41 protein-coding genes and 3 pseudogenes are annotated in these 50,001 nt (G+C 69.8%); 34 read left to right on the forward strand and 10 right to left on the reverse strand.

What is annotated here, in order from left to right; translation table 11 throughout:
* The 25 genes from ADL01_RS30135 to ADL01_RS30255 form a co-directional block, all read left to right on the forward strand.
* A partial coding sequence (locus ADL01_RS30135; RefSeq protein WP_267889947.1) for a DALR anticodon-binding domain-containing protein occupies positions 1-478 on the forward strand: 478 nt, incomplete at its 5' end.
* 21 nt (positions 479-499) lie between these two features.
* Positions 500-1,891: a diaminopimelate decarboxylase gene (gene lysA / locus ADL01_RS30140; RefSeq protein ID WP_053745170.1), complete on the forward strand. Its 1,392-nt coding sequence runs from the start codon at positions 500-502 to the stop codon at positions 1,889-1,891.
* 148 nt (positions 1,892-2,039) lie between these two features.
* The gene (locus tag ADL01_RS30145; protein ID WP_053745171.1) at positions 2,040-3,332 is read left to right on the forward strand and encodes a homoserine dehydrogenase; all 1,293 of its coding nucleotides are present in this window, start codon (positions 2,040-2,042) and stop codon (positions 3,330-3,332) included.
* A 6-nt stretch (positions 3,333-3,338) separates the two neighbouring features.
* Positions 3,339-4,397: a threonine synthase gene (thrC, locus tag ADL01_RS30150; protein ID WP_053745172.1), complete on the forward strand. Its 1,059-nt coding sequence runs from the start codon at positions 3,339-3,341 to the stop codon at positions 4,395-4,397.
* A 299-nt stretch (positions 4,398-4,696) separates the two neighbouring features.
* Positions 4,697-5,626 carry a homoserine kinase gene (thrB, locus tag ADL01_RS30155; RefSeq protein WP_053745173.1) on the forward strand — a complete coding sequence of 310 codons (930 nt, stop codon included), beginning with the start codon at positions 4,697-4,699 and terminating at the stop codon, positions 5,624-5,626.
* A gap of 629 nt (positions 5,627-6,255) precedes the next feature.
* Positions 6,256-8,367, forward strand: coding sequence for a transcription termination factor Rho (gene rho / locus ADL01_RS30160; protein WP_053745174.1), 2,112 nt, complete (start codon positions 6,256-6,258; stop codon positions 8,365-8,367).
* Positions 8,368-8,537: 170 nt separating this feature from the next.
* Positions 8,538-10,328, forward strand: coding sequence for a trypsin-like serine protease (locus tag ADL01_RS30165; RefSeq protein WP_053745175.1), 1,791 nt, complete (start codon positions 8,538-8,540; stop codon positions 10,326-10,328).
* A gap of 168 nt (positions 10,329-10,496) precedes the next feature.
* Complete coding sequence (locus ADL01_RS30170) at positions 10,497-11,594, forward strand: LCP family protein (RefSeq protein WP_053745176.1); 1,098 nt, start codon at positions 10,497-10,499, stop codon at positions 11,592-11,594.
* A 237-nt stretch (positions 11,595-11,831) separates the two neighbouring features.
* Positions 11,832-12,056, forward strand: coding sequence for a 50S ribosomal protein L31 (rpmE, locus tag ADL01_RS30175; RefSeq protein ID WP_006381676.1), 225 nt, complete (start codon positions 11,832-11,834; stop codon positions 12,054-12,056).
* Between the two features lie 111 nt (positions 12,057-12,167).
* Positions 12,168-13,244 carry a peptide chain release factor 1 gene (gene prfA, locus ADL01_RS30180; protein ID WP_053745177.1) on the forward strand — a complete coding sequence of 359 codons (1,077 nt, stop codon included), beginning with the start codon at positions 12,168-12,170 and terminating at the stop codon, positions 13,242-13,244.
* A gap of 97 nt (positions 13,245-13,341) precedes the next feature.
* Entirely contained in the window at positions 13,342-14,181 is an 840-nt protein-coding gene (prmC, locus tag ADL01_RS30185; protein ID WP_053745178.1) for a peptide chain release factor N(5)-glutamine methyltransferase, read from the forward strand.
* A gap of 53 nt (positions 14,182-14,234) precedes the next feature.
* A complete protein-coding gene (locus ADL01_RS30190; protein WP_053745179.1) occupies positions 14,235-14,882 on the forward strand; it encodes an L-threonylcarbamoyladenylate synthase in 648 nt (215 codons plus the stop codon).
* Complete coding sequence (locus tag ADL01_RS30195; protein WP_053745180.1) at positions 14,879-15,559, forward strand: low molecular weight phosphatase family protein; 681 nt, start codon at positions 14,879-14,881, stop codon at positions 15,557-15,559. The genes ADL01_RS30190 and ADL01_RS30195 overlap by 4 nt, the downstream gene beginning before the upstream one ends.
* Before the next feature lie 161 nt (positions 15,560-15,720).
* The gene (gene glyA, locus ADL01_RS30200; protein WP_053745181.1) at positions 15,721-16,974 is read left to right on the forward strand and encodes a serine hydroxymethyltransferase; all 1,254 of its coding nucleotides are present in this window, start codon (positions 15,721-15,723) and stop codon (positions 16,972-16,974) included.
* Positions 16,975-17,100: 126 nt separating this feature from the next.
* On the forward strand, positions 17,101-18,426 hold the full coding sequence (locus tag ADL01_RS30205; RefSeq protein ID WP_053745182.1) for an MraY family glycosyltransferase: 1,326 nt from the start codon (positions 17,101-17,103) through the stop codon (positions 18,424-18,426).
* A 311-nt stretch (positions 18,427-18,737) separates the two neighbouring features.
* Positions 18,738-19,175, forward strand: coding sequence for a hypothetical protein (locus ADL01_RS30210; RefSeq protein WP_053745183.1), 438 nt, complete (start codon positions 18,738-18,740; stop codon positions 19,173-19,175).
* A gap of 273 nt (positions 19,176-19,448) precedes the next feature.
* Complete coding sequence (gene atpB / locus ADL01_RS30215) at positions 19,449-20,219, forward strand: F0F1 ATP synthase subunit A (RefSeq protein WP_053745207.1); 771 nt, start codon at positions 19,449-19,451, stop codon at positions 20,217-20,219.
* Between the two features lie 74 nt (positions 20,220-20,293).
* Positions 20,294-20,530 carry a hypothetical protein gene (locus ADL01_RS30220; RefSeq protein ID WP_015657805.1) on the forward strand — a complete coding sequence of 79 codons (237 nt, stop codon included), beginning with the start codon at positions 20,294-20,296 and terminating at the stop codon, positions 20,528-20,530.
* A gap of 38 nt (positions 20,531-20,568) precedes the next feature.
* On the forward strand, positions 20,569-21,126 hold the full coding sequence (locus tag ADL01_RS30225) for a F0F1 ATP synthase subunit B (RefSeq protein ID WP_053745184.1): 558 nt from the start codon (positions 20,569-20,571) through the stop codon (positions 21,124-21,126).
* A 2-nt stretch (positions 21,127-21,128) separates the two neighbouring features.
* Entirely contained in the window at positions 21,129-21,944 is an 816-nt protein-coding gene (locus ADL01_RS30230; protein ID WP_053745208.1) for a F0F1 ATP synthase subunit delta, read from the forward strand.
* A 159-nt stretch (positions 21,945-22,103) separates the two neighbouring features.
* Entirely contained in the window at positions 22,104-23,696 is a 1,593-nt protein-coding gene (gene atpA, locus ADL01_RS30235) for a F0F1 ATP synthase subunit alpha (protein ID WP_053745185.1), read from the forward strand.
* Between the two features lie 20 nt (positions 23,697-23,716).
* Complete coding sequence (locus ADL01_RS30240; RefSeq protein WP_053745186.1) at positions 23,717-24,634, forward strand: F0F1 ATP synthase subunit gamma; 918 nt, start codon at positions 23,717-23,719, stop codon at positions 24,632-24,634.
* Positions 24,634-26,070, forward strand: a complete 1,437-nt coding sequence (atpD, locus tag ADL01_RS30245) for a F0F1 ATP synthase subunit beta (RefSeq protein WP_053745187.1) — start codon at positions 24,634-24,636, stop codon at positions 26,068-26,070. The genes ADL01_RS30240 and atpD overlap by 1 nt, the downstream gene beginning before the upstream one ends.
* A 129-nt stretch (positions 26,071-26,199) precedes the next feature.
* Positions 26,200-26,574, forward strand: a complete 375-nt coding sequence (locus tag ADL01_RS30250) for a F0F1 ATP synthase subunit epsilon (protein WP_053745188.1) — start codon at positions 26,200-26,202, stop codon at positions 26,572-26,574.
* A 130-nt stretch (positions 26,575-26,704) separates the two neighbouring features.
* Positions 26,705-27,151, forward strand: coding sequence for a DUF2550 domain-containing protein (locus tag ADL01_RS30255; protein ID WP_053745189.1), 447 nt, complete (start codon positions 26,705-26,707; stop codon positions 27,149-27,151).
* 80 nt (positions 27,152-27,231) lie between these two features.
* Here ADL01_RS30255 and ADL01_RS30260 read toward each other — a convergent pair whose 3' ends face one another.
* Together ADL01_RS30260 and ADL01_RS30265 are read right to left on the reverse strand one after the other, a co-directional pair.
* Positions 27,232-29,061, reverse strand: a complete 1,830-nt coding sequence (locus ADL01_RS30260; protein WP_053745190.1) for a glycoside hydrolase family 18 chitinase — start codon at positions 29,059-29,061, stop codon at positions 27,232-27,234.
* Positions 29,062-29,189: 128 nt separating this feature from the next.
* Positions 29,190-29,857 (reverse strand): annotated as a pseudogene (locus ADL01_RS30265) (response regulator).
* A 181-nt stretch (positions 29,858-30,038) separates the two neighbouring features.
* On the opposite strand from ADL01_RS30265, the pseudogene ADL01_RS30270 reads away from it, so the two are divergent.
* Positions 30,039-30,590, forward strand: a pseudogene (locus ADL01_RS30270) (hypothetical protein); the annotation flags it as partial.
* Here the strand turns inward: ADL01_RS30270 and ADL01_RS42800 are convergent.
* Positions 30,585-31,157, reverse strand: coding sequence for a cob(I)yrinic acid a,c-diamide adenosyltransferase (locus ADL01_RS42800; RefSeq protein WP_078960832.1), 573 nt, complete (start codon positions 31,155-31,157; stop codon positions 30,585-30,587). The pseudogene ADL01_RS30270 and the gene ADL01_RS42800 overlap by 6 nt on opposite strands.
* Before the next feature lie 203 nt (positions 31,158-31,360).
* Here ADL01_RS42800 and ADL01_RS30280 point away from each other — a divergent pair, with 203 nt between their 5' ends.
* The 3 genes from ADL01_RS30280 to ADL01_RS30290 all read left to right on the forward strand — a co-directional run bounded on the left by ADL01_RS30280 (position 31,361) and on the right by ADL01_RS30290 (position 35,559).
* Positions 31,361-32,209, forward strand: a complete 849-nt coding sequence (locus tag ADL01_RS30280; RefSeq protein ID WP_053745192.1) for a 3-hydroxyacyl-CoA dehydrogenase family protein — start codon at positions 31,361-31,363, stop codon at positions 32,207-32,209.
* Positions 32,210-32,383: 174 nt separating this feature from the next.
* A complete protein-coding gene (locus tag ADL01_RS30285) occupies positions 32,384-32,707 on the forward strand; it encodes an STAS domain-containing protein (RefSeq protein WP_053745193.1) in 324 nt (107 codons plus the stop codon).
* 221 nt (positions 32,708-32,928) lie between these two features.
* The gene (locus ADL01_RS30290) at positions 32,929-35,559 is read left to right on the forward strand and encodes an ATP-binding protein (RefSeq protein WP_053745194.1); all 2,631 of its coding nucleotides are present in this window, start codon (positions 32,929-32,931) and stop codon (positions 35,557-35,559) included.
* A 100-nt stretch (positions 35,560-35,659) separates the two neighbouring features.
* Here ADL01_RS30290 and nucS read toward each other — a convergent pair whose 3' ends face one another.
* The gene (gene nucS, locus ADL01_RS30295) at positions 35,660-36,331 is read right to left on the reverse strand and encodes an endonuclease NucS (protein WP_053745195.1); all 672 of its coding nucleotides are present in this window, start codon (positions 36,329-36,331) and stop codon (positions 35,660-35,662) included.
* Between the two features lie 298 nt (positions 36,332-36,629).
* On the opposite strand from nucS, the gene ADL01_RS30300 reads away from it, so the two are divergent.
* Complete coding sequence (locus ADL01_RS30300) at positions 36,630-37,022, forward strand: SCO5389 family protein (RefSeq protein WP_053745196.1); 393 nt, start codon at positions 36,630-36,632, stop codon at positions 37,020-37,022.
* A gap of 83 nt (positions 37,023-37,105) precedes the next feature.
* On the opposite strand, the gene ADL01_RS30305 is transcribed toward ADL01_RS30300, so the two are convergent.
* Complete coding sequence (locus ADL01_RS30305; RefSeq protein WP_053745197.1) at positions 37,106-38,134, reverse strand: LLM class flavin-dependent oxidoreductase; 1,029 nt, start codon at positions 38,132-38,134, stop codon at positions 37,106-37,108.
* A 311-nt stretch (positions 38,135-38,445) separates the two neighbouring features.
* On the opposite strand from ADL01_RS30305, the gene ADL01_RS30310 reads away from it, so the two are divergent.
* Entirely contained in the window at positions 38,446-38,781 is a 336-nt protein-coding gene (locus ADL01_RS30310) for a hypothetical protein (protein ID WP_053745198.1), read from the forward strand.
* A 51-nt stretch (positions 38,782-38,832) separates the two neighbouring features.
* Here the strand turns inward: ADL01_RS30310 and ADL01_RS30315 are convergent, their stop codons facing one another.
* The 5 genes from ADL01_RS30315 to mce all read right to left on the reverse strand — a co-directional run bounded on the left by ADL01_RS30315 (position 38,833) and on the right by mce (position 46,919).
* Entirely contained in the window at positions 38,833-39,696 is an 864-nt protein-coding gene (locus tag ADL01_RS30315; protein WP_053745199.1) for an ABC transporter permease, read from the reverse strand.
* Positions 39,693-40,904 carry an ABC transporter ATP-binding protein gene (locus ADL01_RS30320; RefSeq protein WP_053745200.1) on the reverse strand — a complete coding sequence of 404 codons (1,212 nt, stop codon included), beginning with the start codon at positions 40,902-40,904 and terminating at the stop codon, positions 39,693-39,695. The genes ADL01_RS30315 and ADL01_RS30320 overlap by 4 nt, the downstream gene beginning before the upstream one ends.
* 351 nt (positions 40,905-41,255) lie before the next feature.
* A complete protein-coding gene (locus tag ADL01_RS30325; protein WP_053745201.1) occupies positions 41,256-42,194 on the reverse strand; it encodes a cellulose-binding protein in 939 nt (312 codons plus the stop codon).
* 193 nt (positions 42,195-42,387) lie between these two features.
* Positions 42,388-46,236 carry a polarized growth protein Scy gene (gene scy / locus ADL01_RS30330; RefSeq protein ID WP_053745202.1) on the reverse strand — a complete coding sequence of 1,283 codons (3,849 nt, stop codon included), beginning with the start codon at positions 46,234-46,236 and terminating at the stop codon, positions 42,388-42,390.
* 242 nt (positions 46,237-46,478) lie between these two features.
* On the reverse strand, positions 46,479-46,919 hold the full coding sequence (mce, locus tag ADL01_RS30335; protein WP_053745203.1) for a methylmalonyl-CoA epimerase: 441 nt from the start codon (positions 46,917-46,919) through the stop codon (positions 46,479-46,481).
* 147 nt (positions 46,920-47,066) lie between these two features.
* Between mce and ADL01_RS30340 the strand changes: the two genes are divergently transcribed.
* The 3 genes and pseudogenes from ADL01_RS30340 to ADL01_RS30350 all read left to right on the forward strand — a co-directional run.
* Positions 47,067-48,269 carry an acetyl-CoA C-acetyltransferase gene (locus tag ADL01_RS30340; protein WP_053745204.1) on the forward strand — a complete coding sequence of 401 codons (1,203 nt, stop codon included), beginning with the start codon at positions 47,067-47,069 and terminating at the stop codon, positions 48,267-48,269.
* A 49-nt stretch (positions 48,270-48,318) separates the two neighbouring features.
* Complete coding sequence (gene meaB, locus ADL01_RS30345; RefSeq protein WP_053745205.1) at positions 48,319-49,275, forward strand: methylmalonyl Co-A mutase-associated GTPase MeaB; 957 nt, start codon at positions 48,319-48,321, stop codon at positions 49,273-49,275.
* Positions 49,276-49,423: 148 nt separating this feature from the next.
* Positions 49,424-49,723, forward strand: a pseudogene (locus ADL01_RS30350) (hypothetical protein); the annotation flags it as partial.
* Between the last annotated feature and the right edge of the window lie 278 nt (positions 49,724-50,001).

The raw sequence follows: 50,001 nt of genomic DNA on the forward strand, positions 1-50,001 counted from the left end.
CCCCCCCCCCGCCCCCCTCGGCCCCGATGCCGCCCGCTGGGCCCTGCTTCATCCCGCCCCGCACGACCGGCCCCGTATCGGCGCCGAGCATCTGGCGCAGCGGGAGAGCAACCCTCTGTTCCGGGTGCGTTACGCCTACGCCCGTACCCGGGCCCTCGGTCGCAACGCCGTCGACCTCGGCTTCACCGCGTACGCCGGTGACGTCGAGGTCGGCGTACCGGCCGCCCTTCTCGCTTCCCTCGCCGACCACCCCCGCCTTCTCCTCGGTGCCGCCACCCATCGCGCCCCGGACCGGCTCGCCCGGCATCTCGTCACCCTTGCCGATGCCACGCTCGCCTTTGTTCCCACCGTGCTGCCGCTCGGCGACGAGAAACCCTCGGCCGCCCACCGGGCCCGGCTCGCGCTCGTCGAAGCTGCCGGGACGGTGCTGGCCGGCGGCCTGTCCCTGCTCGGTATCGACGCACCCGAACACCTTTGACCACTGAGGAAGCCGCACGTCATGAGCCGTTCCGCACACCCCGCCGGGCCCCGTCACGCCGATGTACTGCCCGAGGGGCACCCCTCCGCTCCGCCCGCCGACCTCAACCACCTGGACCGGAAGGTCTGGGCGTCGACCGTCACCCGTACGCCCGACGGTGTCGTCAGTGTCGGAGGGGTCGAGGTCACCCGGCTCGCAGAGGAGTTCGGGACCCCCGCCTACCTCCTCGACGAAACCGACTTCCGCGAGCGCGCCCGTGCCTGGCGCACCGCCTTCGGGCCCGACGCCGATGTCTTCTACGCCGGCAAGGCGTTCCTGTCGCGGGCCGTTGTCCGGTGGCTGCACGACGAGGGGCTCAACCTCGATGTCTGCTCAGGCGGGGAACTCACCACCGCCCTTTCCGCCGGAATGCCCGCCGATCGCATCGCGTTCCACGGCAACAACAAGTCCGTCGACGAGATCGAGAGCGCTATTCGCGCCGGTGTCGGGCGGATCGTTCTCGACTCCTTCCAGGAGATCGTGCGCGTCGCCCACATCGCGCAGTCGCTCGGTAAGCGCCAGCGCGTGCAGATCCGCATCACCGTCGGGGTCGAGGCTCATACGCACGAGTTCATCGCGACCGCGCACGAGGACCAGAAGTTCGGTATTCCGCTTGCCGGCGGGCAGGCCGCCGAAGCCGTGCGGCGGGCGTTGCAGCTCGACGGGCTCGAGCTCATCGGAATTCACTCGCACATCGGGTCGCAGATCTTCGACATGTCGGGCTTCGAGGTCGCCGCGCATCGCGTGGTCGGCCTGCTCAAGGACATTCGTGACGAGCACGGGGTCGAGCTGCCCGAGATCGACCTCGGGGGAGGGCTCGGTATCGCCTACACCAGCACCGACGATCCCCGCGAGCCTCACGAGATCGCCAAGGCGCTCACCGAGATCGTCAGCCGTGAGTGCGAGGGCGCGAAGCTGCGCACTCCTCGTATCTCCGTCGAGCCCGGGCGCGCCATCGTCGGGCCGACCGCCTTCACCCTCTACGAGGTCGGCACGATCAAGCCCCTCGACGGGCTGCGGACGTACGTGTCTGTCGACGGGGGAATGTCCGACAACATCCGGACCGCGCTGTACGACGCCGAGTACAGCGTCGCTCTCGTCTCCCGGACCTCCGAGGCCGCGCCCATGCTGGTCCGTGTCGTCGGCAAGCACTGCGAGAGCGGGGACATCGTCGTCAAGGACGCCTTCCTGCCCGCCGACCTGGCGCCGGGTGACCTCATCGCGGTGCCGGCGACCGGTGCGTACTGCCGGTCCATGGCCAGCAACTACAACCACGCCCTGCGCCCGCCCGTCGTCGCCGTGCGCGACGGGGAGGCCCGGGTGATTGTCCGGCGAGAGACCGAGGAGGATCTTCTCCGCCTTGACGTGGGATGACGGCGGAATCCTGAAAGGCGGCGGAAGATCTCCTGTCTTCCGCCGCCCGGAAAACGAAATAAACATCTCACGATCCGGACGATGGGTAGAAACTTCAGTCCGGTGAGTGAGACTTGTCGAATCCAGACGTATGAGGAAACGAGGTCGGATGATGCGTACGCGTCCGCTGAAGGTGGCGCTGCTGGGCTGCGGGGTTGTCGGCTCAGAGGTGGCGCGCATCATGACGACGCACGCCGACGACCTCGCCGCCAGGATCGGCGCTCCCGTCGAGCTCGCCGGGGTCGCCGTGCGGCGGCCCTCCAAGGTGCGTGACGGCATCGACCCCGCCCTCGTCACCACGGACGCCACCGCCCTCGTCAAACGCGGCGACATCGACGTGGTCGTCGAGGTCATCGGCGGTATCGAGCCGGCGCGTTCCCTCATCACCGCCGCCTTCGAGCACGGGGCGTCCGTCGTCTCCGCCAACAAGGCGCTCCTCGCCCAGGACGGCGCCGCCCTGCACGCCGCCGCCGAGGAGCACGACGCGGACCTCTACTACGAGGCCGCCGTCGCCGGCGCCATCCCGCTGATCCGGCCGCTGCGCGAGTCCCTCGCCGGCGACAAGGTGAACCGCGTGCTCGGGATCGTGAACGGCACCACCAACTTCATCCTCGACAAGATGGACTCCACCGGCGCCGGGTATCAGGAGGCCCTCGACGAGGCCACCGCCCTGGGGTACGCCGAGGCCGACCCCACCGCCGACGTCGAGGCGTTCGACGCCGCCGCCAAGGCCGCCATCCTCGCCGGAATCGCCTTCCACACGCGCGTGCGTCTCGACGACGTCTACCGCGAGGGCATGACCGAGGTCACCGCCTCCGACTTCGCCTCCGCCAGGAACATGGGCTGCACCATCAAGCTGCTCGCCATCTGCGAGCGGGCCGAGGACGGGCAGTCCGTCACCGCGCGTGTGCATCCGGCCATGATTCCGCTGACGCACCCGCTCGCCTCCGTGCGCGGCGCCTACAACGCCGTGTTCGTCGAGTCCGACGCCTCCGGTCAGCTGATGTTCTACGGGCCCGGAGCGGGCGGTGCGCCGACGGCCTCCGCCGTGCTCGGTGACCTCGTCGCCGTATGCCGCAACCGGCTCAGCGGGACGACCGGTCCCGGCGAGTCCGCGTATGCCGCACTGCCCGTTTCGGGCATGGGTGATGTGGTCACTCGCTATCACATCAGCCTCGACGTCGCCGACAAACCGGGCGTTCTCGCCCAGGTGGCCACCGTGTTCGCCGAGCACGGCGTATCCATCGATACGGTTCGGCAGACGGGCAAGGACGGCGAAGCCTCCCTTGTCGTCGTCACCCATCGTGCGTCCGACGCCGCCCTGGGCGGAACCGTCGAGGCGTTGCGCAAGCTCGACACCGTGCGGGGTGTCGCAAGCATCATGCGGGTTGAAGGAGAGTAACCAGCAATGACCCACCAGTGGCGCGGAATCATCGAGGAGTACCGGGACCGGCTGCCCGTCTCCGACAGCACGCCGGTCGTGACGCTCCGCGAGGGCGGCACGCCCCTCGTCCCCGCGCAGGTGCTCTCCGAGCGCACGGGCTGCGAGGTCCACCTCAAGGTGGAGGGCGCCAACCCGACCGGATCCTTCAAGGACCGCGGAATGACCATGGCCATCACCCGGGCCAAGGAGGAGGGCGCGAAGGCGGTCATCTGTGCCTCCACGGGCAACACGTCCGCCTCCGCCGCCGCGTACGCCGTGCGCGCGGGTATGGTCTCGGCCGTTCTCGTGCCGCAGGGCAAGATCGCCCTCGGCAAGATGGGACAGGCGCTGGTCCACGGCGCCAAGATCCTCCAGGTCGACGGCAACTTCGACGACTGTCTCACCCTCGCCCGCTCGCTGAGCGACAACTACCCTGTGGCGCTGGTGAATTCGGTCAACCCGGTGCGCATCGAGGGACAGAAGACGGCCGCCTTCGAGATCGTCGACATGCTCGGCGACGCGCCCGACATCCACGTCCTGCCGGTCGGCAACGCGGGCAACATCACCGCGTACTGGAAGGGCTACACCGAGTACGCCGCCGACGGCATCGCCCGGCGCACCCCGCGCATGTGGGGGTTCCAGGCGGCCGGCAGTGCCCCCATCGTGCGCGGCGAGATCGTCAAGGACCCCTCGACGCTCGCCACCGCGATCCGGATCGGCAACCCGGCCTCCTGGAAGCAGGCGCTGGCCGCGCGCGACGACTCGGGCGGCCTCATCGACGAGGTGACGGACCGTGAGATCCTGCGCGCCTACCGGCTGTTGGCCGCTCAGGAGGGTGTTTTCGTCGAGCCGGCGTCCGCCGCGTCCGTCGCCGGTCTGCTGAAGCTGGCCGAGCAGGGCAAGGTCGATCCGGGCCAGACCATCGTCTGCACGGTCACCGGCAACGGCCTGAAGGACCCGGGCTGGGCCACTGAGGGCGCACCGAAGCCGGTCGTCGTCCCCGTGGACGCCGCGACCGCCGCCGAGCGACTCGGACTCGCGTAGACCGGGTACTGAGCACCCGAACCGGGGTACTCCCCACCCACTCCCTACGACGGGTGCACAGGGGGCTTACGACACGCATCGTGCGCCTCCTGTGCGCCCTATGTCGCCACAGAACCTTCCTTCGATAAGCTGTGGGGAACCCGCTCGCCGCATATGCCCCCGCATATGGCACGGCGCCGCGTTGCCTCAGCGGCCTGAGCGTCCCCCCGTAGGACCTCAGCCGTTTTCAGTGTCGTGTCGAATGTCGTCCTTCATCGAATGTCTTCGACGAATCGCAGCTCAAGGAGAGTCATCGAGCGATGGCCGGTCCAGCGTTCCGAGCCGCCGCCGTCCGGGTGCGCGTCCCCGCCACCAGCGCCAATCTCGGTCCGGGCTTCGACGCCCTGGGCCTGTCGCTGGGGTTGTACGACGACGTAGTTGTCCGGGTGGCCGACTCCGGGTTGCACATCGACATCGCGGGCGAGGGCAGCGAGACCCTCCCGCGCGACGAGAACCACCTCCTCGTACGGTCCCTGCGCACCGCCTTCGACCTGATGGGCGGGCAGCCGCGCGGCCTCGAGATCGTGTGCGCCAACCGCATTCCGCACGGGCGGGGACTCGGGTCCTCGTCGGCCGCCATCTGCGCCGGCATCGTCGCCGCGCGGGCCGTCACCATAGGCGGCGACAGCCGTCTCGACGACGAGGCGCTGCTCGAACTGGCCACCGAGATCGAGGGCCACCCCGACAATGTCGCCGCCTGTCTGCTCGGCGGGTTCACGCTTTCCTGGATGGAGTCCGGCGCCGCCCGGGCGATCAGGATGGAGCCCGCCCGTTCCGTCGTTCCGGTGGTTTTCGTCCCCGGAAGGCCGGTGCTCACCGAGACGGCGCGTGGGCTCCTGCCGCGCACTGTCCCGCACGTCGACGCCGCGACCAACGCGGGGCGCGCCGCACTGCTCGTGGAGGCCCTGACCAGGCGTCCCGAGCTGCTGCTGCCGGCCACCGAGGACCGGCTGCACCAGGAGTACCGCGCCCCCGCCATGCCGGAGAGCACGGCGCTGGTGGAGCGGCTGCGGGCCGACGGCATCCCCGCGGTGATCTCCGGCGCCGGGCCCACGGTCCTCGCGCTGGCCGACGAGGCGACGGCCGACAAGGTGTCCCGGCTGGCGGGCGAGGGCTGGGCCGCCAACCGGCTCGGCCTCGACGCCAGGGGGGCGAGTGTGCTGCCGCTCGCGGCGCCCGGAGAGAGCTAGTGCCGGGGCAGGCAACGTTCGCCCCGTCGCGACGCCCGGCACGCCCGCTCGCCGCACCGGCCGAAAGCCCAAGTACGTCCAGTACGAGGGCTTCCGGCCGGCACGCCGAGCGGACGCACCGGACGCCGCTCCTCGAGGGGCGAACGTTGCCTGCCCCGGCACTGGGCGACGACATCAACGGGGCGAGGCCAAACGCTGTGACATGCGGCGCTGTGACTTTCAACTACATACGGTTGCCGGATTTGGAGAGGGGGAATGTTTGTTGGATCCGGTAGTGTTAACCTCAAGTCTGCACCCGACCCCACCATGGCGAGGTGCTTTGTGTCCCCGTCCGGGACAGACATTCTTCCGGGAGCCTCCCAAGCCACTCTGTGTTTCATGCGGCGATCCATTTGTCGTGTGCAGGCGCTGAGCGGCATTCAGGGCACGCTCCGGAACCGGTGTGACCAAGCCGCCTGACACGGACATTCAGTGTCATGGCTTTGGGAAGCGCCATCACCAGAAACCTCTTCCGCCACTTTCGGCGGACCACCGCCCCGGCACGGTCCACTCATGAAGGACCGAAGTCGGACAGCACAACCGGTCGCCGTGCCAGACAGGCCGACGTCCGCTCCAGGGAAGGACCCTTCGTGAGCGACACCACCGATCTGATGGGCGCACGTGTCGAGGAGACCGCTGCCGCGCCCTCCACGGACGCCTCCGCGCCTGCCACGGGTGCCGGCTCCCGGCGGCGCCGCGGTACCGGCCTCGACGGCATGGTGCTGGCCGAGCTGCAGCAGGTCGCATCCGGCCTCGGCATCAAGGGCACTGCGCGGATGCGCAAGAGCCAGCTGATCGAGGTCATCAAGGAGGCGCAGGCCGGGGGAGGAACCCCCAAGGCCGCGTCCGCCGCCCCCGCCGGGGAGGCCGCCGAGACCAAGCCCCGGCGCCGCGCCACCTCCAAGGCCCGTACGGGTGAGGACACCGCGCCCGCCGCCGAGAAGAAGGCTGCCGTACAGGTCGCCGAGGCGCCCGCCGAGAAGGCCGTGGCCCAGCAGCAGATCGAGATCCCCGGTCAGCCCGCTGGCGGCCCCTCCCGCGCGAGCGAAGCCGAGCGTGGGGGAGACGACGCCCCGGCCGAGCGCCGCCGGCGCCGCGCCACCGCCGAGGCCGGCGCCCCGGAGACGATTGCCGCCGAGGCGAAGAGCGAGCCGAAGGCCGAGGCGTCGGTCGCGCAGACGCAGACCGACACCGGTGACGCGGACGGCCGCCAGGGCCGCCGGGACCGCCGGGAGCGCAGCGACCGCGGCCGGGACCGCGACCGCCGGGGCAACAAGACCGACGAGCAGCAGGGCGGCACCCCGCAGCGCGGCCCCCAGCAGGGCCAGCAGCAGGGCGGCGGCCGACAGGACCGCCAGGACCGTCCCGAGCGCCAGGACCGTCAGGACCGCCAGCAGCGGGACACCGGTCCGCGCGACAACGCGCCGCGGGACAACGGGCCGCAGGATGACGACGACTTCGACGGCGGACGCCGTGGCCGTCGCGGGCGCTACCGGGACCGCCGTGGCCGTCGCGGGCGCGAGGAGTTCGGCCCGAACGAGCCGCAGGTCGCCGACGACGACGTCCTCATCCCCGTCGCGGGCATCCTGGACATCCTCGACAACTACGCCTTCATCCGTACGTCGGGCTACCTGCCGGGCCCCAACGACGTGTACGTCTCCCTCGCCCAGGTCCGCAAGAACGGCCTGCGCAAGGGTGACCACGTCACCGGCGCGGTCCGTCAGCCGAAGGACGGCGAGCGCCGCGAGAAGTTCAACGCGCTGGTCCGTCTGGACTCGACCAACGGCATGGCCCCCGACTCCGGCCGCGGGCGCCCCGAGTTCAACAAGCTGACCCCGCTCTACCCGCAGGACCGCCTCCGTCTGGAGACGGACCCGGGCGTCCTCACCACCCGCATCATCGACCTCGTCGCGCCGATCGGTAAGGGTCAGCGCGGCTTGATCGTGGCCCCGCCGAAGACCGGCAAGACCATGATCATGCAGGCGATCGCCAACGCGATCACGCACAACAACCCCGAGTGCCACCTGATGGTCGTCCTGGTCGACGAGCGTCCGGAAGAGGTCACCGACATGCAGCGGTCGGTGAAGGGCGAGGTCATCTCCTCGACCTTCGACCGCCCGGCCGAGGACCACACCACGGTCGCCGAGCTGGCCATCGAGCGCGCCAAGCGCCTGGTGGAACTGGGTCACGACGTCGTCGTACTCCTGGACTCGATCACGCGTCTGGGCCGTGCGTACAACCTCGCCGCCCCGGCCTCCGGCCGCATCCTGTCCGGTGGTGTCGACTCGACCGCCCTGTACCCGCCGAAGCGCTTCTTCGGTGCGGCCCGCAACATCGAGGACGGCGGCTCGCTGACCATCCTCGCCACCGCGCTGGTGGACACCGGGTCCCGCATGGACGAGGTCATCTTCGAGGAGTTCAAGGGCACCGGCAACGCCGAGCTCAAGCTCGACCGCAAGCTCGCGGACAAGCGCATCTTCCCGGCGGTGGACGTCGACGCGTCCGGTACCCGTAAGGAAGAGATCCTGCTCGGCAGCGACGAGCTCGCCGTCACCTGGAAGCTGCGCCGGGTGCTGCACGCGCTCGACCAGCAGCAGGCGATCGAGCTGCTCCTCGACAAAATGAAGCAGACGAAGTCGAACGCCGAGTTCCTGCTCCAGATCCAGAAGACGACGCCGGGCAACAACAGCAACAACGACTGACGGTCGACAGACGTCGACAGGCGTCGACAGACAGTCCGCAAAGGGCCATCCCCGGTCAGGGGGTGGCCCTTTGCGGTGATTGGGGCAAGTGTACGATCGCGCTCTTCGGGCTGATTCCTACGGTGTGCCCGAACTGACAATCCCTAGGGGGGACTTGAGTGGGTATATCCATGTCCGGTGAGGGCCGCCACAGACGTCGTGTGCGGATCGCCGGTCCCGTGGTCGCCGTCGGGCTCGCCACCGCGGTCACGGGCGCGCTGATGATGTCCTCCGCGAGCGCCGCCACCGTCCTGCCGAAACCCGCCGTCACCCCGAGCCGCAGCGGCCCGAGCGCCGCCGAGTTGGACAAGCGCGTCGCGGACGCGGCCACCGGTGACAGCGGTCCTGCCGCCAGGGAGCCGGCGGTCACTGCGGGCACCACGGGCGGAACCAAGCAAGCGAAGATCATCGGTGGTTCGACGACCACCACCTCCTCGGCTCCGTTCATGGCTCAACTCTGGTACCACGACGGCAAGGGCACCGCCGCGACCGGTGACGACGTCAGCTTCTTCTGCGGCGGCAGCGTCATCGCGCCGACGAAGATCCTCACCGCCGCGCACTGCGTCAAGGGCTACAACTGGAAGGCCAACGGCACCGTGGTCACCGGCACGGCGGCGCTGCCGGACGCCGGCGGGACGACGGACGGCACCAAGACCGCCGTCTGGCGCCAGTGGAACAACCCGTCGTACAACGCGGCGACGTTCGACAACGACATCGCCGTCCTGACGCTCGATCAGCCGGTCAAGGCCGCGCCGATCCGGATGACGACGTCGGGTGACACCACCTCCTACAAGGCGCTCACCAACGCCAGGGTCTACGGCTGGGGGCGCACCAGTTCCACCAGCCAGGCCGTCTCCCAGACGCTGAAGACGGCCACGCTGCCCATCCAGTCCGACGCCACCTGCACGACCGCGTACGGCAGCGGCTTCGTCAGGGGACACATGGTGTGCGCGGGCAACCCCGCCACCGGCAGCGACACCGGTACCACCGCGACCTGCCAGGGTGACTCCGGCGGCCCGCTGGTGGTCAGCGGCAAGGTCGTGGGCGTTGTCTCGTGGGGTGTGTCGGACTGCGTGAAGAAGGGTGCCTACAGCGTCTTCTCCAAGGTCACCTCATACGTCGGCGCCGTGTACCCGCGCGTCGAGGACGCCAACCTCAGTGGTGACCAGCTCGCCGACCTGTGGCTGCGCCGCGCCTCCACCAAGGTCGGCTACGAGAGGGACTCCAAGGGGACCAGCTTCGCACCGAGCGTGTCCTGGGGCGACTGGGACGGCGTCAACGCCGTCCTGCAGACCGACCTGAACCGGGACGACTACCAGGACCTGGTGATCCGCGACAGCGCCTCGGGCGCCGTCTACTGGATGCACTACGTGCCCAAACCCGACGGCAGCCCCGGAGACTGGGCCACGAAGCAGATCTTCGCCAACTGGAAGACCCGCACCCGGATCATCACCCCCGGCGACGTCACCGGCGACTACAAGCCCGACATCCTCTCGGTCGACTCCGGAGGCGCCCTCTGGATCTACCCCGGCAACGGCGACGGCACCTTCGGGTCGCCTGCCAAGGTCTCCACCGGCTGGAACCAGTACAACGCGATCGTCGGCCACGGCGACTTCGACGGCGACGGCAGGGCCGACCTGCTCGCCCGCGCCAGGACCGGCTCGGCCGGCTATCTCATCAAGGGCAACGGCAGGTCCGGCACCCAGGCTTTCGCGGCCCGGGTCAAGGTGCGCACCTGGGACGCCTACAACACCCTGATCACCCCCGGAGACGTGACCGGCGACGGAAAGGCCGACTTCCTGGCCCGTACGGCCGCCGGGAAGCTGTACCTCTACCCGGGAACCGGCAAGGGCACGAGTGAGATCTTCGGCACGCCGAAGGTCGTCGGAACCGACTACCAGCAGTTCGACATCATCAGCTGAACTCGCCGCAGGTGAACGGGGCTCTCAAGACATTTTCCGAGCGTTTTTTGGAAGAATGTCAAAGAATATCCCGCTCGTTCGGTCACGCACTGTGCCCTTCGCTCCCCGCGAAGGGCACAGTGCGTTGTGCAACCCTTTTTCCGTACCGGACGAGACCGAGGGAAGCAGATGTCCGCCGAGAGCAATCCGCTTGATCCAGCGAAGAGGCGCAGCCCCCGCACGCCCCGCGGCAGGCACTCCAGGGCGTTCCTCGTCGCGGCCTGGATCGCCGCGGGCATCGTCGTGCTCGGCGGCACCGGCCTCACCTACGTCTACTTCAAGCTCAACGGCAACATCAGGAGCGTCGACCTCAACCGGGTCCTCGGCACCGACCGCCCCACCGACGTCGACAACGGCTCCGAGGACATCCTCGTGCTGGGCTCCGACACCCGCTCCGGCGCCAACAGGAAGCTCGGCGGCGGTACGGACGACGGCAGCGCCCGCTCGGACACCGCGATGATCGTCCACGTGTACGAGGGCCACAAGAAGGCCAGCGTGGTCTCCATCCCCCGGGACACCCTCGTCGACCTTCCCCGGTGCACCGACGCGAAGGGCGTCACGCACGAAGCGGCCTCCGGCGTGATGTTCAACTCCGCGTACGCCATGGGGGGCGCCGTCTGCGCGGTGAAGACCGTCGAGTCGCTCACCGGGATCCGGATGGACCACTACCTCGAGGTCGACTTCACCGGCTTCCGCAAACTCGTCGACGAGCTCGGTGGCGTCGAGATCACCACGACGAAGGACATCAGGGACTCCCGCAGCCATCTGAACCTGAAGGCAGGCACCCACCGCCTCAACGGCGCGCAGGCCCTCGGCCTGGTCCGCACCCGCCACGGCGTCGGCGACGGCTCCGACCTGGGCCGCATCCAGCTCCAGCAGGCGTTCGTCAGGGCCCTGGTCGACCAGGTCAAGCACGTGGGCGTCCTGACGAACCCCAAGAAGCTCTTCGACCTGGCGGACACGGCCACCAAGGCCGTCACGACCGACTCCGACCTCGGCTCGGTCCCCTCCCTGACGTCCTTCGCGACCGGCCTCAAGAGCATCAGCTCCGACCACATGACCATGATCACCATGCCGGTCGAGTACGACCCGGCCAACCACAACAGAGTGGTGATCGACAAGCCCAGGGCGCGCCTGGCCTGGAACGCCCTGAAGGCGGACCACTCCATCCCGGCAGCAGCGACGCAGGGCATGGCAAGGGGCGACGCCGCAGGCGTGGTGGGCTGAAAAAAGCAGGGGCGAAGCCCCCTGCTTTTTTTCAGGGGCGCGGGGAACTGCGCGAACGGCCCCCACGCACCCGCACCCGCCCCCGAACACCCCCCACCACCCCTCCGGGAATATCCAACCCCCGCCCCCGGTTTTGGGGGATGCGTCCAGTGCTGGCAGACTGGTACGTCGGCCCCGGTTCACGCCACCGCACCCTGCGGCAGCGACCCGGCGCCCTCCCGAAACTAGGAGAATCCCTTGAAGCGCGAAGTCCACCCCGAGTACGTCGAGACGCAGGTCAGCTGCACCTGTGGCGCGTCGTTCACCACCCGCAGCACGATCACGAGCGGCAACATCCGCGCCGAGGTCTGCTCCGAGTGCCACCCGTTCTACACGGGCAAGCAGAAGATCCTCGACACCGGTGGCCGCGTGGCCCGCTTCGAGGCCCGCTTCGGCAAGGCCGCTGCCGGCTCCAAGAAGTAGCGAGGCACCAGCGCCGGTCCACGGTCGCCCTCCGGGGCGTACCTGGACCGGCGTTTTTGGTCGTCCTGCTTCCCCCACGTACAGAACGTACAGACGTTTTCAGGAGCCCCCATGTTCGAGGCCGTCGAGGACCTGCTCACCGAGCACGCCGACCTGGAGAAGAAGCTCGCCGACCCGTCGGTGCACGCCGACCAGGCCAACGCGCGCAAGCTCAACAAGCGCTACGCCGAGCTGACCCCGATCGTCGGGACCTACCGCTCCTGGAAGCAGACCGGGGACGACATCGGCACGGCGAAGGAGTTCGCCCTCGACGACCCCGACTTCGCCGCCGAGGTCAAGGAACTGGAGAAGCAGCGCGAGGAGCTCACCGACAAGCTGCGCCTGCTGCTCGTTCCGCGTGACCCCAACGACGACAAGGACGTCATCCTGGAGGTCAAGGCCGGCGCCGGCGGCGACGAGTCCGCCCTGTTCGCCGGTGACCTCCTGCGCATGTACCTCCGGTACGCCGAGCGCGTCGGCTGGAAGACCGAGATCATCGACGCCACCGAGTCCGAGCTGGGCGGCTACAAGGACGTCCAGGTCGCCGTGAAGACCAAGGGCGGGAACGGTGCCACCGAGCCCGGCCAGGGCGTCTGGGCCCGTCTGAAGTACGAGGGCGGGGTGCACCGTGTACAGCGCGTGCCCGCGACCGAGTCCCAGGGCCGTATCCACACCTCCGCGGCCGGTGTCCTGGTCACCCCCGAGGCCGAGGAGGTCGACGTGGAGATCAACCCGAACGACCTGCGCATCGACGTGTACCGCTCGTCCGGTCCCGGCGGCCAGTCCGTCAACACGACCGACTCCGCGGTGCGTATCACCCACGTTCCCACCGGAGTCGTCGCCTCCTGCCAGAACGAGAAGAGCCAGCTGCAGAACAAGGAGCAGGCGATGCGTATCCTGCGCTCCAGGCTCCTCGCGGCAGCCGTGGAGGAAGCGGAGAGGGAGGCCGCCGACGCCCGCCGCAGCCAGGTCCGCACCGTCGACCGCTCCGAGAAGATCCGTACGTACAACTTCCCGGAGAATCGCCTCTCGGACCACCGCGTCGGCTTCAAGGCCTACAACCTCGACCAGGTGCTGGACGGCGACCTCGACGCCGTCATCCAGGCCTGTGTCGACGCGGACTCCGCGGCGAAGCTCGCGGCGGCGTAACCCCCGTACGAGCCCAGTCGAGCCCCGTACGAGTCACGAGTACCGGAGGATCAGCGTGCAGCAGAACATTGGGGGACGGCCCCCGAGCCCCCGCAGCTTGCTGCTCGCGGAGGTGGCCCAGGCCACCCAGCGGCTCGCCGACGCGGGCGTGCCCTCGCCGCGCAACGACGCGGAGGAACTCGCCGCGTTCGTGCACGGCGTGAAGCGCGGCACGCTGCACACCGTCAAGGACGTGGACTTCGACGCCCGGTACTGGGAGGTCATCGCCCGCCGTGAGGCCCGCGAGCCGCTCCAGCACATCACCGGGCGCGCCTTCTTCCGCTACCTGGAACTCCAGGTCGGGCCAGGCGTGTTCGTGCCCCGGCCCGAGACCGAGTCGGTCGTCGGCTGGGCCATAGACGCCGTCCGCGCGATGGACGTCGTCGAGCCGCTGATCGTCGACCTGTGCACCGGATCCGGCGCGATCGCGCTCGCCCTCGCCCAGGAGGTCCCGCGCTCCCGGGTGCACGCCGTGGAACTGTCCGAGGACGCCCTGGCGTGGACCCGCAAGAACATGGAGGGGTCCAGGGTCGACCTGCGGCAGGGCAACGCCCTGGACGCCTTCCCGGACCTCGACGGCCAGGTCGACCTGGTCATCTCCAACCCGCCGTACATCCCGCTCACCGAGTGGGAGTACGTCGCCCCCGAGGCCCGGGACCACGATCCCGAACTCGCCCTGTTCTCGGGCGAGGACGGCCTCGACCTCATCCGGGGCCTGGAACGCACCGCCCACCGTCTGCTGCGCCCCGGCGGCGTCGTCGTCGTCGAGCACGCGGACACCCAGGGCGGCCAGGTGCCGTGGATCTTCACCGAGGAACGGGGCTGGGCCGACGCGGCCGACCACCCGGACCTCAACAACCGCCCGCGCTTCGCGACCGCCCGCAGGGCCACGCCGTGAGCGACACCCAGACTCTCTACCCCCAGCAGTACGTGTACGAGGAGGCCCGCTAAATGGCTCGGCGATACGACACCAACGACGCGACCGACCGCACGACCGGTCTGCGCGAGGCCGCGTCCGCCGTCCGACGCGGCGAGCTGGTGGTCCTCCCGACCGACACGGTCTACGGCATCGGCGCCGACGCGTTCTCCTCCGAGGCCGTCAACGACCTGCTGGAGGCGAAGGGCCGCGGCCGTGGCATGCCCACGCCCGTCCTGATCGGTTCCCCGAACACCCTGCACGGCCTCGTCACGGACTTCTCCGAGATGGCCTGGGAGCTCGTCGACGCCTTCTGGCCCGGCGCCCTCACCCTCGTCGCCAAGCACCAGCCGTCCCTCCAGTGGGACCTCGGGGACACCCGTGGCACGGTCGCCGTGCGCATGCCGCTGCACCCGGTCGCCATCGAGCTGCTGACCGAGGTCGGCCCCATGGCGGTCTCCTCCGCCAACCTGACCGGCCACCCGGCCCCCGAGGACTGCGACGCCGCCCAGGAGATGCTCGGCGACTCCGTCTCCGTCTACCTGGACGGCGGCCCCACGCCCGGAATCGTCCCCTCGTCGATCGTCGACGTCACGGGCAAGGTGCCGGTCCTGCTGCGCGCGGGCGCGCTCTCGGCCGACGAGCTGCGCAAGGTGGTCCCCGACCTCGAGGTGGCGAATTGACAGCCCCTGACGCGGGGCGTGGCATAGGCCCGCGCACGGGGGTCACGGGGGCTCAGCACTGGAACGGGGCCTCGCGGGACGCCTTCCGCATCCTCTATGTCAGCACCGGCAACGTCTGCCGCTCACCGATCACCGAGCGGCTGACCCGGCATGCCCTCGCGGACCGGCTCGGCGACCCGCTGTGGGGCGGCCTGATCGTGGAGAGCGCCGGGACGTGGGGCCACGAGGGCGCGCCCATGGAGGCCAACGCGGAGGCCGTCCTCGCGGAGTTCGGCGCGGACCCCTCCGGTTTCACGGGGCGGGAACTGCTCGACGAGCACGTCATCCGGGCGGACCTGGTGCTGACGGCCACGCGGGACCACCGCGCGCAGGTCATCTCCATGGGCCACTCGGCGGGCCTGCGCACCTTCACCCTGAAGGAGTTCACCCGCCTGGTGAAGGCGATCGACCCGGCGACCCTGCCCCCGCTGGACGACGGCATGATCGAACGGGCCCGTGCCCTGGTCCGCGCCGCGGCGGCTCTACGCGGGTGGCTTCTCGCGCCCACGGCGGAGGCGGACGAGGTGTACGACCCGTACGGGGCGCCCCTGACGTTCTTCCGGTCGATCGGGGACGAGATACAGCTCGCGCTGGATCCGGTGGTGACGGCGCTGACCGGAGTGCCCGCGAAGGCCTGAGCGCCGCGCCCACTGTCCTGCCTCGATGTGTCGTCGCGCGACTGCGGGCGCGTCGTGGCTGGTCGCGCAGTTCCCCGCGCCCCTGATGGGCGCTGACGCGCCCCATCAGGGTGCCGCGGCATACATTGGACGTACGTCATCGTCGACGTCCGGAGTTCGCCATGTCGGTCGTACCTGCCCTCGAGAGCGATGCCGCCGTCGACGTCCTGCGCCGGCAGGACCCCGAGCTCGCCGAGGTGCTGCTCGGGGAGACCCAACGGCAGTCGACGACGCTCCAGCTGATCGCCGCCGAGAACTTCACCTCGCCCGCCGTGCTGGCCGCGCTCGGCTCACCGCTCGCCAACAAGTACGCCGAGGGATATCCCGGCGCCCGCCACCACGGCGGCTGCGAGATCGTCGACGTCGCCGAGCGGATCGCGGTGGATCGGGCCAGGGCGCTGTTCGGCGCCGACCACGCCAACGTCCAGTCCCACTCGGGGTCTTCGGCCGTACTGGCCGCCTACGCCGCCCTCCTGCGCCCCGGTGACACCGTCCTCGCCCTCGGCCTGCCTTACGGCGGCCATCTCACCCACGGGTCGCCCGCCAACTTCTCCGGGCGCTGGTTCGAGTTCGTCCCCTACGGGGTGGACGCGGAGAGCGGGCTCATCGACTACGAGCAGGTGCGCGCCCTCGCCCGTACGCATCGCCCCAAGGCCATCGTCTGCGGGTCCATCGCCTATCCCCGGCACATCGACTACGCCGCCTTCCGCGAGATCGCCGACGAGTCGGGCGCCTACCTGATCGCGGGCGCCGCCCATCCCATCGGGCTCGTCGCCGGGGGAGCGGCGCCCAGTCCCGTGCCGTACGCCGACGTCGTCTGCGCCACCACCCACAAGGTGCTGCGCGGACCGCGCGGCGGGATGCTGCTGTGCGGGGCGGAGCTCGCGGAACGGGTCGACCGGGCGGTTTTCCCGTTCACGCAAGGGGGCGCGCAGATGCACACGATCGCCGCCAAGGCCGTCGCCTTCGGCGAGGCGGCGACACCGGCCTTCACGGCGTACGCCCATCAGGTGGTCGCCAACGCCCGGGTGCTGGCGGCGGGCCTGGCCGCCGAGGGGCTGGCCGTCACCACGGGCGGCACCGACACCCATCTCATCACCGCCGATCCGGCGCCGCTCGGAGTGGACGGACGCAGCGCGCGAGGGCTGCTTTCCGCGGCGGGAATGGTGCTGGACTGCTGTGCGCTGCCCCACGGACAGGCGCGCGGGCTGCGACTCGGGACGGCGGCGCTGACCACCCAGGGGATGGGCGAGGCCGAGATGGCGCGGATCGCCGTGCTGTTCGCGAGTGTGCTCCGTGGGACTGTCGAGAGCGGTGGGGCGCGTGAAGAAGTGCGGGAGCTCGCCGGTAGATTTCCGCCGTATCCCGGCCGGTGAGGGGTAGTCGTCAACTCGTGCACCGCCGCACGTGCAACCATCGTCGCTACCCGGAAGTCCCCATCCTTATGCGTCCCTCGCTAGGGTGTGGGGCCTGGATGACCAGCGAGACCTGTGGGGAAGCCCGTGCGTGAATACCTGCTGACGCTCTGCATCACGGCCGCGGTGACGTATCTGCTGACAGGGCCGGTACGGAAGTTCGCGATCGTGGCCGGAGCCATGCCGGAGATCAGGGCCCGTGACGTGCACCGGGAACCCACTCCGCGGCTCGGCGGGATCGCGATGTTCTTCGGGCTGTGCGCCGGACTGCTGGTCGCCGACCATCTCACCAACCTGCACGAGGTGTTCAGCAAGTCGAACGAGCCCAGGGCGCTGCTTTCCGGTGCCGCCCTGATCTGGCTGATCGGCGTGCTGGACGACAAGTTCGAGATCGACGCCCTGATCAAGCTCGGCGGGCAGATGATCGCCGCCGGCGTCATGGTCATGCAGGGTCTGACGATCCTGTGGCTGCCGATCCCGTCCGTGGGCAACGTCGCGCTGACCCAGTGGCAGGGCACCCTGCTGACGGTGGCGCTGGTCGTGATCACCATCAACGCGGTGAACTTCGTCGACGGCCTGGACGGCCTCGCGGCCGGCATGGTGTGCATCGCGTCGGCGGCGTTCTTCCTCTACGCCTACCGGATCTGGGTCTCGTACGGCATCGAGGCCGCCGCCCCGGCCACCCTGTTCGCCGTGATCCTGATGGGCATGTGCCTCGGTTTCCTGCCGCACAACATGCACCCCGCCCGCATCTTCATGGGTGACTCCGGGTCGATGCTCATCGGGCTGGTGCTGGCCGCCGGCGCGATCTCCATCACCGGGCAGATGGACCCGGACGCGATGAACCTGTTCTCCGGGTCCGAGCGCAACACCGTGCACCAGATGGTGCCGGTCTACATCCCGCTGCTGATGCCGCTCACCATCATCGCGATCCCGGCCGCCGACCTGGTGCTGGCCATCGTGCGGCGCACCTGGCGCGGACAGTCGCCGTTCGCGGCCGACCGTGGGCATCTGCACCACCGGTTGCTGGAGGTCGGGCACTCGCACAGCAGGGCCGTCCTGATCATGTACTTCTGGTCGGCGCTCATCGGGTTCGGTGCCCTGTCGTACTCGGTCAACAACGCGTCCATGTGGATCGTCCTGAGCGTGGTGGCGCTGAGCGCTATCGGACTCGTGCTCCTGCTGCTGCCGCGCTTCACGCCGCGTATCCCGCGCTGGGCCGAGAACTTCGTGCCGCCGCGCTATCGGCGGAGCCGGACGGCGGAGGCGACGGCGCCGGCCGCGTCCGTGCCGTCGGTGCCGGCGGACCACCGCGCTCCGGTGCGGGCCGGGGTCGCGGGTGTCAACGGGGCGACCGCGCTCAGCGCCCGTTCGCGGCGCCTGGACCGGCGTAAGGCCGGGTCGTCGCGCTGACCGCAAGGTAAGAATCTGACTAACGCTTTGCTTGAAAGAGAGAGAGTGTATAGGGGGTAAAGCGCCCTAATACCAGACAAGTGGGCGCTGATTCTGCACAGACGTGCAGGTTCATTCTCATGTGTGACACCGAGCACACCTTCGAGGTAAAGACCTCATCAAATAGTTTGTGATACGGTTCACGAGAACCCAGGACAGAGCCGAAGGACCGTAGTGCGACGGTTCATTGGTGTGAGGAATCCACTCTCTGTCCAGGACTACGCTCGTCCATGACGACACCCCACGCCCCCTGCGAAAGCGGAGTTGCCGCCATGCCGTCCAATGACGTCCGGAACCTCTTGCAGACCGCTGTCCCCACAGCCGCTGTCGGCGCGATTGTCATCGCCGTCAGCGCCGGGGTCGCCGGTGGCAAGGGTGCTGTCGGCGCCGCGGTCGGCACGGTCCTCGCGATTCTCTTCATGGGTATCGGGCTGTACGTGTTGCAGTGGACGGCAAAAACGCTCCCGCACTTGTTCCAGGCCATGGGGCTGATGCTCTATGTCGCCCAGCTGTTGCTGTTGCTGATCTTCGCGGGCCTGTTCAAAGACACCACCGCCTTCAATCCGAGGGCCTTCGCGGTCGGTCTTGTCGTGTCGACTGTCGTATGGATGGCGGCGCAGGCTCGTGCGCACATGAAGGCCAAGATCTTCTACATCGATCCGGAGACGTCGACGACTGGGAAGTCCGAGAAGTCCGGGTCGCCGTCGTGAGGGGTAGGGCCGGGATAAAGGCAGTTGGGTTCTCCTGCTATCGTCCGGTGCCAACTGCGGCATCGCGGGCGCGGGCATCTGAGCTGACGCCTGCTCAATCGCGAGGCTTGATGCCCCAAAGCCGCCCCCACATTCGTTTCACCAGTCCAGTGCCGACCAGCGGCTGTGTGCCGCGCCGACACAACGAGGTTGCCGTACCCATGCGTCACGCCGAAGGAGCCCGTGGTGAGTGCTGACCAGACCCAGCTCGCCTTTGAGTGGAACTGTCGGATCATGTCCGACAACGGCTGCGGCTTCCCGGCACCGGGCCTGCACTCGTTCCTCTTCCAGCCGATCGCCACGGTCGGAGGGTTCGAGTTCAACAAGGTGATGCTGCTCGCGATCATCACCACTCTCTTGGTCATCACCTTCTTCACACTTGCTTTCGGCAAGGCCAAGGTGGTCCCGGGCAAGCTGCAGATGGTGGGCGAGGCCGGTTACGACTTCGTACGCCGCGGCATCGTCTACGAGACGCTCGGTAAGAAGGAGGGCGAGAAGTACGTCCCCCTGATGGTCTCGCTCTTCTTCTTCATCTGGATCATGAACATCTGGTCCGTGATTCCGCTGGCCCAGTTCCCGGTGTCGTCGGTGATCGCGTTCCCGATGGTGCTGGCCGCCATCGTCTACGTGGTCTGGGTTTCGCTGACCTTCAAGAAGCACGGCTTTGTCGGCTTCTTCAAGAACGTCACCGGCTACGACAAGTCGCTCGGCGCGGTACTGCCGCTCGTGATGGTCATCGAGTTCTTCTCGAACCTGATCGTCCGGCCGTTCACGCACGCGGTGCGACTGTTCGCCAACATGTTCGCCGGGCACCTGATGCTGGTCATGTTCACCGTCGCCTCCTGGTATCTGCTGAACGGCGCGATGGTGCCGGCGGCCGGCGTCTCCTTCGTGATGACCGTCGTCATGATCCTCTTTGAGCTTTTCGTGCAGGCGGTCCAGGCGTACGTCTTCGTGCTCCTCGCCTGCTCGTACATTCAGGGCGCTCTCGCCGAGCACCACTGAGCATCCCTCCCGCAAGCCCTTAAGCGTCCGGTGGCCAACCCCCGCCGGTCCATGAAACAGAAGGAAGATTCAGCATGGCTGCCACTGAGACCCTTGCCGCTGTCTCCGGTTCGCTCGGTTCCATCGGCTACGGCCTCGCCGCCATCGGCCCCGGCGTCGGCGTCGGCATCATCTTCGGTAACGGCACCCAGGCCCTCGCCCGTCAGCCCGAAGCTGCCGGTCTGATCCGTGCCAACCAGATCCTCGGCTTCGCCTTCTGCGAGGCGCTCGCCCTCATCGGCATCGTTATGCCGTTCGTGTTCGGTAAGTAATTCCTCCTTACTGACACGCATCGACGAAAGGCACTGATGTGATCGCCAACCTGATTCAGCTGGCGGCCGAGGAAGAGCAGAACCCGCTCGTTCCGCCCGGCCCCGAGCTGCTCGTCGGCACCATCGCCTTCGCCATCGTGTTCTTCTTCTTCTGGAAGAAGCTGCTTCCGAACATCAACAAGGTTCTGGAGGCGCGTCGCGCGGCGATCGAAGGCGGCATCGAAGAGGCCGACGCCATGAAGGTCGAGGCCCAGAGCGTCCTTGAGCAGTACAAGGCACAGCTCGCCGAGGCTCGGCACGAGGCCGCGCGGCTGCGCCAGGAGGCGCAGGAGCAGGGTGCCACGCTCATCGCCGAGATGCGCGCGGAAGGCCAGCGGCAGCGCGAGGAGATCGTCGCCGCCGGTCACGCCCAGCTCGACGCCGACCGTAAGGCCGCCTCGTCCGCGCTTCGCCAGGACGTCGGCAAGCTCGCCACCGAACTGGCCGGCAAGCTCGTCGGTGAGTCCCTCGAGGACCACGCCCGGCAGAGCCGCGTCATCGACCGCTTCCTCGACGGCCTCGACGAGGCCGCCGCGACGGCTGAGGCGACTCGATGAGCGTGCACGGAGCCAGCCGCGAGGCTGCCGCCGCCGCACGTGAGCGCCTCGACGCGCTGACGGACTCCACGTCCGCCGACGCGAAGAAGCTGTCCGACGAGCTGGCCGCGGTCACCGCGCTGCTGCACCGCGAGGTGTCCCTGCGCCGGGTCCTCACCGACCCGGCGCAGGCCGGAGAGGCCAAGGCCGAGCTGGCCCAGCGCCTCCTCGGCAGCCAGGTCGGCGGGCCCACCACCGACCTGGTGGCCGGCATGGTCCGCTCCCGCTGGTCGCGTTCACGCGACCTGGTGGACGCGCTGGAGGAGCTGGCGGACATCGCCGACCTCACGGCCGCCCAGCAGGCGGGCGCGCTCGACAACGTCGAGGACGAGCTGTTCCGGTTCAGCCGGATCGTCTCCTCCAACACCGAGCTGCGTGCCGCGCTGACCGACCGGGCCGCGACCACCGGAGCCAAGGGCGAGCTGCTGAGCAGCCTGCTCGGGGGCCGGGCCGCGGCGACGACCGAACGTATGGTGACGCGCCTGGTGACCGCGCCGCGGGGACGTAGCCTGGAAGCGGGACTCGAGTCCCTGTCCAAGCTCGCCGCCGAGCGCCGGGACCGCATGGTCGCCGTCGTCACCTCGGCGGTACCGCTGAGCGACCCGCAGAAGCAGCGCCTCGGCGCCGCCCTCGCGAAGCTCTACGGCCGCCAGATGCACCTGAACCTGGACGTGGACCCCGAGGTCCTCGGCGGGATCCGGGTGCTGGTCGGCGACGAGGTCATCAACGGCAGCATCGCGGACCGCATCGAGGACGCCGGCCGCCGTATGGCGAGCTAGTTCGCCCGGCAGCCACCCAGAACGCAGCAACTCAACACTCGTAGTACGTACTTGAATACGGCCCTGGTTGGGCCGTGCAGAGGATTCACCTCTTATTGGGGGGAGTCCCCATCCCCCCAAGTGAAACTTCGGGCCCAACAAGGAGAGCAGGGAACCCAGATGGCGGAGCTCACGATCCGGCCGGAGGAGATCCGGGATGCGCTGGAGACCTTTGTCCAGTCGTACAAGCCGGACGCGGCCTCGCGCGAGGAGGTCGGCACGGTCACCCTCGCGGGTGACGGCATCGCGAAGGTCGAGGGCCTGCCCTCGGCCATGGCCAACGAACTGCTGAAGTTCGAGGACGGCACCCTCGGTCTCGCGCTCAACCTCGAAGAGCGCGAGATCGGAACCGTCATCCTCGGCGAGTTCAGCGGCATCGAGGAGGGACAGCCGGTCACCCGTACCGGCGAGGTCCTGTCGGTGGCCGTCGGCGAGGGCTACCTCGGCCGCGTCGTCGACCCGCTCGGCAACCCGATCGACGGCCTCGGCGAGATCGAGACCAGCGGTCGCCGCGCCCTCGAGCTGCAGGCTCCGGGCGTCATGGCGCGCAAGTCGGTGCACGAGCCGATGGAGACGGGCTACAAGGCCGTCGACGCGATGACCCCGATCGGCCGCGGCCAGCGTCAGCTGGTCATCGGCGACCGTCAGACGGGCAAGACCGCGCTGGCCGTCGACACGATCATCAACCAGCGTGACAACTGGCGCTCCGGCGACGTGAAGAAGCAGGTCCGCTGCGTCTACGTCGCCATCGGCCAGAAGGGCTCGACCATCGCCTCTGTGCGTGGCGCCCTCGAAGAGGCCGGCGCGCTGGAGTACACGACCATCGTCGCCGCCCCGGCGTCCGACCCGGCCGGCTTCAAGTACCTGGCGCCGTACACCGGTTCGGCCATCGGTCAGCAGTGGATGTACGAGGGCAAGCACGTCCTCATCATCTTCGACGACCTCTCGAAGCAGGCCGACGCCTACCGCGCCGTGTCCCTGCTGCTGCGCCGCCCGCCGGGGCGCGAGGCCTACCCCGGTGACGTCTTCTACTTGCACTCCCGTCTCCTGGAGCGCTGCGCGAAGCTCTCCGACGAGCTGGGCGCGGGCTCGATGACCGGTCTGCCGATCGTCGAGACCAAGGCCAACGACGTCTCGGCGTTCATCCCGACCAACGTCATCTCCATCACCGACGGCCAGTGCTTCCTGGAGTCGGACCTGTTCAACGCCGGTCAGCGCCCCGCGCTGAACGTCGGTATCTCCGTCTCCCGCGTCGGTGGTTCGGCTCAGCACAAGGCCATGCGCCAGGTGTCCGGCCGTCTCCGCCTCGACCTTGCCCAGTACCGTGAGCTGGAGGCGTTCGCCGCCTTCGGTTCCGACCTGGACGCCGCGTCGAAGTCGCAGCTGGAGCGCGGTCAGCGACTGGTCGAGCTGCTCAAGCAGGCTCAGTACGAGCCGATGGCCACCGAGGACCAGGTCGTCTCCATCTGGACCGGCACCACCGGCCGTATGGACGAGGTACCGGTCGCCGACATCCGTCGCTTCGAGAAGGAGCTCCTGGAGTACCTGCACCGCAAGGAGCAGGGCCTCATGACCTCCATCAAGGAGGGCGCCAAGATGTCGGACGACACCATCACCGCCATCGGCGACGCTGTCGCGGAGTTCAAGAAGCAGTTCGAGACGTCGGACGGCAAGCTGCTCGGCGAGGACACCCCTGCCGCTGCGGGCAAGTGACGACGGAAGGGACCTGACTCATGGGAGCCCAGCTCCGGGTCTACAAGCGTCGCATCAAATCCGTCACCGCGACCAAGAAGATCACCAAGGCGATGGAGATGATCGCCGCCTCGCGTGTCGTCAAGGCGCAGCGCAAGGTGGCGGCCTCCGCGCCGTACGCGACCGAGCTCACCCGCGCGGTCACGGCGGTCGGCACCGGCTCTAACACCAGGCACCCGCTGACCACCGAGGCCGAGACGCCCACCCGTGCCGCGGTTCTGCTCCTCACGAGCGACCGCGGTCTGGCCGGCGCCTTCAACTCCAACGCGATCAAGGCCGCCGAGAAGCTGACGGCGCGACTTGAGGCGGCAGGCAGGGAGGTCGACACGTACATCGTCGGCCGCCGTGGCCTGGCTCACTACAACTTCCGCGAGCGCAAGGTCGTGGAGTCGTGGTCGGGCTTCACCGACGAGCCCACGTACGCGGACGCCAAGAAGGTCGCGGCTCCGCTCATCGAGGCCATCGAGAAGGAGACGGCGGACGGCGGCGTGGACGAACTCCACATCGTCTACACCGAGTTCGTCTCGATGATGACGCAGAACGCGGTCGACGGCCGTCTGCTGCCGCTCAGCCTCGACGAGGTTGCCGCGGAGTCGGCGGGCAAGGGCGAGATCCTTCCGCTGTACGACTTCGAGCCGTCGGCGGAGGACGTCCTCGACGCCCTGCTGCCGCGGTACGTCGAGAGCCGTATCTACAACGCGATGCTCCAGTCGGCTGCCTCCAAGCACGCCGCCACGCGCCGCGCGATGAAGTCGGCGACCGACAACGCGGGAGAGCTCATCACCACGCTCTCCCGACTTGCCAACGCGGCCCGACAGGCCGAAATCACCCAGGAAATCAGCGAGATCGTCGGTGGCACCGCAGCCCTGGCCGACGCGACCGCGGGGAGTGACAGGTAATGACGACGACAGTTGAGACGGCCGTTGCCACGGGCCGCGTCGCCCGGGTCATCGGCCCGGTCGTCGACGTGGAATTCCCCGTCGACGCCATGCCGGAGATCTACAACGCCCTTCACGTCGAGGTGGCCGACCCGGCCCTCGACGGCGCGAAGAAGACGCTGACCCTGGAGGTCGCCCAGCACCTGGGTGACGGCCTGGTCCGCACCATCTCCATGCAGCCCACCGACGGTCTGGTCCGCCAGGCCGTGGTCACCAACACGGGTACGGGCATCACCGTCCCCGTCGGCGACTTCACCAAGGGCAAGGTGTTCAACACGCTCGGTGAGGTGCTGAACTCCGAGGAGAAGTACGAGGGCGAGCGCTGGTCCATCCACCGCAAGGCCCCGCGCTTCGACGAGCTCGAGTCGAAGACCGAGATGTTCGAGACCGGCGTCAAGGTCATCGACCTTCTCACCCCGTACGTCAAGGGTGGAAAGATCGGCCTGTTCGGCGGTGCCGGCGTCGGCAAGACGGTGCTCATCCAGGAGATGATCTACCGCGTCGCCAACAACCACGACGGTGTCTCCGTGTTCGCCGGTGTCGGTGAGCGCACCCGTGAGGGCAACGACCTCATCGAGGAGATGGCCGACTCGGGCGTCATCGACAAGACCGCGCTGGTCTTCGGCCAGATGGACGAGCCCCCGGGCACCCGTCTGCGCGTGGCCCTGGCCGGTCTGACCATGGCGGAGTACTTCCGCGATGTGCAGAAGCAGGACGTGCTGTTCTTCATCGACAACATCTTCCGCTTCACGCAGGCCGGTTCCGAGGTCTCGACCCTGCTCGGCCGTATGCCCTCCGCGGTGGGCTACCAGCCGAACCTGGCCGACGAGATGGGTCTCCTCCAGGAGCGCATCACCTCGACCCGTGGTCACTCGATCACCTCGATGCAGGCGATCTACGTCCCCGCGGACGACCTGACCGACCCGGCCCCGGCCACCACGTTCGCCCACCTCGACGCGACGACGGTTCTCTCCCGTCCGATCTCCGAGAAGGGCATCTACCCGGCCGTGGACCCGCTGGACTCCACGTCCCGCATCCTGGACCCCCGCTACATCGCGGCGGACCACTACAGCACCGCGATGCGCGTCAAGACGGTCCTCCAGAAGTACAAGGACCTTCAGGACATCATCGCGATCCTCGGTATCGACGAGCTGGGCGAGGAAGACAAGCTCGTCGTCCACCGTGCCCGTCGCGTGGAGCGCTTCCTGTCCCAGAACACCCACGTCGCCAAGCAGTTCACCGGCGTCGACGGTTCGGATGTGCCGCTGGACGAGTCGATCGTCGCGTTCAACGCGATCATCGACGGCGACTACGACCACTTCCCGGAGCAGGCGTTCTTCCTCTGCGGTGGCATTGAGGACCTCAAGGCCAACGCCAAGGAGCTGGGCGTCTCCTGACCCCCGCGCTCTTGGGAGAGGGGCAGGGGGTCACCCTTCGCGGGGTGCGTCCTGCCCCTCTCCGCACTTCCCCTAGAATTGATCCCAACACCCGGCACAACCGCCGGGTGGTGACCCGAGGAGCCAACCTTGGCTGCTGAGCTGCACGTCGAGCTGGTCGCTGCCGACCGCCAGGTCTGGTCCGGCGAGGCCACCCTGGTCGTCGCGCGCACCACGTCCGGCGACATCGGCGTCATGCCCGGTCACCAGCCGCTGCTCGGTGTGCTGGAGTCGGGCCCGGTGACCATCCGTACGAGTGATGGTGGAACGGTCGTCGCCGCGGCGCACGGCGGTTTCATCTCGTTCGCGGACAACAAGCTGTCGCTGCTGGCGGAGATCGCCGAGCTGGCGGACGAGATCGACGTCCAGCGCGTGGAGCGGGAGCTCGAGACCGCGAAGGCGGAGGGCGATGCCTCCGCCGAGCGGCGTGCGGACGTCCGACTGCGGGCCGTGGCGGCGCGCTGACCACAGCGCACAGTGTGATGCTTTGCCTCAGCCGCGGCTGGGACCGGTTACTTCCGGTCCTGGCCGCGGCTGAGGCGAATCCGGGTGTTTTTTCTTTTCCGTTACCTAGGAGACGAGGAGGTCGGTGTCGATGATCCTCGCTCTGACTGTGTGCGGCGTGGTCGTGGCGGTCGCGGTGGTCGGCCTGTTCGTCTTCGGCCTGCGCCGCCGGCTCATCCAACGCTCCGGCGGTACGTTCGACTGCAGCCTGCGCTGGGACGTACCGGAGAAACCCGACCCCAGCGGCAAGGGCTGGGGCTACGGTGTCGCCCGCTACAACGGCGACCGCATCGAGTGGTACCGCGTCTTCTCGTACTCTCCCCGTCCGCGCCGCGTCCTGGAACGCTCGGCGATCGAGGTGGCCGGCCGCCGCGCCCCCGACGGCGAGGAGGAGCTGGCCCTGCTCTCGGACGCGGTCGTGCTGGCGTGTCTTCACCGGGGGACGAGACTGGAGCTGGCGATGAGCGACGACGCGCTGACCGGTTTCCTCGCCTGGCTGGAGGCGGCGCCTCCCGGGCAACAGGTGAACGTGGCCTGACCTTCACATAGAGGGCTGCGGGGCGGATCCGTACGATACGGACCCGCCCCGCAGCCTTTTCTGCTCTGCCGTGCCGGTGACTAGGCCAGGCCGCCGCTGATCGCGTTCACCAGCTCCCCGTTGCTCGTGTCGCCGCTGAACTCCCAGAAGAATGCGCCGCCCAGGGACTGGTTCTTGGCCCAGGCCATCTTTCCTGCGATCGTCGCGGGGGTGTCGTACGACCACCAGTTGTTGCCGCAGTACGCGTACGCGGTGCCGGCGATCGTGCCGGTGGCCGGGCAGGACGCTTTGAGGATCTTGTAGTCCTCGATGCCGGCCTCGTACGTGCCCGGTGCCGCGCCGGTCGCCGCGCCGCCGGGGGCGGACTGGGTGACGCCGGTCCAGCCACGCCCGTAGAAGCCGATGCCCAGCAGGAGCTTCGCCGCCGGGACGCCCTTCGCCTTCAGCTTGGCGATGGCGTCGGCGGAGTTGAAGCCGGCGGCCGGGATACCGGCGTACGAGGTGAGCGGCGAGTGCGGGGCGGTCGGGCCGTCCGCGTCGAAGGCGCCGAAGTAGTCGTACGTCATCACGTTGTACCAGTCGGCGTAGGCGGACGCGCCGCCGTAGTCGGCCGCGTCGAGCTTGCCGCCGGAGGAGCCGTCGGCGGTGATGGCCGCGGTGATGAGGTAATGCGCCCCGAACTGCGAACGCAGCGCCGACATCAGGTTCTTGAAGGCCGCCGCACCCGACGCGTCACAGGTCAGACCGCAGGCGTTCGGGTACTCCCAGTCGATGTCGATGCCGTCGAAGACGTCCGCCCAGCGCGGGTCCTCGACGACCGCCTTGCAGGAGGCGGCGAAGGCGGCCGGGTTGGCGGCGGCCTGGGTGAAGCCGCCGGAGTAGGTCCAGCCCCCGAAGGAGTACAGCACCTTGATGTTCGGGTACTTGGCCTTCAGCTGGCGCAGCTGGTTGAAGTTGCCGCGCAGTGGCTGGTCCCAGGTGTCGGCCACGCCCGACACGGACTGGTCGGCGGTGTAGGCCTTGTCGTAGGCGGCGTAGGTGTCGTCGACGACGCACTTGCCGTCCTTGACGTTGCCGAACGCGTAGTTGATGTGCGTGATCTTCGACGCCGTGCCCGAGGTCACCAGGTTCTTGACGTGGTAGTTGCGGCCGTAGACGCCCCACTCGGTGAAGTAGCCGAGCTTGACCTTGTTCCCGGTGGGCGGGTCGGTGGTGCCGCCGGTGGTGCGCACGGCGACCGCGCCGCTCGCCGGTCCGGTCTGGTCGGCGGTGTCGCGGGCCCGGACGGTGTACGAGTAGTCCGTACCGGCGGTCAGACCGGTGTCCGTGTACGAGGTGGCCGTCACCGTCGCGACCTTGGTGCCGTCGCGCAGGACGTCGTAGTTCTTGATGCCCTTGTCGTCGGTGGCCGCGCCCCAACTCAGCTTGACCGAGGTGTTGGTGACACCGGAGGCCGTCGGAGTGCCGGGCGCGGAGGGGGCGTTGTCGCCGGGCACGGTGCCGCCGCTGCAACTGCCGCCGTTAAGCCTGCAGTTGGCGGGGGAGCCGGTACCGGCGCCGTTGAAGCCGAAGGAGACGGTGGCGCCGGGGGCGAGGGTGCCGTTCCAGGACTTGTTCCTGGCGGTCCAGTGGGCGCCGCTGGAGGTGACGTCGGCGTCCCAGGCCGAGGTGACGGACGTACCGGAGGGGAAGTCCCACTCGACCGTCCATGAACCGATCGATGTGGTACCGGTGTTGGTGACCGTCCACTTGCCCTCGAAGCCGGTGCCCCAGTCCTGGGTCTTCGCGTAGGTCGCGGTCGCCGATGACGACGCGGCGGCTCCCTGTGCCGGGCTCGCCAGGCCCACCAGGGCGGCGAGGGGGAGCAGCAGGGCCGTAAAGCCTGCCGTACATCTGTGTCCGAAGCGCATGCGGCGCCTCCTTGGAGGTGTGAGGGGCGCGACTGAGCCTTCGCACCCGCAGTGCCGCGAGAATAGGAAGGTCTGGACCACGGGTCAATAGGTCTGGACCATTCCCGGTGCAGGCTCACTCGATTTCGCTAAACCCCCAACTCCTGTGCCAGTACAGCCGCTTGGACGCGGCTGCGCAGCTCCAACTTGCTCAGCAACCGGCTGACGTGGGTCTTCACCGTTGCTTCGGCCATGTCGAGGCGGGCCGCGATGTCCGCGTTCGACAGTCCCTCGCCGAGACACGACAGCACCTCGCGCTCACGGCGGGTCAGGGCGTCCAGAACGGCGGGATCGGCCCTCGGCTCCCGCGCCGGGCCGGACGCGAACTCGGCGATCAGGCGCCGGGTGACCGCCGGGGCGATCAGGCCCTCGCCGCGCGCCACCGTCCGCACCGCCTCGATCAGGTCCTTGGCCTCCGCGCTCTTCAGGAGGAAACCGGAAGCTCCCGCGCGCAGCGCCCCGAAGACGTACGCGTCGAGGTCGAAGGTGGTCAACACCAAGACGTCTGCGAGCTGTTCGCCACCACCTGCCGGGTCGCCGACACCCCGTCCAGGCGCGGCATCTGAACGTCCATCAGCACCAGGTCCGGCCGCAGTTCACGGGCCAGCGCCACCGCCTGCTCACCGTCCGCCGCCTCCCCGACCACCTCGACGTCCGGCGCGCTGCCCAGGATGAGGACGATCCCGGCCCGCACGGCCGACTGGTCCTCGGCGACGACCACCCGGATCGCGGGGGCGGCCGGCCCTGGTTGCGTCATGCGTCTTCTCCTTGGGACACGTCCCCATCCAACACGGCCCGAACGCCGCCCGCCTGATCCCCGGGAAGGGTCTCCCACTGCATCCTTCGATGTACCGGGACTTCCTCACCGCCGACGACGCATCCGGCCCGCCTGGCCGGGAGCCTGGAAGGAGAACGGATTCCGCTGTGAGGAGCGAGTCGTGATCGTCGCGTTGATCATCGCCTGCGAGGTGGGCTTCTGGGTGCTGCTGGCGCTCGGCCTGGCCGTCCGCTACCTGCTCAAGTGGCGCCGCACGAGCGTGGTGCTGCTGCTGTGCGAACCGCTGCTGGAACTGGTGTTGTTCGTCGCGACGGCGATCGACTTGAAGAACGGTGCCGAACCCGCCTGGCAACACGGCCTGGCCGCGCTCTACATCGGCTTCACGGTGGGATACGGCCACTACACGATCCGCCTGCTCGACGGCCACGCCGCCCACCGCCTGGCCGGGGGCCCGCCCCCGCCGAAACCGCCGCGCTACGGCATGGCCCGCGCCCGCCACGAGGGTGGCCTGTGGCTGCGTACCGTCGTCATGGCGGCGGTCGCGTGCGCGCTGCTCCAGGCGGCGGCCTGGTACGTCGGCGACGGGGACATCTCGTCCCTGCGGTCCGCCCAGTTGACGGCGCTCCGGGTGGCCGGCGTCCACGGCCTGATCGCGCTGACCTACGCGATCTGGCCGAAGAAGGCGCCGGCCGGGTACGCGGAGACGTCAGCGCTCTCCGCCCGGGACCCAGAGCACGTCCCCGACCTCCTTGTTCGCGGTCCGCGCCAGGATGAACAGCAGGTCCGACAGGCGGTTGAGGTAGGTCGCGGTGAGCGGGTTCATGACGTCCCCGTGAACCTCCAGCGCCGCCCACGTGGAGCGCTCGGCCCGGCGTACGACCGTGCACGCCTGGTGCAGGAGGGCCGCGCCGGGGGTGCCGCCGGGCAGGATGAACGAGCGTAGCTTCTCCAGGTCTTCGAGGAACCGGTCGCAGTCCGCCTCCAGCTTGTCGATGTACGACTGCTCGACCCGCAGCGGCGGAAACTCCGGGTTCTCGGCCACCGGAGTCGACAGGTCCGCCCCCACGTCGAACAGGTCGTTCTGCACCCGGGTCAGCACCTTGACGACCGCCACCTCCAGCCCGCCCAGCGCGACGGCGGTCCCGATCACCGCGTTCGCCTCGTTGGCGTCGGCGTACGCCGAGATCCGCAGATCGGTCTTGGCGACCCTGCTCATGTCGCCGAGGGCGGTGGTGCCCTGGTCGCCGGTCCTGGTGTAGATGCGCGTCAGATTGACCATGGCGCCAGCGTAGTGAGGACCTCCGACAGCCGCTCAACCAATGCGTGCGAGGGGCCGAATGAGCCACGTCGGTGTGATGTCCGCCAGATGAGACGTGACGCGCATTACTTACCGGTCACACAGCACCCTCACGACCGCTAGGGTCCGCCGAAGAGGCCCAATACACGAGGCACACGTAAACAGCGCGTCAGGGGAGTCGCACAGTGGCACGGAAGCTTGCCGTCATCGGAGCCGGCCTGATGGGTTCCGGCATCGCCCAGGTGTCCGCACAGGCGGGCTGGGACGTCGTACTGCGCGATGTCACCGACGAAGCACTCACTCGTGGCACCGACGGCATCAAGTCCTCGTACGACAAGTTCGTCGGCAAGGGCAAACTCGCCGCGGCCGACGCCGAGGCCGCCCTCGGACGCATCACCGCGACGACCGACCTCGACGCGGTCGCCGACGCGGACATCGTCGTCGAGGCCGTCTTCGAGAAGCTCGAGATCAAGCACGAGATCTTCCGCGCGCTCGACAAGATCACGCGCCCCGACGCCGTGCTCGCCTCCAACACCTCCGCCATCCCGATCACCAAGATCGCCGCCGTCACCGACCACCCCGAGCGGGTCGTCGGCGCGCACTTCTTCTCGCCGGTGCCGATGATGCAGCTCTGCGAGCTGGTCCGCGGCTACAAGACGAGCGACGAAACCCTCGCCACCGCACGGGAGTTCGCCGAGTCCGTCGGCAAGACCTGCATCGTCGTCAACCGGGATGTCGCCGGCTTCGTGACGACCCGGCTGATCTCGGCGCTCGTCGTCGAGGCGGCCAAGCTGTACGAGTCCGGTGTCGCCACCGCCGAGGACATCGACCTCGCCTGCAAGCTCGGCTTCGGGCACACGATGGGCCCGCTGGCCACCGCCGACCTCACCGGGGTCGACATCCTGCTGCACGCCGCCGACAACATCTACACCGAGTCCCAGGACGAGAAGTTCGCTCCTCCGGAGCTGATGCGCCGGATGGTTGACGCCGGTGACATCGGCCGTAAGAGCGGGCAGGGCTTCTACAAGTACTGAGCAGTGCCGCACGGAGTCAACAGGTACGGAAACCGCACGAACCCCTGGGGTGTCACCCCGTGGGGTGAATTGGGTATCGGTTCGCTCACAGACGGCAACCTGACAGCCCCTCAGGCAGTCAGAGGTTGCATCACCTACCGACGCGGAGCACGACACGCACTCACGGGAGCGCATATGTACATCAGGGGCGACCACGCCGAGCTGGTCGTCGGGGGCCGCCTCGACGTACGCAGCGCGGCGGACGCCCGTACGGTCCTGCACACGGCCGTCGACACAGGCGTCGGCGACCTCGTGCTGGACCTGTCCGAGCTGGAGTCCTGGGACGCCACCGGGCTCGGGGTGATCATGGGAGCCCACCGGCGGTGCGGGCGGTGCGGCAGACGGCTCGTGCTGCGCGACGTACCACCGCAGATGCAGCGCCTGCTGGTGGCCACCCGGCTGCACCGGATCCTCGCGATCGAGGGTGGTATCGGGGTGGAGTCACTGCCCAGGGTGTGAAACCGCACTTCCCGCACAATCCTCACGAGACTGTGACGTCTCGGACGGCGCGGTACCCCGGCCTGTCGTAGATACTGTGCGAAGGTTTAGGGTTCGGTCGCCCGCTGCCAGATATCCCACGAGCGGGCCCGGACCAGAAGCGACAGCTCAGTGTGCAGCAAGGCCGGGAGGGGCCAGGGTCCCGTCGACCCGCACATGACGCTTTTGGGGGCTTGAACCTTATGGACCCGAACAACCAGGGCTCCGAGGAGTACGGCCATGACGCCGACGGCAGTACGCCGCGTCAGCGCCCGCCTCGCGACGCCCTCACATCCGACTTCGGACAGCACACGCCCGCGCTCGCCCGCACGGTGCAGCTCGTCTCGGGCGACTACCTGCTCACCGTCAACCCGGTCGACGGCAGCGAGATAGAGGTCTGTCCACCCGGCGAACGGCCCGGCCGGCCCGTGAAGCTCACGGCGGCCGAGCGCGCCGAGATCACCCGCGCCGCAAAGCCGCACGTACCGCCCGGGCCCGCACGGCCCGAACTGCCGCTCCTGGAGCGTGACGGCGAGCGCGAACGGCTGGTCCGGCTGCTGGCCCGCGGCCGTTCCGTACGCCTCATCGGCCCGGCCGGCTCCGGCCGCACCACACTCCTCGACGCCGTCGCCGCGGACTGCGCGGACCTCGCGCCCGACGGCGTGGTCCGCCTCACCGGCTTCCACCGCACCCAGACCGACCTCCTCTACGACCTCTTCTACGCCGTCTACAGCGCACCTCTGTACCGGCCGGAACCGGACGAACTGCGCGCCCTCGTCCGCGAGGCCGGCGCGGTCGTCGTCCTCGACGACGTGGAGTTCGGCGGCGCCGCGCTCGACGAACTCCTCGACGCGACCCCCGAGTGCGCCTTCCTGATCAGCGCCACCCCCGACGTACCCGCCCCGTCCGCCGACTCGATGATCGAGGAACTGTTCCTCGACGGCCTCGACCGGGCCGGCGGCCTGGAACTCCTCGAGCGCTCCGTCGGCCGCGTCCTCACCGAGGAGGAGGCCAACTGGGCAGGCGACCTCTGGTTCGAGTCCGAGGGCCTGCCCCTGCGGTTCGTCCAGGCCGGCGCCCTGCTCAGGCAGCGCGACGGACTGCGCGCCCGCACTGACGCCGTCGACGCGTTCGGCGTCTTCGGGGACATTCCGGCCGACGCGCAGCCTTCCGACACCGACACCGGCGCCGAGGACGACGTCGTACCGCTGCCCTCGCTCGCCGAGGGTGCCGCGCCCGCGCCGCTGCTCGCGTCCCGGCTCAGCGCGTCCGCCCGGGACACCCTGCGCTTCGCCGTCGCGCTCGGCGGTGAGGTGCCTCACCAGGCCCATCTGCCCGCGCTGGTCGGCGACACCCACGCGGACGCCGCCCTCGGTGAGCTGCTCGGCTGTGCGCTGGTCTCCCCGGTCGGCTCCCACTACCGGCTCGCGGCCGGGGTACGGACCCAGCTGGAGGCCGCCGGATACGGCGAAGACGCCCAGGACCGGGCGCTCACCGCCGCCCAGCACTACGCCTGGTGGGCCGGACACCCGTCCGTGACCCCCGAGCGGGTCTGCGCCGAGTCCGACGCCCTGCTCGCCGCCCTCGCCGTCCTGGTCCCCGAGAACACACCGCCGGCCGACGACGAGGAGACCACGGCCGTACGGCTGGCCCGCACCGCGGCGCCCGCCTTCGCGGCCGGCCTGTACTGGAGCGCCTGGGAACGCGTCCTGCTCGCCGGCGCCGAGGCCGCCCGGCTCTCCGGGGAGGTCTCGGAACAGGCCTATTTCCAGCACGAGTTGGGCATCCTCGCCCTCTGCGGCGACGAGCTCGACCTGGCCCGTACCGAGCTGGAGGCCGCCATCGGCCTGCGCGGTGCCCTCGCCGACAAGCGCGGCATGGTCGCGGGCCGCCGCGCCCTCACCCTGGTCGCCGACCGCGCCGGCGACACCCCCGGCCTCGGCTCCGGCCCGGTCAGCGCGGCGGGCGAGGAGGTGCCGGACGCACGGTACGAGGAGTCGGCGTCGCCGCCCGGCGGTGTCCCGGCGGTCTTCGGTGCCGCCGGCCATACGCCGCCGCAGCCGTCGCCCGCCGGTTCCGCTTCGGCTTCCGGTTACGGGGCCGGTGAGTTCCCGGCGACCCTGATCTCGTCCCGGTCCGGGGGCGGCGCACACAAGGTCTCGGGCATCCAGCGTCTCGTGGGCGGCGCGCGGCGCAACATTGTGGCGGTCGGCGCGGGCGCCCTGCTCGCGGCCGTGCTCGGCACGGTGGTGACGCTGGGCGCGACCTCGAACCCGGGCGACGCGCCGTCCGACCGGGTCGGCGTCAACCCGTCGGCCAGTGCGGGCGGCGACGACGACAGTCTGGGCGCCGACAAGGCCGACGACGGCAGCGCCGGCAACGACAGCAACGGCGACACCGGTACGGCCACCAGCCGCCCGACCGACCCGGGTCCCGACGGGACGATGGGCACCTCGGACGACCCGACGCCGCCTCCGACGGGCGGCGACGAGCCGTCGGACGAGCCTACGGGGACGAAGACGCCGGGTGGCGGGGGGAGCACCGGGGGAGACGGTGGCGGCGGTACGGAGAGCCCGCGTCCGTCGGGCCATCCGACGCCGACCGGTCCCACCGACGACCCGACGACGCCTGACCCGACGCCCCCGACGCCGTCGTCCGATCCGACCACCTCGGCCCCGGCCAGCCCGGAGCCGACGCCCGATCCGACGACGCCGGCGCCTTCGACCCCGGCGACCACGACCACGGCCAGCGGACCGGCCTCCAGCCCGGTCCAGACCGCGAGTGAGCCGGCGAGCGCCCCCGTCGACACCGACACTCCGACGCCGGTGATCTGACGGCACGACGACACGAGGAAGGGGGCGGGCCCGTGACAACGGACCCGCCCCCTTCCCCGTACAGCCGACCCGCAAGTCGCCTACAAGCCGTGAACCGGCCTCAGAACAGCCGGAGTTTGTCGTCCTCGATGCCGCGCATCGCGTTGTAGTCCAGTACCGCGCAGCCGATGCCCCGGTCCGTGGCGAGGACGCGGGCCTGGGGCTTGATCTCCTGCGCGGCGAAGATGCCGCGCACCGGAGCGAGGTGCGGGTCGCGGTTCAACAGTTCCAGATAGCGTGTGAGTTGCTCCACGCCGTCGATCTCGCCCCGCCGCTTGATCTCCACCGCGACCGTCGCGCCGTCGGCGTCCCGGCACAGGATGTCGACCGGGCCGATGGCCGTCATGTACTCGCGGCGGATGAGGGTGTAGCCGTCGCCGAGGGTCTCGATGCGGTCGGCGAGGAGTTCCTGGAGGTGCGCTTCCACGCCGTCCTTGATCAGGCCGGGATCCACGCCCAGTTCGTGCGAGGAGTCGTGGAGAATCTCCTCCATCGTGATGATGAGTTTCTCGCCCGCCTTGTTGATGACGGTCCAGATCCCCTCGTCGTCTCCGGACCCCTCCTTCAACGTGCAGGGCGGAGACATCCAGTTGAGAGGCTTGTAGGCGCGGTCGTCCGCGTGGATCGAGACGCTGCCGTCAGCCTTGACCAGGATGAGGCGGGGGGCCGACGGGAGATGAGCGGTGAGCCGGCCCGCGTAGTCCACGGAACAGCGCGCAATGACGAGACGCATGGTCGGCAACGCTACTCGACGCGCGGTGGTCCACGCGATTCGCCCACCTCACAGTGGTGAAGTGGACTCTGGTGGGCCGACGGAACATGCCAGTGGCAACTGTTCGTTGTTGGCTGATTGTGTGCCTATGAGGATGGTTCTGACCGGCCTTGTATTCGCGTTTTCCTGGTGCGGTCACGGTCCGTTGCTTACGGTGGTAAACGGGAGGTCGCGACGCGTGTACGGAGCGTGCTCGGGTCGCGGGCTCCCTTTCCCCGTCCGGCAACCCCCGTGATCCGGGGGTGCGAGAGGAGAACTCATGTCGCTCGACGTCTCACCGGCCCTACTCGAACAGGCCGAGCGAGGCGAGGTCGACGAAGCGGAATTCGTCGACTGCGTCCGGACCTCCCTGCCCTATGCATGGGAGATGATCAGCTCCCTGGTGGCACAGCTGAAGGTGGACGGCGGAGACTTCGCCGACAACCAGACGCCCCCGCCGGACGAGCAGGCACGTGGCCAGCTGCTGCGTGCGCTGGCGAGTGACGCGATACGCGGCGCGCTGCAGCGGCACTTCGGTGTGCGGCTGGCCTTCCAGAACTGTCACCGGGTGGCGGTTTTCCCGCTGGACTCCTCGGTGGACGTCAAGCTGGCCCGCTTCACCTCGGCACGCAGTCAGTTGCTGAACCAGTCTCCGGAATTCCGGGACTGCTGACGCGGCTTGGGGCATCGCTTGCCGCTCCGTACGCGGGAGGTGTTTCTGTACGGGGCGGCAAGCTCCCTGGGCCGGCCGGGTGTTCAGCGAAGCTGCGTGAGCACCTCGGTGCCCAGTCGCCGTACGTTGTCCTCGGTGGCCGCCAGGTCGCCGGAGCCTTCGACGAGCAGGGCGAAGCGCGAGATGCCCGTGCGTTCCGAGGTCGCCGCGAGGCGGTCCGCGCACAGTCGGGGGGTGCCCACCGGGTGCAGTCCGCAGAGGAGTTCGGTGTAGGCCACCGGGTCCCGCATCGAACGCTGCCGGCCGTCCACCGTGACATGCGCTTCCAGTCCCTGTCGCAGCCAGCCCGGCATCGCCTTCGTCAGCGTCTCGACCGCGTCCGTGCGCCGGTCCGCGATCTGGCAGACGCCGGCCGACACATGGGCGGCTCCCCGGATCTCGTCCCCGGAACGGCCCGCCGCGTGCGCGAGCTGCCGCCACAGGGCGACCATCTCGGCCTTCTCCTCGTCCCCGACGTGCATCCCGAGGAGCATCGGCAGCCCGCGCTCGGCGGCCAGCCGTACGCTCGACGGCGAGGTGCACGCGACGACGACCTCTGGTCCCGGGGTGTCCGTGAGCGCCTCCGACGGGCTGGGTACGACGGGCACCTCACGAAACCTGAACCGGTCGCCGTCGGCCGACACCGACGGTTCGCGCAGCCAGCGGACCAGCAGATCGAGTGATTCCGGGAACGCCTTCTCGTACGCTTCGAGGCCCGTCCCGAACACCTCCAGGTCGACCCACGGCCCGCCGCGCCCCACGCCCAGCGTGAACCGCCCGCCGGACGTCAGGTGCAGCAGCGCGGCCTGTTCGCCGAGCGCCACGGGGTGGGTGGTGGGCAGTACGCTCACCGCCGTGCCGACCCGGATGCGCCGGGTGCGGCCCAGCAGCAGCGCGGCCAGGGTCGTCGCGGACGGGCAGGCGCCGTACGGGACGAAGTGGTGCTCCGCCAGCCAGACCGTGTCGAGTCCCGCCTCGTCGGCGACCTCGGCGGACCGGACCGCTCGGTGCAGTGCCTCCCCCTGGCCCTGGCCCGGGAACTGGGCCGCCAGCACAAAACTTCCTACGCGCATCGCTCTTTCCTGCTTCCTAGGCCCCGACACGGAGCTCCCCCGCACGGCATAACCGCACGACACGTGCCGAAGTCACGGCTTGGCGGAGAGATTGGCGGATTGTCTGCAGAATCGGGCAGCCGGGCGGAGAGCTTCCTGGGGCCTGCCTGAGAGCGGCCCGGGAGCCGACGGGAAGAGAGGAGGGGATTCGAGAAGGAGTTCGAGAGAATTCGAGAGATGTAGTGCGGAGGTGGTGATTTACCTCTACCCCGGATGGCGCCGCGTAGGCTGGTCGGGCCCCCTGCCCCCTGAACCGCTCCGTGAGGTGTCCTGTGTCCCCGCGTCGCAACCGCCCCCAAGGCCCCGGCGGCTCGTCCGGCCGGAGCGCCGACGGGGACGACTCCGGCCGTTACGGCGGCTTCCAGTCCTCGGAGAGCTGGCAGGGCGAGAACTGGAACGTCCGGCACGTGGCGGGGGCCAGCGCCCAGGGCAAGACGTACCGCTGCCCCGGCTGCGACCAGCTGATCCCCTCCGGCGTCCCGCACGTCGTCGCGTGGGCCGAGCACGCGGGCGTGGACGACCGCCGGCACTGGCACAAGGCCTGCTGGAACGCGAAGGACCGCCGCACCACGCGGGTGCAGCGGTCCCGTAACGCGCCGAGGTTCTGACCAGGTTCGCGAACGTGCCCCTGGTCAGGGGAGTTCACGCATCCGGGTGATTCACACGTCCCGGCGGTCGAGCAGCACGAAGGCGCCGGCGATCGCCGCGGCGGTCACCCCGGCGAGCAGACCGAGCTGGGCGCCGCCGCCGATGTTGTTCCCGTCGCCCAGCCCGAAGATCCTGGCGAGGGAATTGGGGGCGTTGTACTCCAGCATCTTCTGGCCGATCCACTGCATGCTCTCGGACAGCAGCAGGAACGCGGGCAGGATCGCCGGTACCAGGACGAGCCCCAGCATCGCGGTGATCGCACCCGCCGAGTGACGCAGCATCGAGCCGACCGCGAGGGCGAGCACCCCGAGCAGCGACACGTACAGCGCGCCCTTGACGACCGTGCCGCCCCACGCCTTGCCCTCACCGGCGTTGTGCATCGACTCGGTCACCAGTCCGACGAAACCGATCGCGAACGCGGACACGACGAACGCGACCGCGAAGAAGATGATCAGCTTGGCGGCGAGCACCCGGTGGCGCTGCGGCGAGGCGGTGAACGTCGTACGGATCATGCCCGTGCCGTACTCCGACGAGATGACCAGCACGCCCAGCGTGATCAGGCAGATCTGCCCGAGGACCAGCCCGAAGAACGCGGGGATGGTGTACGGCACGTTCCCGAAGTTCTCGTCGGTCGTCTGCCCGGCGACCAGCAGGCCGATGCCGATGACGAGGACCAGGAAGACCCCGAGCGTCCACAGCGTCGAGCGCACCGACTTGATCTTCGTCCACTCGGAGGCGAGGGCATGCCCGAGGTGCGTGCGCGTGACCGGGATCGGCGAGGTGTAAGGGGCGAACGAAGTGCCGGGCGCCGCCTGCCAGTCGGGCGCGACCGGCGGCTGCAGCGCTTGCGTCGGGGGCTGCTGGGGCGTGCTCATCGGGCGTCCTCGGGCTTGGTCAGGGCGGGGGCGGCGGCAGGCGCCTGCTGAGGGGCGGCGGGCTGCGCGTACGGGTTCGGGTGGCCGTCGGCGGAGGCGCCGGGACCGCCGGGCGCGCCGTACGGGCCGGCCGGCTGTCCGGGCTGTCCGGGCGCCGCGAACGGCGGCTGACCGCCCGGCTGGGGCGGCGGCGGGGCGTACCAGCCCGGCTGGCCCAGTCCCGGCACCGGCATCTGCACCGGCGGCTGCGTGCCCGGCGGCAGCGGCTGCTGGAGTCCGGCCTTCTGGTCGACGGTCGAGCGGTAGTCGACGGCGCCCTGCGTCATCCGCATGTACGCCTCCTCCAGGGACGCCTGGTGCGGCGACAGCTCCCACAGGCGTACGTCGGCGGTGTGCGCGAGCTCGCTGATCCGGGGCAGCGGCAGGCCCATGACGCGCAGCGCGCCGTCCTGCTCGGGCAGCACCTGGCCGCCCGCCTCGGTCAGCGCGGCCGTCAGCTTCTCGCGCTGCTGGGGCTCGGTCTCCGGGGTGCGTACGCGCGCGAAGTCGGCCGAGTTGGTGGAGATGAAGTCCTTGACGCTCATGTCGGACAGCAGCTGTCCGCGCCCGATCACGATCAGGTGGTCGGCGGTCAGCGCCATCTCGCTCATCAGGTGGGAGGAGACGAACACGGTCCGCCCCTCCGCCGCGAGCGCCTTCATCAGGTTGCGCACCCAGAGGATGCCCTCGGGGTCGAGGCCGTTGACCGGCTCGTCGAAGAGCAGCACCTGGGGGTCGCCGAGCAGTGCGGCGGCGATGCCGAGCCGCTGGCCCATACCGAGCGAGAACCCCTTGGAGCGCTTTCGAGCCACGTCCTGGAGCCCGACGACGCCCAGCACCTCGTCCACGCGCCGCGCCGGGATGCCCGACAACTGCGCCAGGCACAGCAGGTGACTCCGGGCGGACCGGCCGCCGTGCACGGCCTTTGCGTCGAGCAGCGCGCCCACCTGGCGGGGAGCGTTGGGCAGCTTGCGGTAGGGGAAGCCACCGATCGTCACCTGGCCCGATGTCGGCTGGTCCAGGCCGAGGATCATCCTCATCGTCGTCGACTTGCCCGACCCGTTGGGGCCCAGGAAGCCGGTGACGGCTCCCGGCCGCACCTGGAAGGAAAGGTTGTACACGGCCGTCTTGTCGCCGTAGCGCTTCGTCAGGCCGACTGCCTCGATCATTGCTCCGCACCCACCGAAAAATTCAGGTCAGCAGGGCACACGCCCCCGTAAGGGTTAGGAGCTTATCCGGATGCTGACGGTTCCCTTCAAAAAGCAGCAAAAAAGGTCTGGACCGTGACCGCACGAGGGGGATGCGCGAGATCGGGGCTCAGGCATCCCGCGTCCTGAGCAGCAGATACCCGCCGAGCAGGGCCGCGGCGACCCACGTCACCATGATCGCGAGGCCGCCCCAGCCTCCCCGAACCTCCGCGTCGGCCCATGACACGACATGCATCCCGAAAAAAGCCGACGCCCGTGCCCCCTGTCCAAGGGGGTACGGGCCTCGGGAGCCGTTAGGCGACCGTTACTTGATCAGCGGGACTGCTGGGCCGGGACGCCGCGGGTGATCGGCTCGTCGTCCGTGACCGGAGCGCCGGCGGCGGCGACCGCGGCTCCCGTCAGGGTGGCGAGCATCTCGCGGACGTTCGTCAGCTGGGCGTTGATCGAGTCGCGGCGGTTGGTGAGAGCCGCCAGCTCGCGCTCCGATTCCGAACGGATCCGGTCGGCCTTGGCGTTCGCGTCGGCCACGATGTCCTCGGCCTGGCGCTGCGCCGTCTCGACGGTCTGGCGGGCGCGGCGCTCGGCGTCCGTGCGCAGCTTCTCGGCCTCCAGGCGGAGCTGCTCCGCGCGGTGCTCGATCTCCGCGAGGCGCTTCTCGGCCTTGGCCTGACGGGACGCGAGGTCGCGCTCCGACTGCTCACGGCGCTTGGCGAGGTTCGTCTCGAAGTCCGCGGCGGCCTGGGCGGCCTTGGCGCGGGTCTCCTCGAAGAGGGCGTCCGCCTCCTCACGCTTGGACTGCGCGTCCTTCTGCGCCTCCTGGCGCAGCTGGGAGGCGTCGCTCTTGGCCTTCTCGACGATCCGGACGCCCTCGTCCTCCGCCTTGGACTTACGGTCCGCAGCGAACGATTCTGCGTCGTTGCGCACCTGCTGGGCCGCCGACTCGGCGAGCTCACGGTGCTGCTCGGCCGCGCGACGGGCCTCCTCGCGCAGGTCCTTCGCCTCCTCCTCGGCAAGACGGAGGATCTTCTCGACGCGCGCGCCGAGACCGGCGTACGACGGTTCTGCGTCGCTGACCTGGGCCTGGGCGTTCTGCGTCTCGAGGTGGAGCTCCTCGATGCGCTTTTCCAGAGCAGTGATTCGGGCCAGAGCGCTGTCACGGTCGGAGACGAGCTTCGAGATGCGTTCGTCCACCTGAGCGCGGTCGTACCCACGCCGCACAAGCTCGAAGCCGTAGGGGGAAGTGTCGCTCATGGGGTTCCTGTCGAATGAGACCGGTGAGGTGATAGGGGAATCCTAGGGGGCCAAGCGGCGTGTCATCGTGCAGTCACCCGATTGATATGGAGAATGAGACCCCTTTTGAGTGGCTAACCGGCGGACTGCTTGCCCAAAAGTTGGTCAAAGAGCCCCGAAAGCCGCACAGGATGCACGCAACGTGCCCTCCCGGCTAGCCCTCTGACGACTTGCCACCCGAACGAGTCACGCCTGCCGCAGCGCCCGCCTTGACCCCGCCGTCCTTGCTCGCCGTCGGGGCCTCAAAAGACTCCAACGCTTCCAGCACGTCCTGGACACGGGAAATCTCGGCCTGAATGTCCTCCCGGCGCCGCACGAGGATCTCGAGCTCCCGCTTGCCCTCCTCGACGGTGGCCTTCGCCTCGCGGATCGCCTCGGCCCGAAGCTCCTCGGCCTCCCTGATCAGCGAGGACTTCTTCTGCTCGGCCTCCTTCAGGAGCCCCTCGGCCTTCTTGACGGCGGCGATCCGGACCTTGCCCGCCTCGGAGTTGGCCTCCGAGACCAGGTCCTTGGCCTTCGCCTCCGCCTTGGCGAGCTGCTCCTCGGCGGCCGTGATCAGCGCGTCACAGCGGTCGCCGGTCGTCCTCATCGTCTCGGCGGCCTCCCGGCGGGCCCGCTCGTGCAGGCTCTCGATCTCGGCCGTGATGCGGTCCCGCAGCTCCTCCGCGCGCTCCCTTATGGCGGTCGCGTCCCGGCGCGCGCCGACCAGCAGCCCGTCCGCGTCCGCGCGGGCCTTCTCCACCGCCGCGTTGCCCTGCGCCGTCGCCTGTTCCACCAGCCGGTCCGCCTCGGTGCGGGCCGCGCCCACCATCGAGTCGGCCTGCGCCTCCGCCTCCGCGGTCGTCTTCTGCGCGGCCTGCTGCGACTCCGTCAGGAGCTTGTCGACCTCGGCGGCCGTCTCCGTGATGAGCGTGTCGACCTGCTCGGCCGCCTCGGAGCGCCGCTTGTTGGCCTCCTTGCGGGCCTCGTCCAGCGTGGTGTCGGCCTCGTCGCGCGCCGTCGACATGAGCCGGTCGGCCTCCGCCGCCGCCTCCGCCTTGAACCGCTCCGCCTCGGCCCGGACCCGCTCCGCGTGCTGCTGCGCCGAACCGACCGTCTCCGCGGCCTCGGCCCGCAGCCGCTCCGCCTCCCCGCTCGCCTCCGCGATCAGCTGGTCGGCCTTGGCCGTGGACTCGGCCCGGACCCGCTCCGCCTCGGCGTTGGTCTCCTCGGTGAGCCGCTCGGCCTCCGCCGTCACCTCGGTGATCAGCGTGTCGGCCTGCGTCGCCGCGTCCGAACGGATCCGGTTCGCGTCCTCACGGGCCTCCGCACGGCTGCGCGCCGCGTCCTGCTCGGCGCCCGCGATGGTGTCCGACGCCTCGGTACGCACCCGCTGGGCGTGCGCGGAGGCGTCCTGACGCATCCGTTCCGCGTCGGCGATCGCGTCGCCCACCGTGCGCTCGGCGAGCGCCTTGGCGTGCTCCGACGCCTCCGCGGCCTCCCGCCGCACCCGGCTCGCGTCCTCCGAGGCCCGCTCCCGCTCCGCGTAGGCGTCCGCGCGAACCCGGTCCGACTCCTCCTGGGCCTCGCGCCGCATCCGGTCGGCGACATGCTCGGCGGCGGAGCGCAGCCCCTGGATCTCCTCCTGGGCCTGCTCGTGCAGCCCGGACACCGACTCCCGCACCTGCTGGGCGTGGAGCTCGGCCGCCGACACCATCTCGCTCGCCCGCCGGTCCGCCTCCGCGACCAGCCGTACGGCCTCGGCCTGGGCGTCCTCCACGCGCCTGCGCGCCGACGCCAGCAGCTCCTCGCTCTGCTCGCGGGCCCGCTCACGCTCCTGGTCGGCCTCCTGGCGGGCGGAACCGAGGGTCTCCTCGGCCTCGCGCCGACGCCGGGCGGCCTCCTCCTGAGCGGCGGCCAGCGTCTCCGACGCCTCCGCGGCCAGTCGCTCGGCAGCGGCCTGTGCCTCCGCCCGTACCCGGTCGGCGGTGTCCTGGGCCTCCGTCTTCAGCCGCTCGGCCTCGGCCGCGGCCTCGGACCGCAGGCGTACGGCGATGGCCTCGCCCTCCGCCCGGGACGCGGACGCGTCCGCCGCCGCCTCGTCGCGCAGCCGCTGGATCTCCGCGTCCGCCTGCGCCTGCAGGCTCCGGACGCGCTCGGCGGCCTCGGAACGCAGCCGCTCCGACTCCTCGGAACCCTCGCGGCGGATCCGCTCGGCCTCCGCGCGGGCGTCGGTGAGCGCCTGCTCGGCGGCGGTGAGCCGGCCCTCGGCCTCGGACTGCAGCCGGGCCAGTTCGGCGCCGGCCTCGTCACGGCGTGCCTCTATGGCCCGCTCGGTTTCCTCGCGCAGCTCACGCGCGCCCCGCTCGGCGTCCGCCGTGATGCCCTCGGCCTGCTCGACGGCCTCCGCGCGGTGCCGCTCGGCCTCCTTGCGGGTGCGCTCCAGGGTTTCCTCGGCCTGCCGGCGCAGCGCCGTCGCGCGCTCGATGGCCTCCGTACGGACCTTCTCGCTGTCCGTCTGGGCGGTCTGGCGCAGCTCGTCCGCGTCCGCCTTCGCCTTGCCGAGGAGCTCCTCGGCGGTCCTGGCCGCCTCCTCGATCTGCTGGACGGCCTCACGGCGGGCCTCCGCGCGGATGCGCTCGCCCTCGGCGACCGCGTCGGCGCGCAGCTGCTCGGCTTCGCCGCGCAGCCGCCGGGCCTCCTCCTGGAGCTCGACCGTCTTGGCGCGGTACTCCTTGGTGTCGTCCTTCGCCGTGCCCTTGAGCTGCTCGGCGATGTCGTGTGCCTCGGCGCGCAGCCGGTCCGCCTCCGCCTCGGCCTCCGCGCGGATGCGCTCGGCCTCCTCGGTGGCCGCCCTGGTGGTCGACTTCGCCTCCTCGGACGCCTTGTTCAGGACGTCCTCGGCGGTACGGGCAGCTTTCGCGAGCTGGGAGGCGGTCTCCTCGGCGGTGAGACTGCGGGCGGTCTCCTCGGCCTCCGTGACGATCTTCTCGGCCTTGGCCTTGGCGTCGGCGACGATCTCCTCGGCGGTCGCCTTGGTGGCCTCGGCCTCCTGGTTGGCCTCGGTGACCAGCCGGGCGACCTGCTCCTTCGCCGTACGGGTGCGCTGCTCGTTGGCCGACTCGGCGCTGGAGGTCGTCTTGGCGGCGGCCTCCTTCGCCTCGGCGACGACCTTCTCCGCCTCGGCGCGTGCCTCCCGCAGGGCGGCCTCGGCCTCCTGCATCCGCTGCTCGGCGGCGCGGCTCAGCTCGGTGGCCTGACGGCGGGCGCTGTCCGACTCGGTCGCCGTGGAGCTGCGCAGCTGCTCGGCGTGGTCGGCGGCCTCGCGGGCCTCGGAGGTCGCGCTGTTCAGGAGGCGCTCGGCCTCGGCGCGGGCCCTGCGCAGCAGCTGGTCGGCCTCCGCGCGGGCGGACTCGCCCTCGCTCTGCAGGCGCTGCCTGGCCTCGTTCGCGACGCGCTCGGCCTCGGCGCGCGCGGCGGCCAGCGCCTTCTCGGCCTCGGCGCGCGACTCGTCGACCAGCCGACGGGCCTGGGACTCGCTGCGGGCCCGCAGCTGCTCGGCCCACGCCACGTTCTCGTTGACGTGCGACTCGACGGTCTGGCGTCGCTCGGCCAGCTCCTGATCGAGCTGCTGGCGACGGGTCACCGCCTCCTGGTGCAGCTCGGCCTGCAACCGGGCCGCCTGCTCGGCGTGCTCCTGAAGGATGCGCTGCGTCTGGGCGCGCGCCTGGGACATCTCCCGCTCGGCGTCCTGGCGGAGCTGGTCCGCCTGGATCTGCGCGTTGCGCAGCAACTGCTCGGCCTGATAGCCGAGGTCACCGCCGTCATAGGCGGGCCGGGACATGAGAGTGCGGCGCGCCTCGTGAAGCTTGGCGCGCAGCACCTCGACCTGGTAGCCGAGGTCCTCGGCGTGCTGAATCGCCTTTTCCCGCTCGGTCTTCAGCCGCTCCATCTCGGCCTCGAACCGAGAGAGGTGGTCGACGTCAGCCGCCGGCTCTCGCTCCTGGCGTTCGTAGCCCCGCACTGCGCGGTCCCATCCGTCCCTGGTCGCAACCTTCTCCGAACGAGCCACGTCCGTCCACCGAACGGGGCCCCCGGGGAATGGTGTCAGATCAACGGCGGAGCACGGTCTCCCGCCCTCGCCCTCAGCCCCCGAAACCCGTCCCCGGCCCTCGAATCCCGCACCTCAACGCACTGGGACCCGGGCCGCTCCCCGACAACACGGCAGCGGCCGTCCCCAACCCTACCGGCCCATATGTACGAGGGTCAGTGCTCAGGTGACTCAACAGCGGCCGAAGTGACCAGTTCTGTCAGTACTCCGTGGCAATCCTTGGGGTGCAGGAAGGTGATCCGCGACCCCATGGAGCCGATCCGTGGCTCCTCGTACAGAACGCGTACGCCCTTCTCGCGGATGTCCGCGGCGTCCGTATCCACATCCGCCGTACCGAAAGCGATGTGGTGCACGCCCTCCCCGTTCTTGGCGAGCCACTTGCCCACGGCGGAGTCCTCGCGGGTCGGCTCCAGGAGCTGGAGGTAGGAGGCGCCGCCGTCGTCCGTGTTGTTGATCTTCAGCATGGCCTCGCGCACGCCCTGCTCCTCGTTGACCTCGGAGTGGAACACCTCGAAGCCGTACGTGGCCCGATAGAACTCGACAGTCGTGTCGAGGTCGAAACAGGCGATCCCGATGTGGTCGATTCGCGTCAGCATGGTGTCAGTGCACCGCTTGGGAGGTGGTTACGCAACGTGCGCGCGATCACACTGACAGCCGGATGACGGCGGGACTACCGCTCAGTACATTCAAGTAAACCCTCGTTCACACTCCTCAGCTCCCCAGCTGAAAGGGGATCGCACCTCATGTCAGGAACGAACAGCACCACCTCGGTGATCGTCGCGGGCGCGCGTACGCCCATGGGACGGTTGCTGGGCTCGCTGAAGACCTTCTCCGGAGCCGACCTCGGCGGCTTCGCGATCAAGGCCGCCCTCGACCGTGCGGGTATCGGGGGCGACCAGGTGCAGTACGTGATCATGGGCCAGGTCCTCCAGGCCGGCGCGGGCCAGATCCCGGCCCGTCAGGCCGCGGTCAAGGCCGGCATCCCGATGAGCGTCCCGGCGCTGACCATCAACAAGGTGTGTCTGTCGGGCCTGGACGCGATCGCGCTGGCGGACCAGCTGATCCGCGCCGGCGAGTTCGACGTGATCGTGGCCGGTGGCCAGGAATCGATGACGAACGCCCCCCACCTGCTCCCCAAGTCCCGCGAGGGCTACAAGTACGGCGCGATCGAGATGCTCGACGCGATGGCGTACGACGGTCTGACCGACGCCTTCGAGAACATCGCCATGGGCGAGTCGACGGAGAAGCACAACACGCGCCTGGGCATCCTGCGCCCCGAGCAGGACGAGATCGCCGCCGCCTCCCATCAGCGCGCGGCGGCGGCCCAGAAGAACGGTGTCTTCGAAGCGGAGATCACTCCGGTCGAGATCCCGCAGCGCAAGGGCGAACCGGTCGTTTTCAGCCAGGACGAGGGCATCCGGGCGGAGACGACGGCGGAGTCCCTGGGCAGGCTGCGCCCGGCGTTCACGAAGGACGGCACGATCACGGCGGGCACGTCGTCACAGATCTCGGACGGTGCGGCGGCCGTGGTCGTGATGAGCAGGGCGAAGGCCGAGGAACTCGGTCTGGAGTGGATCGCGGAGATCGGCGCCCACGGCAATGTGGCGGGTCCGGACAACTCCCTCCAGTCCCAGCCGTCCAACGCCATCCTGCACGCCCTCGCGAAGGAGGGCCTGGCCATCGAGGATCTTGATCTGATCGAGATCAACGAGGCCTTCGCGGCGGTCGCGGTCCAGTCAATGAAGGACCTCGGCGTGTCGACCGAACGGGTGAACGTCAATGGCGGCGCGATCGCCCTGGGCCATCCGATCGGTATGTCCGGCGCACGGCTCGTCCTGCACCTGGCCCTGGAACTGAAGCGGCGCGGCGGCGGCGTCGGCGCGGCGGCCCTGTGCGGGGGCGGCGGCCAGGGTGACGCGCTGATCGTGCGGGTACCCAAGGCGTAAGCGGTCGCGAGCGGGCCGGCCGTACGGCTGTGATCGGAACGGAGTCGTGATGCAGGACGTCCCCACACTGGTGGCCCAGGCCAGGGAGGGCCGGCCGCGGGCCGTGGCCCGGCTGATCTCCCTGGTGGAGGGGGCGTCCGAACAACTCCGCGAGGTCATGGCCGCGCTGGCCCCGCTGGCGGGCAACGCGTACGTGGTCGGCCTGACGGGATCGCCGGGGGTGGGCAAGTCGACGTCGACCTCGGCGCTGGTGACGGCGTACCGGCAGCAGGGCAGGCGAGTGGGCGTACTCGCGGTCGACCCGTCGTCGCCGTTCTCCGGTGGCGCGCTGCTCGGCGACCGGGTGCGGATGTCGGACCACGCGTCGGACCCCGGCGTCTTCATCCGCTCCATGGCGACCCGCGGCCACCTCGGCGGCCTGGCCTGGGCGGCCCCGCAGGCGATCCGTGTCCTGGACGCGGCGGGCTGCGACGTGATCCTCGTCGAGACGGTCGGTGTGGGCCAGTCGGAGGTGGAGATCGCCGCGCAGGCCGACACCAGCGTGGTGCTCCTCGCGCCCGGGATGGGCGACGGCATCCAGGCGGCCAAGGCGGGCATCCTGGAGATCGGTGACGTGTACGTCGTCAACAAGGCGGACCGGGACGGCGCGGACTCCACGGCCCGCGAACTGAACCACATGCTGGGTCTGGGCCAGTCCCGATCCGCCGGCGACTGGCGCCCCCCGATCGTCAAGACGGTCGCGTCGCGGGGGGAGGGCGTCGACGAGCTGGTGGAAGCCCTGGAGAAGCACCGCGCGTGGATGGAGGAGCGCGGGGTGCTCGCGGAACGCCGCAGGGCCCGCGCGTCCCACGAGGTCGAGACGATCGCCGTCACGGCCCTGCGCGAACGCATCGGCGACCTGCACGGCGACCGGCGCCTGGACGCCCTCGCGGAGCGCATCGTGGCGGGTGAACTGGACCCCTATGGGGCGGCGGACGAACTGGTGGCGGGCCTGACGGAGCGGTGAGGGGCCGTCCCTCCCAGCGAGGGCCTACCTTCTTTCCCACCCACCCGCACCCGCCCGCACCGCTTCTGCAGCCCAGGCCCAGGCATCTCAGCCCGTCCACCGGATACTCGTAACTGGCGGTTCTGCGAAAGAGCCGAAGGTGCCCCGGCTGGAGCTACGCGTCCCGCTGTCGGCCGCGACCCGGGCCGGGCTCGATCTCAGACATGTCAAGTCCCTTGAGCTGACGCCCCGTTCGCAGTCCGGGCGGCCCTGGCTGATGGACGCCTGGGGCTGGGGGCCCGGCACTTCGGCGGTGGAGGCGGCCGCACTGCCGCGTGTCGACGTGGGCCGCACGATCGTCAAGGAGGGCGACTCGGGCACCCGTACCTACCGGATCCCGGTCGAGGTCTCCGGCTACGGCAGCGGGCAGGTCCGCGTGTACGTCATCGCCCCGGACAGCGGCCGGGCACCGAGACCGGTCCGGTCCTTGACATCAACGGTGATGCGGGAGCCGATCGTGCCGTTGGCACAGAGCAGGAGGAACGTCACGTAGGTGCCCCCTTCGTTCCGGCGGCTTCTCGGCGAAGGGCCGGTCACGGCCGGGCAGGAGTGGCGACCGTACCGCGCGTCGAGTGGGCGAGCAGCTTCGTCACCAGCTCGCGCAGGATCAGCCGCTCGATGACGGTGAGCGGTTCCATCAGGTCAGCGGTCATCTGCGGGACGTGCGCGGCGAGGGCACGCTCCAGC

This window comes from Streptomyces sp. NRRL WC-3618 (assembly GCF_001280005.1).
Lineage (GTDB): Bacteria > Actinomycetota > Actinomycetes > Streptomycetales > Streptomycetaceae > Streptomyces.

Coding starts and splice junctions, on each gene's coding strand:
- lysA (WP_053745170.1), top strand. CDS start 500: ATGAGCCGTTCCGCACACCCCGCCGGGCCCCGTCACGCCGATGTACTG.
- ADL01_RS30145 (WP_053745171.1), top strand. CDS start 2,040: ATGATGCGTACGCGTCCGCTGAAGGTGGCGCTGCTGGGCTGCGGGGTT.
- thrC (WP_053745172.1), top strand. CDS start 3,339: ATGACCCACCAGTGGCGCGGAATCATCGAGGAGTACCGGGACCGGCTG.
- thrB (WP_053745173.1), top strand. CDS start 4,697: ATGGCCGGTCCAGCGTTCCGAGCCGCCGCCGTCCGGGTGCGCGTCCCC.
- ADL01_RS30165 (WP_053745175.1), top strand. CDS start 8,538: ATGTCCGGTGAGGGCCGCCACAGACGTCGTGTGCGGATCGCCGGTCCC.
- ADL01_RS30170 (WP_053745176.1), top strand. CDS start 10,497: ATGTCCGCCGAGAGCAATCCGCTTGATCCAGCGAAGAGGCGCAGCCCC.
- prfA (WP_053745177.1), top strand. CDS start 12,168: ATGTTCGAGGCCGTCGAGGACCTGCTCACCGAGCACGCCGACCTGGAG.
- ADL01_RS30190 (WP_053745179.1), top strand. CDS start 14,235: ATGGCTCGGCGATACGACACCAACGACGCGACCGACCGCACGACCGGT.
- glyA (WP_053745181.1), top strand. CDS start 15,721: ATGTCGGTCGTACCTGCCCTCGAGAGCGATGCCGCCGTCGACGTCCTG.
- ADL01_RS30210 (WP_053745183.1), top strand. CDS start 18,738: ATGCCGTCCAATGACGTCCGGAACCTCTTGCAGACCGCTGTCCCCACA.
- atpB (WP_053745207.1), top strand. CDS start 19,449: ATGTCCGACAACGGCTGCGGCTTCCCGGCACCGGGCCTGCACTCGTTC.
- ADL01_RS30220 (WP_015657805.1), top strand. CDS start 20,294: ATGGCTGCCACTGAGACCCTTGCCGCTGTCTCCGGTTCGCTCGGTTCC.
- atpA (WP_053745185.1), top strand. CDS start 22,104: ATGGCGGAGCTCACGATCCGGCCGGAGGAGATCCGGGATGCGCTGGAG.
- ADL01_RS30240 (WP_053745186.1), top strand. CDS start 23,717: ATGGGAGCCCAGCTCCGGGTCTACAAGCGTCGCATCAAATCCGTCACC.
- atpD (WP_053745187.1), top strand. CDS start 24,634: ATGACGACGACAGTTGAGACGGCCGTTGCCACGGGCCGCGTCGCCCGG.
- ADL01_RS30255 (WP_053745189.1), top strand. CDS start 26,705: ATGATCCTCGCTCTGACTGTGTGCGGCGTGGTCGTGGCGGTCGCGGTG.
- ADL01_RS30260 (WP_053745190.1), bottom strand. CDS start 29,061: ATGCGCTTCGGACACAGATGTACGGCAGGCTTTACGGCCCTGCTGCTC.
- ADL01_RS42800 (WP_078960832.1), bottom strand. CDS start 31,157: ATGGTCAATCTGACGCGCATCTACACCAGGACCGGCGACCAGGGCACC.
- ADL01_RS30285 (WP_053745193.1), top strand. CDS start 32,384: ATGTACATCAGGGGCGACCACGCCGAGCTGGTCGTCGGGGGCCGCCTC.
- ADL01_RS30290 (WP_053745194.1), top strand. CDS start 32,929: ATGGACCCGAACAACCAGGGCTCCGAGGAGTACGGCCATGACGCCGAC.
- nucS (WP_053745195.1), bottom strand. CDS start 36,331: ATGCGTCTCGTCATTGCGCGCTGTTCCGTGGACTACGCGGGCCGGCTC.
- ADL01_RS30300 (WP_053745196.1), top strand. CDS start 36,630: ATGTCGCTCGACGTCTCACCGGCCCTACTCGAACAGGCCGAGCGAGGC.
- ADL01_RS30305 (WP_053745197.1), bottom strand. CDS start 38,134: ATGCGCGTAGGAAGTTTTGTGCTGGCGGCCCAGTTCCCGGGCCAGGGC.
- ADL01_RS30315 (WP_053745199.1), bottom strand. CDS start 39,696: ATGAGCACGCCCCAGCAGCCCCCGACGCAAGCGCTGCAGCCGCCGGTC.
- ADL01_RS30320 (WP_053745200.1), bottom strand. CDS start 40,904: ATGATCGAGGCAGTCGGCCTGACGAAGCGCTACGGCGACAAGACGGCC.
- ADL01_RS30325 (WP_053745201.1), bottom strand. CDS start 42,194: ATGAGCGACACTTCCCCCTACGGCTTCGAGCTTGTGCGGCGTGGGTAC.
- mce (WP_053745203.1), bottom strand. CDS start 46,919: ATGCTGACGCGAATCGACCACATCGGGATCGCCTGTTTCGACCTCGAC.
- ADL01_RS30340 (WP_053745204.1), top strand. CDS start 47,067: ATGTCAGGAACGAACAGCACCACCTCGGTGATCGTCGCGGGCGCGCGT.
- meaB (WP_053745205.1), top strand. CDS start 48,319: ATGCAGGACGTCCCCACACTGGTGGCCCAGGCCAGGGAGGGCCGGCCG.